Annotated in this window: 39 protein-coding genes, 1 other RNA gene and 2 pseudogenes (2 of these 42 running past the window's edge); 22 read left to right on the top strand and 20 right to left on the bottom strand. The window is 72.8% G+C overall.

Annotated features, from left to right (window positions below):
- Positions 1-857: the 5' portion of a winged helix-turn-helix domain-containing protein gene (locus VKA29_RS06390; RefSeq protein ID WP_324784190.1), read on the bottom strand. Its footprint begins 328 nt before the window's first position; 857 of the gene's 1,185 nt are visible here — the first part of the coding sequence; the start codon lies at positions 855-857; its stop codon lies off the left edge, out of view.
- A gap of 88 nt (positions 858-945) precedes the next feature.
- Entirely contained in the window at positions 946-1,515 is a 570-nt protein-coding gene (locus tag VKA29_RS06385) for a GNAT family N-acetyltransferase (protein WP_324784189.1), read from the bottom strand.
- 278 nt (positions 1,516-1,793) lie between these two features.
- Between VKA29_RS06385 and secA the strand changes: the two genes are divergently transcribed.
- Positions 1,794-4,607: a preprotein translocase subunit SecA gene (secA, locus tag VKA29_RS06380; protein WP_324784188.1), complete on the top strand. Its 2,814-nt coding sequence runs from the start codon at positions 1,794-1,796 to the stop codon at positions 4,605-4,607.
- 159 nt (positions 4,608-4,766) lie between these two features.
- Here the strand turns inward: secA and VKA29_RS06375 are convergent, their stop codons facing one another.
- Positions 4,767-5,396, bottom strand: coding sequence for an Rv3235 family protein (locus VKA29_RS06375; RefSeq protein WP_324784187.1), 630 nt, complete (start codon positions 5,394-5,396; stop codon positions 4,767-4,769).
- Positions 5,397-5,730: 334 nt separating this feature from the next.
- On the opposite strand from VKA29_RS06375, the gene VKA29_RS06370 reads away from it, so the two are divergent.
- Together VKA29_RS06370 and VKA29_RS06365 are read left to right on the top strand one after the other, a co-directional pair.
- Positions 5,731-6,243, top strand: coding sequence for a DUF6912 family protein (locus VKA29_RS06370; RefSeq protein WP_324784186.1), 513 nt, complete (start codon positions 5,731-5,733; stop codon positions 6,241-6,243).
- A 43-nt stretch (positions 6,244-6,286) separates the two neighbouring features.
- Positions 6,287-6,952 (top strand): HAD family hydrolase, encoded by a 666-nt coding sequence (locus VKA29_RS06365; protein WP_324784185.1) that lies wholly within the window; start codon positions 6,287-6,289, stop codon positions 6,950-6,952.
- 386 nt (positions 6,953-7,338) lie between these two features.
- Here the strand turns inward: VKA29_RS06365 and VKA29_RS06360 are convergent, their stop codons facing one another.
- Positions 7,339-7,905, bottom strand: coding sequence for a DJ-1/PfpI family protein (locus VKA29_RS06360; protein WP_324784184.1), 567 nt, complete (start codon positions 7,903-7,905; stop codon positions 7,339-7,341).
- A gap of 509 nt (positions 7,906-8,414) precedes the next feature.
- Between VKA29_RS06360 and VKA29_RS06355 the strand changes: the two genes are divergently transcribed.
- Positions 8,415-13,370, top strand: coding sequence for an NAD-glutamate dehydrogenase (locus tag VKA29_RS06355; protein WP_324784183.1), 4,956 nt, complete (start codon positions 8,415-8,417; stop codon positions 13,368-13,370).
- Positions 13,371-13,445: 75 nt separating this feature from the next.
- On the opposite strand, the gene VKA29_RS06350 is transcribed toward VKA29_RS06355, so the two are convergent.
- Both VKA29_RS06350 and VKA29_RS06345 read right to left on the bottom strand, forming a co-directional pair.
- On the bottom strand, positions 13,446-14,306 hold the full coding sequence (locus VKA29_RS06350; protein WP_324784182.1) for an ABC transporter ATP-binding protein: 861 nt from the start codon (positions 14,304-14,306) through the stop codon (positions 13,446-13,448).
- Positions 14,299-15,213 carry an ABC transporter permease gene (locus VKA29_RS06345; RefSeq protein WP_324784181.1) on the bottom strand — a complete coding sequence of 305 codons (915 nt, stop codon included), beginning with the start codon at positions 15,211-15,213 and terminating at the stop codon, positions 14,299-14,301. Before VKA29_RS06345 ends, VKA29_RS06350 begins: the two co-directional genes overlap by 8 nt.
- A gap of 349 nt (positions 15,214-15,562) precedes the next feature.
- Between VKA29_RS06345 and VKA29_RS06340 the strand changes: the two genes are divergently transcribed.
- Positions 15,563-16,189, top strand: a complete 627-nt coding sequence (locus VKA29_RS06340; protein ID WP_324784180.1) for a TetR/AcrR family transcriptional regulator — start codon at positions 15,563-15,565, stop codon at positions 16,187-16,189.
- Here the strand turns inward: VKA29_RS06340 and galE are convergent.
- A complete protein-coding gene (gene galE, locus VKA29_RS06335; RefSeq protein ID WP_324784179.1) occupies positions 16,176-17,210 on the bottom strand; it encodes a UDP-glucose 4-epimerase GalE in 1,035 nt (344 codons plus the stop codon). The genes VKA29_RS06340 and galE overlap by 14 nt on opposite strands.
- A gap of 259 nt (positions 17,211-17,469) precedes the next feature.
- On the opposite strand from galE, the gene VKA29_RS06330 reads away from it, so the two are divergent.
- Positions 17,470-19,236, top strand: a complete 1,767-nt coding sequence (locus tag VKA29_RS06330; RefSeq protein ID WP_324784222.1) for a glycosyltransferase family 39 protein — start codon at positions 17,470-17,472, stop codon at positions 19,234-19,236.
- On the opposite strand, the gene VKA29_RS06325 is transcribed toward VKA29_RS06330, so the two are convergent.
- On the bottom strand, positions 19,181-19,657 hold the full coding sequence (locus tag VKA29_RS06325) for a MarR family transcriptional regulator (RefSeq protein ID WP_324784178.1): 477 nt from the start codon (positions 19,655-19,657) through the stop codon (positions 19,181-19,183). The genes VKA29_RS06330 and VKA29_RS06325 overlap by 56 nt on opposite strands.
- 121 nt (positions 19,658-19,778) lie before the next feature.
- Between VKA29_RS06325 and VKA29_RS06320 the strand changes: the two genes are divergently transcribed.
- Complete coding sequence (locus tag VKA29_RS06320; protein ID WP_324784177.1) at positions 19,779-20,192, top strand: organic hydroperoxide resistance protein; 414 nt, start codon at positions 19,779-19,781, stop codon at positions 20,190-20,192.
- A 76-nt stretch (positions 20,193-20,268) separates the two neighbouring features.
- Here the strand turns inward: VKA29_RS06320 and VKA29_RS06315 are convergent, their stop codons facing one another.
- From VKA29_RS06315 to VKA29_RS06280, 8 genes are all read right to left on the bottom strand, one after another.
- Entirely contained in the window at positions 20,269-21,834 is a 1,566-nt protein-coding gene (locus VKA29_RS06315; RefSeq protein WP_324784176.1) for a hypothetical protein, read from the bottom strand.
- A gap of 79 nt (positions 21,835-21,913) precedes the next feature.
- Entirely contained in the window at positions 21,914-24,169 is a 2,256-nt protein-coding gene (locus VKA29_RS06310; RefSeq protein WP_324784175.1) for a bifunctional glycosyltransferase family 2 protein/CDP-glycerol:glycerophosphate glycerophosphotransferase, read from the bottom strand.
- A gap of 8 nt (positions 24,170-24,177) precedes the next feature.
- Positions 24,178-26,409 carry a bifunctional glycosyltransferase family 2 protein/CDP-glycerol:glycerophosphate glycerophosphotransferase gene (locus tag VKA29_RS06305; RefSeq protein WP_324784174.1) on the bottom strand — a complete coding sequence of 744 codons (2,232 nt, stop codon included), beginning with the start codon at positions 26,407-26,409 and terminating at the stop codon, positions 24,178-24,180.
- Between the two features lie 154 nt (positions 26,410-26,563).
- Positions 26,564-28,822, bottom strand: coding sequence for a bifunctional glycosyltransferase family 2 protein/CDP-glycerol:glycerophosphate glycerophosphotransferase (locus VKA29_RS06300; protein ID WP_324784173.1), 2,259 nt, complete (start codon positions 28,820-28,822; stop codon positions 26,564-26,566).
- A 153-nt stretch (positions 28,823-28,975) separates the two neighbouring features.
- Positions 28,976-29,893: a carbohydrate ABC transporter permease gene (locus VKA29_RS06295; RefSeq protein WP_324784172.1), complete on the bottom strand. Its 918-nt coding sequence runs from the start codon at positions 29,891-29,893 to the stop codon at positions 28,976-28,978.
- Positions 29,890-31,242: a sugar ABC transporter permease gene (locus tag VKA29_RS06290; protein ID WP_324784171.1), complete on the bottom strand. Its 1,353-nt coding sequence runs from the start codon at positions 31,240-31,242 to the stop codon at positions 29,890-29,892. The genes VKA29_RS06295 and VKA29_RS06290 overlap by 4 nt, the downstream gene beginning before the upstream one ends.
- 42 nt (positions 31,243-31,284) lie before the next feature.
- Entirely contained in the window at positions 31,285-32,661 is a 1,377-nt protein-coding gene (locus VKA29_RS06285; protein ID WP_324784170.1) for an ABC transporter substrate-binding protein, read from the bottom strand.
- 495 nt (positions 32,662-33,156) lie between these two features.
- Positions 33,157-36,777, bottom strand: a complete 3,621-nt coding sequence (locus VKA29_RS06280; protein WP_324784221.1) for an FHA domain-containing protein — start codon at positions 36,775-36,777, stop codon at positions 33,157-33,159.
- Positions 36,778-37,130: 353 nt separating this feature from the next.
- On the opposite strand from VKA29_RS06280, the gene VKA29_RS06275 reads away from it, so the two are divergent.
- The 4 genes from VKA29_RS06275 (at position 37,131) to VKA29_RS06260 (ending at position 42,405) form a co-directional block, all read left to right on the top strand.
- Positions 37,131-38,828 (top strand): serine/threonine-protein kinase, encoded by a 1,698-nt coding sequence (locus tag VKA29_RS06275; RefSeq protein ID WP_324784169.1) that lies wholly within the window; start codon positions 37,131-37,133, stop codon positions 38,826-38,828.
- A 262-nt stretch (positions 38,829-39,090) separates the two neighbouring features.
- Positions 39,091-40,323 carry a serine/threonine-protein kinase gene (locus VKA29_RS06270; RefSeq protein ID WP_324784168.1) on the top strand — a complete coding sequence of 411 codons (1,233 nt, stop codon included), beginning with the start codon at positions 39,091-39,093 and terminating at the stop codon, positions 40,321-40,323.
- 67 nt (positions 40,324-40,390) lie between these two features.
- Positions 40,391-41,497 (top strand): peptide chain release factor 2, encoded by a 1,107-nt coding sequence (gene prfB, locus VKA29_RS06265; protein ID WP_324784167.1) that lies wholly within the window; start codon positions 40,391-40,393, stop codon positions 41,495-41,497.
- Positions 41,498-41,802: 305 nt separating this feature from the next.
- On the top strand, positions 41,803-42,405 hold the full coding sequence (locus VKA29_RS06260) for a hypothetical protein (protein WP_324784166.1): 603 nt from the start codon (positions 41,803-41,805) through the stop codon (positions 42,403-42,405).
- Positions 42,406-42,611: 206 nt separating this feature from the next.
- Here VKA29_RS06260 and VKA29_RS06255 read toward each other — a convergent pair whose 3' ends face one another.
- Complete coding sequence (locus VKA29_RS06255; protein ID WP_016438128.1) at positions 42,612-42,803, bottom strand: hypothetical protein; 192 nt, start codon at positions 42,801-42,803, stop codon at positions 42,612-42,614.
- 313 nt (positions 42,804-43,116) lie between these two features.
- Here VKA29_RS06255 and ftsE point away from each other — a divergent pair, with 313 nt between their 5' ends.
- The 6 genes from ftsE to VKA29_RS06225 all read left to right on the top strand — a co-directional run bounded on the left by ftsE (position 43,117) and on the right by VKA29_RS06225 (position 48,293).
- Positions 43,117-43,806: a cell division ATP-binding protein FtsE gene (gene ftsE / locus VKA29_RS06250; protein WP_324784165.1), complete on the top strand. Its 690-nt coding sequence runs from the start codon at positions 43,117-43,119 to the stop codon at positions 43,804-43,806.
- Positions 43,807-43,847: 41 nt separating this feature from the next.
- A complete protein-coding gene (ftsX, locus tag VKA29_RS06245) occupies positions 43,848-44,765 on the top strand; it encodes a permease-like cell division protein FtsX (protein ID WP_324784164.1) in 918 nt (305 codons plus the stop codon).
- Positions 44,766-44,833: 68 nt separating this feature from the next.
- Complete coding sequence (locus VKA29_RS06240; protein ID WP_324784163.1) at positions 44,834-46,012, top strand: S41 family peptidase; 1,179 nt, start codon at positions 44,834-44,836, stop codon at positions 46,010-46,012.
- A 111-nt stretch (positions 46,013-46,123) separates the two neighbouring features.
- Positions 46,124-46,603, top strand: coding sequence for an SsrA-binding protein SmpB (gene smpB / locus VKA29_RS06235; RefSeq protein ID WP_324784162.1), 480 nt, complete (start codon positions 46,124-46,126; stop codon positions 46,601-46,603).
- A gap of 155 nt (positions 46,604-46,758) precedes the next feature.
- Positions 46,759-47,158, top strand: a transfer-messenger RNA (tmRNA) gene (gene ssrA, locus VKA29_RS06230).
- Positions 47,159-47,312: 154 nt separating this feature from the next.
- Complete coding sequence (locus VKA29_RS06225) at positions 47,313-48,293, top strand: PHB depolymerase family esterase (protein WP_324784161.1); 981 nt, start codon at positions 47,313-47,315, stop codon at positions 48,291-48,293.
- A gap of 45 nt (positions 48,294-48,338) precedes the next feature.
- On the opposite strand, the pseudogene VKA29_RS36920 reads toward VKA29_RS06225, so the two are convergent.
- The 3 genes and pseudogenes from VKA29_RS36920 to VKA29_RS06215 all read right to left on the bottom strand — a co-directional run.
- A pseudogene (locus tag VKA29_RS36920) lies at positions 48,339-48,512 on the bottom strand (substrate-binding domain-containing protein); the annotation flags it as partial.
- A gap of 4 nt (positions 48,513-48,516) precedes the next feature.
- Positions 48,517-48,876 (bottom strand): annotated as a pseudogene (locus VKA29_RS06220) (TIM-barrel domain-containing protein); the annotation flags it as partial.
- Positions 48,807-50,162, bottom strand: a complete 1,356-nt coding sequence (locus VKA29_RS06215) for an MFS transporter (protein ID WP_324784160.1) — start codon at positions 50,160-50,162, stop codon at positions 48,807-48,809. The gene VKA29_RS06215 and the pseudogene VKA29_RS06220, both read right to left, overlap by 70 nt.
- 84 nt (positions 50,163-50,246) lie before the next feature.
- On the opposite strand from VKA29_RS06215, the gene VKA29_RS06210 reads away from it, so the two are divergent.
- From VKA29_RS06210 to VKA29_RS06190, 5 genes are all read left to right on the top strand, one after another.
- On the top strand, positions 50,247-51,212 hold the full coding sequence (locus VKA29_RS06210) for a LysR family transcriptional regulator (RefSeq protein WP_324784159.1): 966 nt from the start codon (positions 50,247-50,249) through the stop codon (positions 51,210-51,212).
- A gap of 157 nt (positions 51,213-51,369) precedes the next feature.
- A complete protein-coding gene (locus VKA29_RS06205) occupies positions 51,370-52,560 on the top strand; it encodes a hypothetical protein (RefSeq protein ID WP_324784158.1) in 1,191 nt (396 codons plus the stop codon).
- Positions 52,560-54,749 carry a glycosyltransferase gene (locus VKA29_RS06200; protein ID WP_324784157.1) on the top strand — a complete coding sequence of 730 codons (2,190 nt, stop codon included), beginning with the start codon at positions 52,560-52,562 and terminating at the stop codon, positions 54,747-54,749. The genes VKA29_RS06205 and VKA29_RS06200 overlap by 1 nt, the downstream gene beginning before the upstream one ends.
- A 125-nt stretch (positions 54,750-54,874) precedes the next feature.
- A complete protein-coding gene (locus tag VKA29_RS06195) occupies positions 54,875-56,062 on the top strand; it encodes an acyltransferase (protein WP_324784220.1) in 1,188 nt (395 codons plus the stop codon).
- Positions 56,063-56,437: 375 nt separating this feature from the next.
- A protein-coding gene (locus tag VKA29_RS06190; RefSeq protein WP_420718447.1) for a LamG domain-containing protein crosses the window boundary here: on the top strand, positions 56,438-57,671 show its beginning. 2,432 nt of this gene lie beyond the right edge of the window; 1,234 of the gene's 3,666 nt are visible here — the first part of the coding sequence; the start codon lies at positions 56,438-56,440; its stop codon lies beyond the right edge, outside the window.

The raw sequence follows: 57,671 nt of genomic DNA, 5'->3' as shown, positions 1-57,671 counted from the left end.
ATCAGGGAGTCGAAGGGGGACAGCAGCGTGGTGCGGTGACGGCCGCGCGCGGGTGCCTCGAGTGCCGCGGGGTCGGCCCAGGCCGGCTTGGACCAGCCCTCGACCGTGACCGGCACCAGGCCCGACTCCGCGATCACCGCGTCGACCTGCTCGCCCTTGAGACGGTGGTAGTCGGCGATGTCCGCGCGCGTGCCGACCCCGAGGGACTGCCCCGCCAGACGGACCAGGCGGCGCAGGCACTCCGCGTCGTCCAGATCGTCGTGCAGCAGCGGGCCGGGGATCGCGCGCTCGGCGAGGTCGTACACCCGCTTCCAGCCGCGGCGGCGCACGCACACCACCTCGCCGTACATCAGCGCACGCTCGACGGCGACCTTGGAGCCGGACCAGTCCCACCACTCGCTGGTCCGCTTCGCGCCGCCCAACTCGGTGGCCGTCAGCGGGCCTTCGGCGCTCAACTGCTTGATCACCCGGTCGTAGGCGCCGTCCGGGAGGGCGTGGTTCCAGTGCGGGCGGGCGCGGTAGGCGCGGCGGCGGAAGGCGAAGTGCGGCCACTCCTCGACGGGGAGTATGCACGCCGCGTGCGACCAGTATTCGAAGGAGTGCGCCCGCGTGGTGGGCGCGGCCCAGTAGGCGTCCTCGACCGTCCTGCGGCCCACCGCGCCGAGCCGGGCGTAGGGGATGAGTTCGTGGGAGCGGGCCAGGACGGAGATCGTGTCCAGCTGGACCGCGCCCAGGTGGCGGAGGATGCCGCGGACGCCGGCTCTGCGGTCGGGCGTGCCGAGGAGCCCCTGGGCGCGCAGGGCGATGCGGCGGGCCTCGTCGGCCGACAGGTCGGTGGAGGGACGCGGGGTCGTCATGGTCCGCACGATAGGGTCCGGCACTGACAGTTGGGCGTGAGCTGCGGTTTCCGGCGAGGTCCCGGCCGGTGCCGGTGGCGGGGAGGCGTTAGGACGGCGTCGGAACGTAGGGGGCGGTGGACGGCAGGCCCAGGTCCGACGGGAGCAGGGAGCCCACCCAGCAGTCGCGTCGCACGCCCTTGTTGTCGACGGCGGAACGCAGGGTGCCCTCGATGGTGAAGCCCGCGCGCCGCGCCACCGCCAGGGAGGCGGCGTTGCCGACCTCCGCCCGCCATTCCACGCGGTCGACCGACAGGCGGGTGAAGGCCCAGCGGGAGGCGGCGAGGACGGCCTCGGTGACGTAGCCGTTGCCGCGGTGCTCCTTGGTGGCCCAGAAACCGATCTCGCCCACGCCCGTGGAGCGCATCGTGATGCCGAGCATGCCGGTCAGGGCGCCGTCGGGCAGGAAGATGCCGAAGGTGAACATGGAGCCGTTCGCCCAGCCGTCGGGTGCCAGCTGCCGGGTGAAGCTGCGTGCGTGTTCGGGCAGGTAGGGGGAGGGCACGGTGGTCCAGCGCTGGATGTCCGGGTCCTGCGCCGCGGCGTACACGGCGTCGGTGTCCTGCGGGCCGACGGTGCGCAGGAGGAGGCGGGGCGTCGTGAGCGTCACGGGTTCCATCGGCCGATTCTGCGGCGCGGCCGACGAGGACGCCATCCATTTCCATCCGTGAGCGGGTGATCACAATTCGCGCAATTCTTCGGCGTGGCGCGGCACCATCCGCGAGGCCCGGCCGTTGTCCCCTTTGAAGAAGATTTGAATCAGTGTGCCGAGCGGTGGCCGGTCGTCGTGGTGGCAGGCCTCCCGGCCCGGCCGTGTCCTCGCATACGATGGCCGTTGCTCAGTAAGTCAATGGAAACCGACCGTCCCAGGCCCGACCGGCAAGGAGACCAACCCCCGTGTCCGTCCTCTCGAAGATCATGCGTGCAGGCGAAGGCAAGATCCTGCGCAAGCTGCACCGCATCGCGGACCAGGTCAACTCCATCGAAGAGGACTTCGTCGACCTCTCCGACGCCGAGCTGCGGGCCCTCACCGATGAGTACAAGCAGCGGTACGCCGACGGTGAGAGCCTCGACGACCTGCTGCCCGAGGCGTTCGCCACGGTCCGCGAGGCCGCCAAGCGGGTCCTCGGCCAGCGGCACTACGACGTGCAGCTGATGGGCGGCGCGGCCCTGCACCTCGGCTACGTCGCCGAGATGAAGACCGGTGAGGGCAAGACCCTGGTCGGCACGCTTCCCGCGTATCTGAACGCCCTTTCGGGTGACGGCGTCCACCTCATCACGGTCAACGACTACCTGGCCGAGCGCGACTCCGAGATGATGGGCCGCGTCCACAAGTTCCTGGGCCTGACGGTCGGTTGCATCCTCGCCAACATGACGCCGGCCCAGCGTCGCGAGCAGTACCTGTGCGACATCACGTACGGCACGAACAACGAGTTCGGCTTCGACTACCTGCGCGACAACATGGCGTGGGCCAAGGACGAGCTCGTCCAGCGCGGCCACAACTTCGCCATCGTCGACGAGGTCGACTCCATCCTCGTCGACGAGGCCCGTACGCCGCTGATCATCTCCGGCCCGGCCGACCAGGCCACCAAGTGGTACGGCGACTTCGCCAAGCTGGTCACGCGGCTGAAGAAGGGCGAGGCCGGCAACCCGCTCAAGGGTCTCGAGGAGACCGGCGACTACGACGTCGACGAGAAGAAGCGCACGGTCGCCATCCACGAGGCCGGCGTCTCCAAGGTCGAGGACTGGCTGGGCATCGACAACCTGTACGAGTCGGTGAACACGCCGCTGGTGGGCTACCTGAACAACGCCATCAAGGCCAAGGAACTGTTCAAGAAGGACAAGGACTACGTCGTCATCGACGGCGAGGTCATGATCGTCGACGAGCACACCGGCCGTATCCTCGCCGGCCGCCGTTACAACGAGGGCATGCACCAGGCGATCGAGGCGAAGGAAGGGGTGGACATCAAGGACGAGAACCAGACGCTCGCCACGATCACCCTGCAGAACTTCTTCCGCCTCTACGGCAAGCTCTCCGGCATGACCGGTACGGCGATGACCGAGGCCGCCGAGTTCCACCAGATCTACAAGCTCGGCGTGGTCCCGATCCCGACCAACAAGCCGATGATCCGCAAGGACCAGTCGGACCTGATCTACCGCACCGAGGTCGCCAAGTTCGAGGCGGTCGTCGACGACATCGCGGAGAAGCACGAGAAGGGCCAGCCGATCCTCGTCGGCACGACGTCCGTCGAGAAGTCGGAGTACCTCTCGCAGCAGCTCAGCAAGCGCGGCATCCAGCACGAGGTGCTGAACGCCAAGCACCACGAGCGTGAGGCGCAGATCGTGGCCCAGGCCGGCCGCAAGGGCGCCGTGACGGTCGCCACCAACATGGCCGGCCGTGGTACGGACATCAAGCTCGGCGGCAACCCCGAGGACCTCGCCGAGGCGGAGCTGCGCCAGCGCGGCCTCGACCCCGAGGAGCACATCGAGGAGTGGGCGGCGGCGCTGCCGGCCGCCCTGGAGCGCGCCGAGGCGGCCGTCAAGGCCGAGAAGGAAGAGGTCGAGTCGCTCGGCGGTCTGTACGTGCTCGGCACCGAGCGGCACGAGTCGCGCCGTATCGACAACCAGCTGCGCGGTCGTTCCGGCCGTCAGGGCGACCCGGGCGAGTCCCGCTTCTACCTGTCGCTGGGTGACGACCTGATGCGTCTGTTCAAGGCCCAGATGGTCGAGCGCGTGATGTCCATGGCGAACGTGCCGGACGACGTGCCGATCGAGAACAAGATGGTCACGCGCGCGATCGCGTCCGCGCAGTCGCAGGTGGAGCAGCAGAACTTCGAGACCCGTAAGAACGTCCTGAAGTACGACGAGGTCCTCAACCGCCAGCGCGAGGTCATCTACGGCGAGCGGCGCCGCGTCCTGGAGGGCGAGGACCTGCACGAGCAGGTGCAGCACTTCATGGACGACACGATCGACGCCTACATCGCCGCGGAGACCGCCGAGGGATTCCCGGAGGACTGGGACCTGGACCGGCTGTGGGGCGCGTTCAAGCAGCTCTACCCGGTGAAGATCACCGTGGAGGAGCTCGAGGAGGCGGCCGGCGACCGGGCGGGCCTGACCGCGGAGTTCATCTCCGAGTCCATCAAGGACGACATCCACGAGCAGTACGAGGCGCGCGAGGCGCAGCTCGGCTCCGAGATCATGCGCGAGCTGGAGCGCCGGGTCGTGCTGTCGGTCCTGGACCGCAAGTGGCGCGAGCACCTCTACGAGATGGACTACCTCCAGGAGGGCATCGGCCTGCGCGCGATGGCGCAGAAGGATCCCCTGGTCGAGTACCAGCGCGAGGGCTTCGACATGTTCCAGGCCATGATGGAGGGCATCAAGGAGGAGTCCGTCGGCTACCTGTTCAACCTGGAGGTCCAGGTCGAGCAGCAGGTCGAGGAGGTCCCGGTCGAGGACGCGGCGCCGGTCGACATGCAGAAGCAGGACGCGGTGCCGGCACAGACCGGCGGGCGCCCGGAGATCCGGGCCAAGGGCCTGGACGCCCCGGTCCGCCGCAACCTGCACTTCTCCGCGCCCACGGTGGACGGCGAGGGCGGCACCATCGAGGGTGACTTCGCCGGCGACGACGAGCCCGTGCGTTCCGAGGCCGACGGCCTCACGCGGGCGGAGCGGCGCAAGCAGGCCCGGGGCGGCCGTCGCCGCAAGAAGTGACGGTTCCCGCGGCGCCGTAGCGGTTCGGAGGGCCGGGTCACCCTGTGGGGTGGCCCGGCCCTCCGGCATGTGCGGGCGGGGCACTCGGCGTGTGCCGGCAGCGGGCAACGGCAGCGGCCAATGGGCAGCGGGCAGCGGGCAGCGGGCAGCGGTCTTCGGTCAGCGGTCTTCGGCGGTGGCCCGCGCCGGGCGCGGGCCACCCATCTCCACCGCCGTGCAGCGCCAGCGCAGGTCGGGACCCTGTTCCAGGCGGAAGGCGAGAGCCCGCAGCTGGTCCCCTGCGCCGATGCGGGCGAAGGCCTCGATGGCGCCCGGGCGGGGCACGAAGTAGCCGATGTCACGGACGACAGGCCGGGCACGGCGGGTGCGCAGCGGGCCGCGCTCGGCGAGCCGGGCCAGTTCGTCGTAGGCGCGGCCCGCGGTGTGCCGGAGCATCCAGTGGACCGGCCGCTGTCCACTCAGGACGGCGAGCAGACGGTCGGCGAAGACGTCCGTGGGGCGCGGCGGCGCCGTCGGCGCCGGGGCCGTACCCGGGGTGCCGGCGCGGGCCCGGGACGCGGTGCCGCCCGTGGCCCTGCCGGGCCCCGGCGCGGGGCGGGCGTCGGCCGGCCCGCCGGCCGCGGCGGGACCGTTGCCCCGCGCTCCGGGCGGGCGGCCGTCCCCGGGCGCGGTGCGGGCCGGACCGCCGCCCGGCGCCCGGGGCGGGGCGCCACCCGGGCGGCGGGAGTCGTGGCGGCCCGGCGGGCGGGCGCCCGGACGGTGCTGTGCCCTGGTCATGACCTTGTGCATGCGTCTCCCCGTTCCACGGGCCCGGGCGATACCGGGAGGTAACTTGGCGGTGGGGCTCTTGTACGGCTCCGGGGACGGCGGGGGCAAGGAACCCCGACCACGCGTCGGGGCGGCGGGGAAGTTCACCTATCAGGGTGACCAGGGGCTGTCCGAGCCCGTCGCCACGGGGTCGGACCGGGTGAATTCCGGGACGGGAGTGGACGCCCGCGGGTGGCTGCGGGGGAACTCGAAAGGGGACCGCCACACGTATCCTGAAGGCCCTCCGGGGACGCGCGTGCGCCCTCGGGGACTCCAGCGGAGCACGAGCCACCGACCACGAAAGAAGCGGCCGCCCATGCGCGTCTACGTCCCTCTGACCCTCCCCGGTCTCGCCGAGGCGTACAGGACGGGCGAGCTGGGGACCGCGCCCCTCGCCGCCTACGGCGTCACGCCGGCGCTGCGCGAGTGGTACCTCTCCGACGACATCGAGGAGCTGGAGTACGCCGCGCTGAACCGCGCCGCGCTCGCCTCGCTGCGCCTGCTCGCGGCCGATCCGGCGGCGCCGCGGCGCCGGGTCGTGGTGGCCGTCGACGTGCCCGACGGCACCGCCTCCGCCGACCCGGACCGGGGACTCGACCCGGCGGCGCTCGGCGAGGTGCGGGTCGCCCGCGCCGTTCCGCTGGCGAAGGCGGCGTCGGTGCACGTCGACGCCGACGACGCGGAGGCGGACGTGACCGCCGCGGCCGAGGCGCTGCCGGCGGCGGACGGCGGCGACGACGACGCGCAGTTCGTGGTGGACGGGGCCGAGGACCACGAGCTGCTGTGGTACGCCACGCAGGAGATCCGCAACCTGGTGGGCCTCGACTGAGCTCGTCTCTGTGATTGTCGGTGGCGGCGGGTAGCTTTTTGGCATGGGGAAGCAGACTGGGGCGCACATCGTCTGGGACTGGAACGGCACGCTGTTCCACGACAACGACGCGATCATCGGCGCGACGAACGCGGCGTTCGCCGAGCTGGGCCTGGAACCGATCACGATCGAGCAGTACCGCGAGCTGTACTGCGTGCCGGTGCCGAAGTTCTACGAGCGGCTGATGGGGCGGCTGCCGACCGACGCCGAGTGGGAGGTCATGGACGAGGTCTTCCACCGGTACTACGCCGAGCACCGGGTGCGGTGCGGCCTTACCGAGGGCGTGGTGGACCTGCTCGCCGGGTGGCGGTCGGCGGGCCGCAGCCAGTCCCTGCTCAGCATGTACGTACACGACGAACTCGTCCCGCTGGTACGGGGATTCGGGATCGAGGCGCACTTCATACGGGTGGACGGGCGGACCGGTCCGTCCGGCGGCAGCAAGGCCGAGCACATGGTGCGCCACCTCGCCTCGCTCGCCGGTGTGGACCCCGCTCGCACGGTGGTGATCGGGGACGCCGCCGACGACGCGCTGGCCGCGCGGCACGTGGGAGCGCAGGCCGTGCTCTACACCGGCGGCTCGCACGGCCGGGCCAGCCTCGAGACGGCGGGCGCGCCGGTGGTCGACACGCTGGCCGAGGCGGTCGCGGAGGCGGAGCGGCTGGCGGCGTGAGCCGTTCGGCGGCGGCGCGGCAGGAATACGGCAGGCCCGCCGGACGCAGGCCCACCGAGCGTGCCGTGCCTGCCGGGCCCGCGACATCCGGCGGGCCCGCGACGTCCGGTGACCGTGCAGTGTCCGGTGAGCCCGCGGCGTCCGGTGAGCCTGTGGCATTCGGCGGGAGTGCAGCGTCCGGCGGACGCGGCGCGTCTCCGGCACCCGGCGCCCCGGCGCGCGCGCCCACGCATTCGGCCGGTCGCGCCTCGGCGGCGGACCCCCGTCGTGACCACCCGCGCCCGGCGCCCGCGCACGTGGGCACCCACGCGTCGCAAGCACGTACGCGCCCGCGCACCCCACGCACCCCACGCACCCCACGCACATACGTGCGTGCGACGGCCGGATCAGGTCACCGGCGCCTTCGCGCGCAGCACCGTGAGGAACTCCCGCATCCAGGCGGAGTGGTCCGGCCACGCGCGCGAGGAGACCAGCGTGCCGTCGACGACCGCCTCGGCGTCCTGGAAGGAGGCACCGGCGGCCTGCATGTCCGGCTCCAGCGCGGGGTACGCCGTGACGCGCCGGCCCCGCAGGCCGTCCACCGCCGCGGTCAGCAGGGGGCCGTGGCAGATCTGCGCGACGGGCTTGTCCGCGTCGAAGAACGACTTGAGGATCTTGCGCAGTTCGGGATCGTTGCGCAGGTACTCCGGAGCCCGCCCGCCCGGGATGACCAGGGCCGCGTACTGGCCGGGCTCGACGTCGGCGAAGGCGAGGTCGGCGGGCCAGGTGTAGCCGGGCTTCTCGGTGTAGGTGTCGAAGCCGGGCTCGAAGTCGTGGACGACGAACCGCAGCTTCTTGCGGGTGGGGGCCGCGATGTGGACCTCGTAGCCCTCCTCGCGCAGCCGCTGGTAGGGGTACAGGACTTCCAGGGACTCCGCCGCGTCACCGGTGACGATCAGGATTTTGGCTGTCATGTCGGCAACCTGCCCCCGACGGGCGCGATTGCCAAGAGGGCACGCATGATTGCACCGAATACGCCGTCTCGGCCGCCTTCGCCCTGTGCAGAACGTCAAACTTCCACCCCAGGTTTTGTACACATACGGCTCATGACGACCACCCTGTGATGAGCGATAGCCTGGTGGCGTGATCAGCGCGATAGCTCGCGGGGGCAACGTCGCCCCTGCCCTGCGCCCGGCGCCCACGGACGACATCCGTGGCCGGGCGGCGCCCGCTGGTCCGCGCGGGCGGGACGGGGGTGCGACAGTCCCCAGGGCGCCGCGCACATCCCGGGAAGCGACGCGGCAGAGAGCAGCGTCACACCCGTCGGGAACCTCAACATTGACTCATATCCCCCCGCTCATCTCATCTTGCGGCATAGCGTCGGAGCAGACCGGACACCCCGCGTCACGGCGTCACGTCACAGGGGAAGAGACCGTACTTTCTTCTACGTCACGCAACGGCGCGCGACAGGAGCCAGAGGACAATGCAGACCAAGCTGGACGAAGCAAAGGCCGAGCTGCTGGAGAGGGCCGCTCGGGTAGCTGAGAACAGCCCGGTCGGGGGGCACCTACCGACCGGGACGACGGAACAGGGCACCCCGGGCACCCCGGACAGTGAGACCGTGCTCGCGTTCCTCCAGCGCTACTACCTGCACACCGCCCCGGAGGACCTCGCCGACCGTGACCCGGTCGACGTCTTCGGGGCCGCCTTCTCGCACTACCGGCTGGCCGAGAACCGCCCCCAGGGCACGGCCAGCGTGCGGGTGCACACCCCGACCGTCGAGGAGAACGGCTGGACCTGCAGCCACTCCGTCGTCGAGGTGGTCACCGACGACATGCCCTTCCTCGTCGACTCCGTCACCAACGAGCTGACCCGGCAGAACCGCGGCATCCACGCGGTGATCCACCCGCAGTTCGTGGTCCGCCGCGACGTCACCGGCAAGCTCATCGAGGTGCTCAGCACGCCGCCGAAGGAGCCCCTGCCGCACGACGCGCACACGGAGTCCTGGATCCACGTCGAGATCGACCGCGAGACGGACCGCTCCGACCTCAAGCAGATCACCTCCGACCTGCTGCGTGTGCTGTCCGACGTCCGCGAGGCCGTCGAGGACTGGGAGAAGATGCGGGACTGCGCGATCCGCATCGGCGACGGGATGCCGGACGAGCCGGTCCCCGGCGACCTGCCCGCATCGCAGGTCGAGGAGGCCCGCGAGCTGCTGCGCTGGCTGGCCGCCGACCACTTCACCTTCCTCGGCTACCGCGAGTACCAGCTGCGGGACGACGACTCGCTGGCCGCCGTGCCCGGCACCGGACTCGGCATACTGCGATCCGACCCGCACCACTCCGGCGAGGACGAGCACCCGGTCAGCCCGTCCTTCGAGCGGCTGCCCGCCGACGCGCGCGCCAAGGCCCGTGAGCACAAGCTCCTCGTCCTCACCAAGGCCAACAGCCGTGCCACCGTGCACCGGCCGTCGTACCTGGACTACATCGGCGTCAAGAAGTTCGACGCGGACGGCAACGTGATCGGCGAGCGCCGCTTCCTGGGACTGTTCTCCTCCGCCGCGTACACCGAGTCGGTGCGCCGGGTCCCGGTCATCCGCCGCAAGGTCGAGGACGTCCTGCAGCGCGCCGGTTTCTCGCCCAACAGCCATGACGGCCGCGACCTGCTGCAGATCCTGGAGACGTACCCGCGCGACGAGCTCTTCCAGACCCCGGCCGACGAGCTGCGGTCCATCGTCACCTCCGTCCTGTACCTGCAGGAGCGCCGGCGGCTGCGCCTGTACCTGCGCCAGGACGAGTACGGCCGCTACTACTCCGCCCTCGTCTACCTCCCCCGCGACCGCTACACCACCGGCGTGCGCCTGCGGATCATCGACATCCTCAAGGAGGAGCTGGGCGGCGTCAGCGTCGACTTCACCGCCTGGAACACCGAGTCGATCCTGTCCCGGCTGCACTTCGTCGTCCGCGTCCCGCCGGGCACCGAGCTGCCGGAGCTGTCCGACGCCGACCGGGAGCGCATCGAGGTCCGTCTGGTCGAGGCCGCCCGTTCCTGGGCCGACGGCTTCGCCGAGGCGCTCACCGCCGAACTGGGCGAGGAGCGGGCGGCCGAACTGCTGCGCCGCTACCACAGCGCCTTCCCCGAGGGCTACAAGGCCGACCACACCCCGCGCGCCGCGGTCGCCGACCTGGTCAACATCGAGCAGCTCAGCGACTCGCACGACAAGGGCGGCAAGGACTTCGCGCTCAGCCTCTACGAGCCGGTGGGCGCCGCCCCCGACGAGCGCCGGTTCAAGATCTACCGCAAGGGCGGGGCCATCTCCCTGTCCGCCGTGCTGCCGGTGCTCAGCCAGCTCGGCGTCGAGGTGATCGACGAGCGGCCGTACGAGCTGCGCTGCGCCGACCGCAGTGTCGCGTGGATCTACGACTTCGGCCTGCGCATGCCCAAGGCGCAGACCGGCAGCGCCGACTACCTCGGCGACGACGCCCGCGGGCGTTTCCAGGAGGCCTTCGCCGCCGCCTGGACCGGCCGGGCGGAGAACGACGGCTTCAACGCCCTCGTGCTGGGCGCCGGACTGACCTGGCGGCAGGCGATGGTGCTGCGGGCGTACGCGAAGTACCTGCGGCAGGCCGGTTCCACCTTCAGCCAGGACTACATGGAGGACACCCTCCGCAACAACGTCCACACCACCCGGCTGCTGGTCTCCCTGTTCGAGGCGCGGATGTCGCCGGACCGGCAGCGCGCCGGGCTGGAGATCGTCGACGCCCTCCTGGAGGAGGTCGACGCCGCCCTCGACCAGGTCGCCAGCCTCGACGAGGACCGCATCCTGCGTTCCTTCCTGACCGTCATCAAGGCGACCCTCAGGACGAACTTCTTCCAGCAGGCGACCGGCGGCAAGCCGCACGACTACGTCTCCATGAAGTTCGACCCGCAGGCGATCCCCGACCTGCCGGCACCGCGCCCGGCGTTCGAGATCTGGGTGTACTCGCCGCGTGTCGAGGGTGTCCACCTGCGCTTCGGCAAGGTCGCCCGAGGCGGTCTGCGCTGGTCCGACCGGCGTGAGGACTTCCGCACCGAGATCCTCGGCCTGGTCAAGGCGCAGATGGTGAAGAACACCGTCATCGTGCCCGTCGGCGCCAAGGGCGGCTTCGTCGCCAAGCAGCTGCCCGACCCGGGCGTCGACCGGGACGCGTGGCTGGCCGAGGGCATCGCCAGCTACAAGACCTTCATCTCGGCGCTGCTCGACATCACCGACAACATGGTCGCCGGAGAGGTGGTCCCGCCGCAGGACGTCGTCCGGCACGACGAGGACGACACCTACCTCGTCGTCGCCGCCGACAAGGGCACCGCGACGTTCTCCGACATCGCCAACGAGGTCGCCCAGCAGTACGACTTCTGGCTCGGCGACGCCTTCGCCTCCGGCGGCTCCGCGGGCTACGACCACAAGGGCATGGGCATCACGGCCCGCGGCGCCTGGGAGTCGGTCAAGCGGCACTTCCGCGAGCTCGGCGTCGACACGCAGACCGAGGACTTCACGGTCGTCGGCATCGGCGACATGTCCGGCGACGTGTTCGGCAACGGCATGCTGCTGAGCGAGCACATCCGCCTGGTGGCCGCGTTCGACCACCGGCACATCTTCATCGACCCCGAGCCGGACGCGGCCACCTCCTACGCCGAACGGCGCCGCCTGTTCGAGCTCCCGCGCTCCAGCTGGGCCGACTACGACACCGCGCTCATCTCCGCCGGCGGCGGCGTGTTCCCGCGCACCGCCAAGGCCATCCCGATCGGCGGCCACATCCGCGAGGCCCTCGGCATCGAGGCCAAGGTCACCAAGATGACCCCGGCCGACCTGATGAAGGCCATCCTCAAGGCGCCGGTGGACCTGCTGTGGAACGGCGGCATCGGCACGTACGTCAAGGCGTCCACCGAGACCCACGCCGACGTCGGCGACAAGGCCAACGACGCGATCCGCGTGGACGGCGCCGACCTGCAGGTCAAGGTCGTCGGCGAGGGCGGCAACCTGGGCCTGACCCAGCTCGGCCGGATCGAGTTCGCCCTGCACGGCGGCAAGATCAACACCGACGCGATCGACAACAGCGCGGGCGTGGACACCTCCGACCACGAGGTGAACATCAAGATCCTGCTCAACGGCCTGGTCACGGACGGCGACATGACCGTCAAGCAGCGCAACAAGCTGCTCGCCGAGATGACCGACGAGGTCGGCGGCCTGGTCCTGCGCAACAACTACGCGCAGAACACGGCCATCGCCAACGCGCTCGCCCAGTCCAAGGACATGCTTCACGCCCAGCAGCGCTTCATGAAGCACCTGGTGCGCGAGGGCCACCTCGACCGGGCGCTGGAGTTCCTGCCGACCGACCGGCAGATCCGCGAACGCCTCGGCTCCGGGCAGGGCCTGACCGGCCCGGAGACCGCCGTCCTGCTGGCGTACACGAAGATCACGGTCGCCGAGGAGCTGCTGCACACCTCGCTCCCGGACGACCCCTACCTGCGCGGGCTGCTGCACGCCTACTTCCCGACCGCGCTGCGCGAGCAGTTCACCGACCGTATCGACGGTCACCCGCTGCGCCGCGAGATCACCACCACGGTGCTGGTGAACGACACGGTCAACACGGGCGGTACGACGTATCTGCACCGGCTGCGCGAGGAGACCGGCGCCTCCCTGGAGGAGATCGTCCGGGCGCAGACCGTGGCCCGCGCGATCTTCCGCTCGGCGCCCGTGTGGGACGCGGTGGAGTCCCTGGACAACCGGGTCGAGGCGGTCGTCCAGACCCGCATCCGCCTGCACTCGCGCCGTCTGGTCGAGCGCGGCACGCGCTGGCTGCTGAACAACCGGCCGCAGCCGCTGCAGCTCGCCGAGACGGTCGACTTCTTCGCCGAACGCGTCGAGCAGGTGTGGCAGCAGCTGCCGAAGCTGCTGCGCGGCGTGGACCTGGACTGGTGGCAGCAGATCTACGACGAGCTGACCGGCGCCGGCGTCCCGGACGAACTGGCCACCCGGGTGGCCGGGTTCTCCTCCGCCTTCCCGGCGCTCGACATCGTCTCGGTGGCCGACCGCATGGGCAAGGAGCCGCTGGACGTCGCCGACGTGTACTACGACCTCGCCGACCGTCTGCACATCACCCGGCTCATGGACCGCATCATCGAGCTCCCGCGCGCCGACCGCTGGCAGTCCATGGCCCGCGCGTCCATCCGCGAGGACCTGTACGCGGCCCACGCGGCCCTGACCGCGGACGTGCTCGCCGTCGGCAACGGCACCTCGACTCCCGAGCAGCGTTTCGTGGCCTGGGAGGAGAAGAACGCGGCGATCCTCGGACGGGCGCGCGCCACGCTGGAGGAGATCCGCGGCTCGGAGACGTTCGACCTCGCCAACCTGTCGGTGGCGATGCGCACCATGCGGACGCTGCTGCGCACGCACTCGTAGGCGGCGGACACACCGAAGCGCCCCCGGACCGCGGCGTCACAGCGGTCCGGGGGCGCTTCGGCGTACCGGGGCAGGTCAGGCCGGCACGGTGGTCTGGGGCGCCTTCGGCCTGGGCTTGGCCTTCTTGGCCGCCTTGTCGCTCTTGTCGCCGGTGAAGGCCTCGTACTCCCTCATGACGTCCTCGGTCGGGCCGTCCATGCGCAGCTCGCCGCGCTCCAGCCACAGCACGCGGTCGCAGGTGTCGCGGATGGACTTGTTGTTGTGGCTGACCAGGAAGACGGTGCCCGCCTGCTCGCGCAGCGCGCGGATGCGCGCCTCGGAACGCTTGCGGAAGGCCGCGTCGCCGGTGGCCAGGGCCTCGTCGATGAGCAGCACGTCGTGGTCCTTGGCGGCGGCGATGGAGAAGCGCAGCCGGGCGGCCATGCCGGAGGAGTAGGTGCGCATCGGCAGGGTGATGAAGTCGCCCTTGTCGTTGATGCCGGAGAAGTCGACGATCTCCTGGTAGCGCTCCTTGACCTGCTCGCGGGACATGCCCATCGCGAGGCCGCCGAGGAAGACGTTGCGCTCGCCGGTCAGGTCGTTCATCAGCGCCGCGTTGACGCCGAGGAGGGAGGGCTGGCCGTCGGTGAAGATGCGGCCGTTCTCCACGGGGAGCAGACCGGCGACGGCCTTGAGCAGGGTCGACTTGCCGGAGCCGTTGGTGCCGATCAGGCCGATCGCCTCGCCCCGGTAGGCGACGAAGGACACGTTCTTGACCGCGTGCACCTTGCGCACGCCGGACGCCTTCTCGGTCTGCTTGCGGCGCAGCATGCGGTTGAGGGCGGCGGTCGCGGAGCCGCGTCCGGCGCCGGTGCCGTTGACGCGGTAGACGATGTCCACGCCGTCGGCCACGACGGTGGGGACGGCGGGGACCGTCTCGATGGTGTGCTCAGCCACGGCCGTAGGTCTCCTCAGCCTTCCAGAAGTAGATGAAGCCGCCGACCCCGGCGAGCAGGGCCCAGCCCAGCGCGATCAGCCACACGTGCGGCGGCAGCTGGTCGGCGTGGAAGCTGTCGATCAGGGCGAAGCGCATCAGGTCGATGTAGACGGCGGCCGGGTTGGCCTGGAGCGCCACGGTCACCGCGTGCGGCATGTGGTCGCGGCTGGTCAGCTTGTCGATGCTCCACATGACGCCCGAGACGTACATCCAGGTGCGCAGGACGAACGGCATCAGCTGCGCGATGTCCGGCGTCTTCGCCCCCATCCGGGCCATGATCATCGCCATGCCGGCGTTGAACGTGAACTGCAGCAGCAGCGCCGGGAGCGCGAGCACCCAGGAGGCGGCGACCGGCACGCCGAAGAACAGCAGGATCACCACCAGGGCGCACATCGAGAACAGCAGCTGCTGGAGCTGCTGCAGACAGAAGGAGATCGGCAGCGCGGCCCGCGGGAAGTGCAGCGCGCGGACGAGGCCGAGGTTGCCGGAGATGGCGCGGGTGCCCGACAGGATCGAACTCTGCGTGAACGTCCACACGAACACGCCGGTGACCAGGAACGGGACGTAGTCCGGCACGCCCCGCTTGGTGCCCAGCAGGATGCCGAAGATCAGGTAGTAGACCGCCGCGTTCAGCAGCGGGGTCATCACCTGCCAGACCTGGCCCAGCTTCGCCTGGCTGTACTGGGAGGTGAGCTTGGCGGTCGAGAAGGCGGCGATGAAGTGGCGCCGGGCCCACAGCCGGCGGACGTAGTCGGGCAGCGAGGGGCGGGCGCCGCTGACCGAGAGGCCGTGGCGGGCGGCGAGGGCCGCGAGGTCGCCGTCGGCGGGGGCCGACGTCGGGGGCGGTGTGTGGAGGACCTGGCTCACATCCGCTGCTTTCGCTCGGGGGGAGGGGGATCGCGCCGGGGGTTGCCGTGCGGTGGTGCCGCGGACGCCGTGTCCCGCCACCCGGCGTTTCCTTACGCTTCTCTTCACGTTCTCTTACGTCGGGACGGGACCGTATCGTCGCAACGTGAGCGTAGGCCGAGTGGGCGTCGGGACGCAACCGTTTCGTCGTCACGTGCTACGTGTGAGGACGGGCCCGTATCGTCGTGACGGCGTCACGTGAGGGCGGGCCCGTATCGTCGTGACGGTGTCACGTGAGGACGGGGCCGTATCGCCGTGACGTAGTGCGTGGGGACGGGACCGTATCGTCGCAACGCCCTATGCTGGTCGCATGACGACGAACGCCGACCAGCCCCGGACGGGGACGCGCCGCCGGGCCCCCGCCGGAGCGGCCGTGCTCCGGGAGGATGTGACGGAAGCCATCCGGGCGGCCGTCTTCGAGGAGCTCGCGGCCGTCGGCTACGCGCGGATGTCCATCGAGGGGATCGCGCGCCGCGCGGGCGTCGGCAAGACGGCCGTGTACCGCCGCTGGCGCTCCAAGCTGCACCTGGTGCTCGACGTCGTCTCGGCGCTCGCGGTGCAGGGCCTGCCGGTGCCCGACACCGGCACCCTGGAGGGCGACCTGCGCCTGCTGTACGAGGTCACCTCCCGCGCCCTGCGCCACCCCGTGGCCTCGCAGATCATCCCCGACCTCCAGGCGGAGGCCGCCCGCAACCCCGACATCGCCGAGGCGATGCAGAAGGCGCTGCGCGAGGGGCAGGAGGGCGTCGCCAGCAAGATCGTCCGGGCGGCGGAGCGACGGGGCGAGATCGTCCCGGACTTCGACGAGGACCTGGCGCTCGACCTGATCTCGGGCCCCCTCTACTGGCGCTCCGTGGTGATCCGCGGCCCGAGACCGCCGAAGGGCTACCTGGACGCCCTGGCCCGAGCCACCGCGCAGGCGCTCAAGGCCCTGTGAGCGGCGGCGGTCCGTGCGGGGCCCGCCCGGCCGACCCGTGGCCCTCCCGTGCCGCCTCCGGGTGCAGGCGCAGCCAGCCCGCCCAGGCCGAGGTGATCATGTCCTGGACGTCGTGCTCGGCCGTCCAGGCCAGTTCGGTGGCGGCGCGGGCGGCGGAGGCGACGACGCGGGCCGGGTCGCCGGGGCGGCGTGGGTCGACCGTCGGGGGAAGACCGTGGCCGGTGACGGCGTTGATGCGGTCGATCATCTCGCGCACCGAGACGCCCTCGCCCCGGCCGATGTTGAGGGTGAGATCGCGGCCCGGCGACGCCGCCAGGGCGCGGGCGGCGGCCACGTGGGCCTCGGCCACGTCCACCACGTGGATGTAGTCGCGGACGCAGGTGCCGTCGGGGGTCGGATAGTCGTCGCCGAAGATGCGCGGCGGCGCGTTCTGTGTGAGCTTCTCGAACACCATCGGGACCAGGTTGTGGACGCCGGTGTCCGCCAGCTGCGGGGTGGCCGCGCCCGCCACGTTGAAGTACCGCAGGCACGCGGTGGACAGACCGGTCGCGCGGCCCGTCGCCCGCACCAGCCACTCCCCGGCCAGCTTGGTCTCGCCGTACGGCGACAGGGGCGCGCAGGGCGTGTCCTCGGTGACCAGCTCCACGTCCGGCATGCCGTAGACCGCGGCGGAGGACGAGAAGACGAAGGAGGGGACGCCGGCCGCCGTGACCGCCTCCAGCAGGACCCGCAGGCCCTCGACGTTCTCCCGGTAGTAGTGCAGGGGCCGCGCCACCGACTCGCCCACCTGCTTCTTCGCCGCGAGGTGGACGACGCCGGTCACCGCGTGGTCGGCGAGGACGCGGGCCACGCGCTCGGCGTCCAGGGTCGAGCCCACGACCAGCGGCACGCCGTCCGGCACGCGCGCCGCTTCGCCCGTCGACAGGTCGTCGTAGACCACGGCGCCGCCGCGCGCCTCGGCCATCGCCCGTACGACGTGTGCCCCGATGTAACCGGCGCCGCCGGTGATCAGCCAGGTCATGTGCGGCCGTCTCCCTCTTCCTGCCCTCGTGTGCCGCGTATCAGTGAAGCAGGCCGCCGGGCGGAGCGAGCCGCACCGGCTTTCCGGCGTACGGGTGCCATCGGACCGTCAATCTCCGGCAGCCGCCCGCCCGCGGCACACAATCGGCTGCGTGAACAATCGGAACATCCAGGACAATCAGGGCGGCGTGAGTGCCGAGCGGGCGGGCCCGTGGCGGGTGCGGGCGGACGTCGTGGCGGTGGCGGTGCCCACGGCCGTGATGTTCGCCATCGGGCTGTGGGGTCTGGACCGCGGCGGCATATGGGGTGACGAGGGTGTCACCTTCCTGGTCGGGCAGCGCTCGGTGCCGCAGATCTGGCGGTTCCTGCACGGCATGGACGCGGTGCACGGCCTGTACTACCTGTTGATGCACGCGGTCCTGGCCGTCCGTCCCGACGAGGTCGTGCTGCGTCTGCCGTCCGTGTGCGGGGCGGCCGCGGCGGCCGGCCTGGTCGCGGCGCTCGGCGTCCGGCTGGCCCGCCCGCGGGTCGGGCTGTGGGCCGGTCTGCTGTACGCGGTCACCCCGCTGACCGGCCATTACGCCCAGGAGGGACGCTCGTACGCGCTCGTCGCGGCGGGCGTGGCGGCGGCGACGCTGCTGCTGGTGCGGGTGCTGGAGGGGCGGCCGTCACGCTGGTGGCCGTACGGGGCCGTGGTCGCCGTGACCTGCCTGCTGCACGAGCTGGCCGTGCTGGTCCTGTGCGCGCACGCCGTGACGCTGGCGCTGCTGCGGGTGCCGGGAAGGGTGTGGGCCGGCTGGGGGCGCGCGACCGGCGCGGCGGGGCTGGTCGTGTTGCCGCTGGTGTGGGTGTCGCGGCGGCAGTCGGCCCAGGTGTCGTGGCTGGTGGCGCCGGGGTGGGAGCAGGCGGGGCAGCTGCTGCGGGACTTCGCCGTCGCCCCGCGGGGCCCGGTGTTCTGGGTATCGGTGCTGCTGATGGTGGCGGGGCTGGGCGCGGGCCGGACGGGAGCGGTCGCGGGCCCGTTGCTGCTGGTGCCGCCGGGCGTCCTGATGGTCCTCTCCCAGGTGCGGCCCCTGTACCACGAGCGGTACGTGCTGTACGCGCTGGCGGGCGCGTCGCTGCTGGTGGCCGCGGGCGCCGACCGGTGCGCGCGGGCCCTGCTGCGCCCACGACCGCGTCACCCGTCCCCGGTGCAGCCACCGTCCCCGGTGCACCCGGCGTCCTCGGCGCACCCGCCGTCCCCGGTGCACCCGCCGTCCCCGGTGCACCCGCCGCGCTCGGCGCGGGCGCCGTACCCGCCGCCTCCGGCGTACCCACCGCGCACGGTGCGCGCGACGCCGCAGCCGTCGTCCCCGCGTCCGGGCGCGGGTGCTACGCCGGATACAGGCGCGGCGCCCTGGCCCACGCCGCCGTCCGCAACGCCGGGTGCCGGCGGGCCGCCGTCCGCGCAGCCGCGCCCGCCCGTGTCGCGCCCGCCCGTGCGGTCGCGGGTCGCCCTGGCCGGGGTTCTGGTGGTCGCCGTCGTCTTCGTGCACCACCTGCCCCTGTACCGGTACGACCGGTCCGCCGCGCACCGTCCCGAGAACCTCGCCGCCGTCGCCGCCGTCGCCGCCCGTGAGATCCGCCCCGGCGACCCGGTGCTGTTCGTGCCGTCGGTCTGGCGGCTGACGGCGCTGGCGTACCCGCAGGACTTCAGCGGGGCCCGCGACATCGCCCTGCTGGAGTCCGGGCCCAGCTCCGGGACGCTGAGCGGGCGCGAGACCACGCCCGAGCAACTGCGCGACCGCCTCGCCTCGGCGGACCGCGTCTGGGTGCTCGCCGAGACGCGTGTGCTGAGCGCGCCCGCCGACCCGGGCGACCCGACCGACCGCGCCAAGCTCGCGCTGGTCGGCGAGCAGTTCGAGCCCCGGGCCCAGTACGTCCGCGGCCGGGTCACCCTCCGCCTCTACGTGCGTCGCGCCGCCCAGGGGGCTACGAGCGCTCCGTCGGCGCCCCCTGCGCCGCGGCCGAGTCCAGAGCGGAGGTGAGCCGGTCCAGACGGGCGCGCAGGTCGCCGATCTCGTCGAGGTCGAGGCCGGTGGACGCCGCGATCCGGCGCGGCACCTCCAGCGCGCGCTCGCGCAGCGCGGCCCCCTCGCCGGTCAGCCGCACCTCCACCGAGCGCTCGTCGCGCGCGCTGCGCTCCCGCACCACGAGACCGGCCGCCTCCAGGCGCTTGAGCAGCGGGGAAAGGGTGCCGGAGTCGAGGCGCAGGTGTTCGCCCAGCCGCTTCACGGGCAGTTCGCCGTGCTCCCACAGCACCATCATCACCAGGTACTGCGGGTAGGTGAGCCCGAGGTCCTTGAGGACCACGCGGTAGACGCCGTTGAAGGCGCGCGAGGCGGCGTGCAGGGAGAAGCAGACCTGCTGGTCGAGGCGGAGCCAGTCGGCGGCGGGAGTGGTGGCCATGCTCACGAGGATAGCTCTCCTCGTCATTCAAGTTGCGCACAATTGAATTGCGTGCTCTACTTGTGGTCGTGAGGCGGCCGCAGCGAGCCGCCGGTACGTGATTCGAGAGGGATGGTCTTCCATGGACGCGCTCTACACCGCCGTCGCCACCGCCACCCACGGCCGCGAAGGCCGCGCCGTCAGCTCCGACGGCAAGATCGACCTTCCGCTGTCGATCCCGGTGGAGATGGGCGGCAACGGTCGGGGCACCAACCCCGAGCAGCTGTTCGCCGCCGGTTACGCCGCCTGTTTCGGCAGCGCCCTCGGTCTCGTCGGCCGCCAGGCCAAGGTGGACGTCACCGATGCCGCCGTCACCGCCGAGGTCGGCATCGGCAAGCAGGGCGAGGGCTTCGGCCTCCAGGTGACGCTGCGCGTCGAACTGCCCGACGGCCTGGACCAGGAGACCGGCCGCAAGCTGGTCGAGCAGGCCCACCAGGTCTGCCCCTACTCCAACGCCACCCGCGGAAACATCGAGGTCGACCTCGTCATCGAGTGACGATCGAAGTCGACGATCGAAGTCGACGATCGAAGTCATCGAGTGACGACCGAACGACGCCCGAGCGGCCGGGCCCTCACGTCCCCGCCCCGACCCGCGCCAGCACCTCCCCGGTCCGCCGGCTCCGCGCCACCACCACCGCCTCCGGGGGCACCGGCCGGCCGCGCGTCAGCAGCAGCCAGCGCGCGTGGTAGCGGCGGACCAGGGCGGCCCGCCGGGCGGGGGTCGCGTCGGGGGAGAAGTAGGCGCGGACGTCGGCACCGCGGCGTCTGCGCTCCCGCTCGTCCAGGGCGGGGTCCGGCCAGATCGGCGCGGCGAGGTTCGGACCGTACCCGGCGATGAGGTGCGAGGCGGTGTAGTCGTCGGTGAGCACCACCTCGCCGCGCCCGATGTACCGGGCCGCCCAGCCGTACGTCGGCCAGCGCGGCGGCTGCTCGAAGCCCACGGGGTCCAGCGCGCGCGGCACCACCGCGCCGGCCTGCACGGTGAAGAACCCCACGCACGCCCACACCACCGCCGTCGCCCCCAGCACCTTCCGCACCGACCCCCACGGCCGGGGCGCCGCCAGCTCCACCGCGAGCGCGAACTGCAACGGCACCAGCGCCGCCCACAACGCCCTCGCGTACGTGTAGTGCCCGCTCACCCAGCCGTACAGCAGCACCAGGCACCCCAGCGCGAACATCAGCACCAGCGGATCACGCGCCGAGCGCCGGCCGCGCCACCACAGCGCGGGCGCCCCGATCAGCGCCAGCCACGAGTTGCCCGCCAGCTGCTCGTACAGCCGCCGGTGCATCCCGTCCATGCCCGTGTCGCCGCTCAGCGACAGCACGTCGTAGTACGGCCACACCAGGGCGAGGACCAGCGCCGACGCCGCCGCCAGCGCCCACCGGGCCGCGACCGGCCACCGCCAGTCGCGCTGCCGTGCCGCCACGACCGCCACCGCGCCGGTCGCCGCGGAGACGGCGGTGACCGGGTGGATCAGCAGGATCAGCCCGTACAGGGCGCCGATCCCGGCGTAGCCCCACCAGCCGCCGAGGCCGCTCGGCCCGACGTAGCGGACCGGCGCGTCCCGTTCGCAGGCGCGCCGGCCGGTCAGCGCCCACGCCCAGAACGTCAGCCCGATCGCGAACGCCGACGGATAGCTGATGTTCGTCGTCATCGACATCAGCCCCAGATAGCCGCTCCACAGGATCCGATCGGTGCCCCACAGCAGCGTCATCGCGGGCAGCGCCAGCACCGGCGCCCACGGGCGGGGCGTGAGCACCCGCACGAAACGGCCGACCCCGGTCAGCAGCACGGCCAGGTGCAGCGGACCGGCGAGCCGCAGGACCTCCCACCCGGACAGCCCGGTCAGCCGGGCGAACACACCCTGCGCGACGGCGTACGGGCCGTAGTACGGGCTGCCCGTGCCCGGCAGGTCCGCCATCGAGTGGGCGGGGTGGAGCAGGTCGGCCCGCAGCCGTTCGACGACCGCCGCGTGCTGGCCGGCGTCGCAGCACAGCGGGATCCGCCAGAACGCCAGCGTCATCACCAGCCAGAACAGGCCGCCGAAGACCTGGTACGGGCTGGGCCGCCGGAGCCGGCCGACGGGCAGCGCCGTCGCGCCGCGCAGGGTCCGCCGGACGAGGACGCCGGCGCTCACAGGACGGCCGGCCGGGCGAAGGTCTTGGGCATGGGCCGTATGTTTCCCGCCGGGAGCGGCACCTTGGCCGTCCGTCACCTCAACGGGTGAGCCGGTGTGTCGGGACCTCCCGGCCGTCTCCGGCGGCGGGGGCGGGGGCGGGGACCACCGGGCAGGGCTCCGCGCCGGGCATCGGCTCGCCCAGCATCAGCGTCCGCACCACCCGCTCGGCGGCCCGGCCGTCGTCGAACTCGCAGAACCGCTCCCGGAACGCCGCCCGCCGCTTCGCCGACTCCTCGTCCCGCCAGCTGCCCGACGCCAGCAGCCACGCCAGCTCCCGGTAGGAGCGCGAGACATGGCCCGGCGGCTCGGCCGTGACGTCGAAGTAGACGCCCCGGCTCGCCGTGTACGCGCCCCAGTCGTCGGCGTGGACCACGATCGGCCGGTCCAGGTTGGCGTAGTCGAACATCAGCGCCGAGTAGTCGGTGACCAGCACGTCGGAGGCGAGCATCAGGTCCTCGACGTGCGGCTCGTCCGTCGCGTCCACCACCACGCCCCGCCGGTGCAGGTCGGCCAGGCCCAGGCCGCGCGCGATGCCCGCGGCGAGCGAGGGGTGCAGCCGGACCACGAGGGTGTGGCCGGGGCCGAGATCGGCGGCGAACCGGGCCAGGTCGATCCGGTCCGCGTGGCCGCCGCGCCGGTACTCCCGCCGGGTCGGGGCGTACAGCACGACCGTGTCGCCGTCGGGGATGCCGAGCCGCTCGCGGACCGCACGGCCGCGCCGCTCGGAGGGCTCCACCAGGACGTCGTTGCGCGGGCTGCCGGTCCGCAGCGAGGTGAAGTGACAGGGGTAGGCCCGCTCCCACGCCAGCTCGGAGTGGCGGTTGGCGACCAGGCTGTAGTCCCAGCGGTCGGCGCGGCGCAGCATCTGCGGCACGCTGAAACCGTGCCGGGCGCCGGGCTTGTCCAGCAGGTCGGCGCCCATGAACTTCAGCGGGGTGCCCAGGTGGGTGTGGATGTGGACGCTGCCGGGCCGCTTGACCAGGCTGCCCGGCCAGTTGACGTTGTTCACCCAGTAGGTGGCCCGCGCCATGACCGCGTGGTAGCGCGCCGACCCCGGCGTCACGTGCTCGATGCCCGGCGGCAGCGTGTGCACCGCGTCCTCCCGCACCACCCACACCCCGCGGATGTGCGGGGCCAGTTCGCGGGCCTTGGCGTGGATCGCCGCCGGGTCGCCGGACACCCCCCGGTGGTGGCCGGAGGAGTAGACGGCCAGGTGCGGGTCGAGGGGGAGCCTCGACCCGGCCCCGTACAGCACCCGCTGGGAGCGCACCGAGAGGGTGCGCGTCGTGCGCCGGGCCGCCTTCCCCGCGAGGGCGCGCGCCCCGCGCACGCCCCGCAGCGCCGCGTACGCCGGGTAGGGCGACGACGCCAGCAACCGCATCTCGGTGCCGCGCGGGCCGTCCGGCGGGGTGAAGCCCGCCGGGAGGTGACGGCGGTGGAAGGACCGGATCTCGCGGTGGAAGGCGGCGCGCTGACCGGGCGTCACCCGGTCCTCGCAGGCCAGCACGTACAGCATGTGGTCCAGCGCCCGTTCGAACAGCAGCGGCCGCGCCCAGGCCAGGTCCGCGCGCTCCTCCAGGAACGCGAACAGACCCTCGTACTGCGCGAAGATGTCGAAGTGGCGGCGCCCCGGCGTCTTGGTGATCGCGCCCTGCCGGCGCTGCCGGTACTCGACGCCGATCCGGTTCAGGCAGGCGATGCGGTCCGCGAGGACCATCGACCGGTAGGTGACCGGCGCGTCCTCGTACAGGCCGGGCGCGTACCGCAGCCCGTGCCCCTGGAAGAAGGAGCGCCGGTAGGCCTTGTTCCAGGCCACCAGGAACAGGCGCACGTACTCGGGGCTCTCGCGCAGGCTGAAGGTGTCCGGTCCCGCGGCCTGGAGCAGGGCGGCGGAGTCGCTGCGCCCGCCGCGCCCCCACCAGTGCGTGCGGACGTGGTCGAAGACCAGGATGTCGGGGTCGCCGGCCGACTCCAGCCGGGCGGCGACGGCGGCCAGCAGGCCCGGCGTGTAGGCGTCGTCGCTGTCCAGGAAGAGGACGTAGTCGCCGCCCGCCCGCTCCAGGCCGGCGTTGCGGGCCCGGCCGAGACCGACGTTCTCCGGCAGGTGCAGCGCCCGCACCCGCGGGTCGCGCGCGGCGTACTCGTCGAGGATCGCGCCGCAGCCGTCGGGCGAGCGGTCGTCGACGGCGACCACCTCGAAGTCGCCGTACGACTGCCCGAGCACCGAGTCGAGGCACTCGCGCAGGTAGCCCTGCACCTTGAAGACGGGGACGATGATGCTGAAGCGGGGCACGGCTGACGTCAGCTCCTTACGAGGGGGGAGGCGGCCGGGGCCGGGACGCGCTCCGCGAGCGGGAGAACGGGCGGGATCGACTCGGGCGGCTCGCCGAGCAGCACCCGGCGCACGACCCGTTCGGCGGCGCGCCCGTCGTCGAACTGGCAGAACCGCTCCCGGAAGGCGGCCCGCGCCGCGGCGGCCTCCGGCCCCGCCCAGGAACCGTCGGCGAAGACCCGCGCCAGCTCCCCGGGCGTGCGGGCCACCGCGCCCGGCGGGCTCTCCATCAGGTCGAAGTAGACGCCGCGGGTCTCCCGGTAGACGTCCCAGTCGTCCGCGTAGACCACGATCGGCCGGTCCAGGTTGGCGTAGTCGAACATGATCGACGAGTAGTCGGTGATCAGCGCGTCGGCGGCCAGGCACACGTCCTCGGAGGAGCGGTGCGAGGACACGTCAATGATGCGGCTGACGCGGCCTTCCCTGCCGCCCCGGCCGGCGTCCGGACGGCCGCCGCGGTCGTAGAAGTAGTGGGCGCGCAGCAGCACGACGACGTTCTCGCCGGCCGCCTCGCAGAACGCCTCCAGGTCCAGGCCCGTCTCGAAGCCGGTGCGGTAGTCGCGGTGGGTGGGCGCGTACAGGACGGCCGTGCTGCCCTCCGGCACGCCCAGCTCCCGGCGCACGCGCGCCACGTCGTCCGCCGTCGCCGTGCAGTAGACGTCGTTGCGCGGATAGCCGTACTCCAGGGTCTCGTGCGCGCCGGGGAAGGCCCGCTCCCACATCTCGGTGGAGTGGCGGTTGGAGGTGAGGTTGTAGTCCCAGCGGTCCACCCGGGCCAGCAGCCTGGCGAAGCTGCCGGTCGCCGCCGCGACCACGGGGTACGCCACCTGGTCGACGCCCATCTTCTTCAGCGGGGTGCCGTGCTGGGTCTGCACGTGCACGCTGCCGGGCCGTTTGACGACGGCGTCCGCGAAGTTGGCGTTGTTGACGAGGTAGGTGGCGCGGGCCAGCACCTCCCAGTACCGGCGGCTGCCGATCACCGCGTACTCGACGTCCGCCGGCATGGTGTGCGCCTGGTCCGCCTCCACCAGCCACACCCCGCGGATGTGCGGGGCCAGTTGGCGCGCCTTGGCGTGGATCGCCGCCGGGCTGCACGCGTAACCGCGGCCCCAGTAGGCGCAGTACACCGCCAGGTGGGGGTCCAGAGGGCGGCGCAGGGCGCGCGCGTAGCGCAGGCGGGTGCGCAGCCCCTTCGGGCGCGGCAGGCGCTCCCGCGCCACGGCCGCCGCCCGGTTGACGGAGCGCAGGGTGCGGAAGGCCGTGTACGCCCCCGCCGCGAGCAGCCGGTGCTGCACGCCGACGCTGCCGCCCGGCGGGCGGAATCCGGCCGGGCGGTGGCGCCGGTAGAGCCTGCTCGCCCGCCGGAAGAAGGCCCGGCGTCTGGCCGGCAGTCGCCCGGGATGCGCGGCGGTCTTCAGGACCGCGGCGAAGAGCTGCGCGAACAGGGGCCCCGACCGCTCGGCCGGCAGGCCCAGTTCGGCGGCCCGGGTGAGCACCAGGTCGGTCTGGTCGAGGAGTTCGAAGTGGTGCTCGCCCGGCCGGGCCGACCGGCTGCCCTGCCGCCGCACCAGGTGCCGCACCACGACCCGGCGCAGCACCGCGATCCGCTCGGCGTGCAGCGCGACCAGCCCGCAGAAACCCACGTCGGTGAAGTGACCGCCCGGGAAGCGGAGTTCGCGTTCGAGGAGGAAGCCGCGGCGGTGGGCGGCGCTCCACGCCGGCAGTCGCACCCCGGTCAGCTGCGGCACCTGGCCGGGAGCGAAGGCGCCGTCCGGCACCGTCCGCGGCCACAGCAGCGCGGCCGGGTTGGTGGGCTCGCCCTCCCACCACGGGGCCCGCTCGTGCTCGAAGTACAGCACGTCCACGTCACCGGTGTCCGCCAGCCGGGCGTCGAGCGCCGTCAGCGCGCCCGGTACGAGGGTGTCGTCGCCGTCGAGGAACAGCACGTACGCGCCGGTCGCCGCCCGCATGCCGGTGTTGCGCGCCCCGGCCAGGCCGGCCGACGGGGGCGAGTGCACCGGGACCACCCGGGAGTCCCGCGCGGCGTACCGGGCGGCGACGTCCGCCGCGGGCGAGCCGGGGGCGTCGCAGACCGGGATCAGCTCGACGTCGCCGAAGGGCTGCGCGAGGACCGAGTCCAGCGCCTGGGACAGCCGGCCCGCCACACCGTGGGACGGGACGATGATGCTGAAGCGGGGCATTCTGATCTTCCTGTCGATGTTCTGCACGGGCTCGGGCGCCTCGGGCGGCGCGGCCTCGCCCCGGACGCCCGGCGGGACGTCGGCTGGGCGGCCTGCTCGGGGTGGGCCGCGACGGACTGGAGGGCATGCGAACTTCCCGGAGTGACAACGGCGTTCAGAGGCTGTCGGTGACGGTCAGCGGGCCGGCCGGTTGCGGCACCGTGGTCTGCGGGGCGCGCGCGGGGGCCGCCGCCGACGGTACCGGGCGGCGCTCGGCGAGCGGCACGACCGGCGGCAGGTCCGCCCCGCGCTCACCCAGCACCACGTGCCGGACCACGCGCTCGGCGGCGCGCCCGTCGTCGTACGGGCAGAAGCGCTCCCGGAAGGCCGAGCGCAGCCGCGCCGAGCGGGCGTCGTGCCAGCGTCCGGCGGCGAAGATCTCGATCAGCTCGTCCTCGCCGCGGACGACCGGGCCCGGCGGGGCGTCACGCAGGTCGAAGTAGGCGCCGCTGGACGCCTCGAACGCCTCCCAGTCCGCGGCGTGGACCACGATCGGCCGGTCCAGGCCGGCGTAGTCGAACATGATCGACGAGTAGTCGGTGACCAGGGCGTCCGAGGCGAGACAGACGTCCTCGACGCTCGGGTGGCCGGTGACGTCGATGATCCGCGCGTCCCGCGGCAGGGGGCCGGTGTGCCGGGGGTGGGCGCGCAGCAGGACGACGAACCGCGGCCCGAGCCGGCGCGCGACGCGCTCCACGTCCAGGGCCGGCCGCTGGGTGCGCCGGTGGTCGCGGCAGGTGGGCGCGTACAGGACCGCCACCGCGTCCCCGGGGATGCCGAACAGCTCGCGCAGCCGTGCCACGTCCGCCGGGGTCGCGCGCTGGAAGACGTCGTTGCGCGGGGCGCCGTACTCCAGTGTGGTGTAGGCGCCCGGGAAGACGCGTTCGAAGGTCAGGGTGGAGTGGCGGTTGGCGGACAGCACGTAGTCCCAGGTGTCGACGGTCCGCAGCAGGGCGGCGAAGTCCGTGTCGCGGGCGGCCGCCGGGAGCTCCTGGAGGTCGAGGCCCCGGTGCCTGAGCGGGGTGCCGTGCCCGGCCCGCACCAGGATCTGGCCGGGGCGTTTGACCAGGCGCCGGTCGAGGCCGGCGTCGTCGACGAGGTACTTGGAGCGGGCGAGCGCCGTGAAGTACGCGGCCGTGTCCGGGCCGACCCGCGGGTCCGCGCCGGGGGCGGGGCGCCGGTGCCCGGGGCGGGCGACCCACGTGGTGCGGATGTGCGGCGCCAGGGTGCGGAACGCCTCCTCCAGCGCGCCCGTGTCGCAGCCGTGGCCGCGGCCGACGGAGGTGGAGAAGACGGCACGGTCGGCGCGCAGCGGCAGGCACCGCTGGAGGCGGTAGTGCAGCCGGAGGACGCCCGCGCGCACCGACCTGAGCAGGCGCGCGGCGAGCTTGCCGGTCCTGCGGTGCGCCGCGGACGCCAGCCGCAGGGCGCGGTAGGTGCGGTGCAGGCCCCAGCGGACCAGGGCGTGGCGCAGCGGGACCGGGCCGCGGGGGCCGCCGGGAACCCCGTAACGGCGGTAGTGGGCGCGGGCCTTGCGCAGGAACTCGGCGCGGGCCTCGCGCGGCAGCCGGTCGCGCCGGGAGAACACCACGATCAGGTGGTCGACCATGCGGCGGAACAACACCGGCCGCCAGCAGGCCAGTTCGGGCCGCCGTTCGAGGTAGGCGAAGACGCGGTCGTACTGCTCGAAGACGTCGAAGTGCCGGCGGCTGGTGGTGCCGAGGATGTTGCCCCGGCGGCGCTGCCGGTAGTGGACGCACACCCGGTCGAGCGTGGCGAGCGACTCGGCCGCCATCAGCGCCGGGAACGTCCACGGGGTGTCCTCGTAGTAGCCGGGCGGGAAGGCGAGCGCCTCGCGCTCGACGAACTCCCGCTTGTACGCCTTGTTCCAGGCGACCATCAGCAGGCGCAGCAGGCCCGGCCGGTCCGCCAGCCGGAAGGGTGCCGGGCCCTGCTCGGTGAGCTGGGCGGCGGCCTGGTTGCGGACGGTCTCACCGGTCCAGAAGGTGCGCGCGTAGTCGTAGACCAGCACGTCCGGGTCGCCCGTCTCCTCCAGCCGGTCGGCGATCGCCCGCAGCGCGTCCGGGGCGAGGGTGTCGTCGCCGTCCAGGAACACCACGTAGTCGCCGGCCGCCCGCGCCAGCCCCGCGTTGCGGGCGGGGCCGAGTCCCCCGTTCTCGGGCAGGTGCACGGGGCACACGCGCGGGTCGCGCCGCGCGAACTCGTCGATGATCTCGCCGCAGGCGTCCGGCGAGCGGTCGTCCACCGCGATCACCTCGAGATCGGGGTACGACTGGGTCAGCACCGATTCCAGGCATGCGTGCAGGTACGCCTGAACCTCGTACGCGGGGACGATGACACTGAACCTGGGCAAGGCACATCCAAGTTGGCTCGGCGCGGGGGGTTCTGCCCAGGAACGGCCGATGGAGTGACCTGGTTACGGTTTGTACGGCAAACGGGGGATGCCAGGTGAACGAGCGGGGGCGGGGCCGTGACGGCCCCGCCCCCTCGGGCGTTGTTCACGGAGTCACTTGACGGCGCCGGCCATCACGCCGGAGACGAACTGCCGCTGGAAGGCGAAGAACACGGCCAGCGGGATCACCATCGAGATGAACGCGCCGGGCGCCAGCACGTCGACGTTGTTGCCGAACTGCCGCACCTGGGTCTGCAGGGCGACCGTGATGGGCTGGGTGCCCGCCTTGGTGAACACCAGGGCGACCAGCATGTCGTTCCACACCCACAGGAACTGGAAGATGCCCAGGCTCGCGATCGCGGGCCCGCCGAGCGGCATCACCACGCGGGCGAACAGGCGCAGTTCGCCCGCCCCGTCGAGCCGGGCCGCCTCCAGCAGCTCCCGCGGGATCTCCGCGAAGAAGTTCCGCAGCAGGAACACCGCGAACGGCAGGCCGAAGCCCACGTGGAACAGGATCACCCCGAGGATCGTCCCGAACAGGCCGATGTTGCCGAAGAGTTCGGCGATCGGGATCAGCGCCACCTGCACCGGCACCACCAGCAGGCCGACCACGCCCAGGAACCACCAGTCGCGGCCCGGGAACTCCATCCACGCGAAGGCGTAGCCCGCGAGGGCGCCGATGACGACGACCAGGACCGTCGCCGGGACGGTGATCCAGACCGTGTTCAGCAGCGCGTCGGTGATGTCGCTGTTGTCGAGCAGTTTCTGGTAGCTGTCGAAGGTGATCTGCGAGGGCTCGCTGAACACGTTCCACCAGCCGTTCGCCGCCATGTCCTCGGGGGAGCGCAGCGACGACAGCAGCAGACCGATCGTCGGGACCAGCCAGAACAGGGCCACGACCAGGAGGAAGGCGCGCAGCACGCCGCCGCTGACCGCGCCCGCGAGCCGCGAGCCGAGCGACTCGCGCGCGTCGGCGGGCCGGACCGGCCCGGTGGGCGCCACCTCGGGGAGACTTCCGGCCTCCGCGGTCATCGCCGCACCTCCCGTCGCAGCCTGCGGACGTTGAACAGCATCACCGGGATGACGAGCAGCAGCAGGAACACCGAGATCGCGCTGGCGATGCCGGGCTGGTCCTCGGAGAAGCCCTTCCGGTACAGCTCCAGGGCCAGCACGTTGGCGTCGTCCTGGGAGCTGTTCGGGGCGATGATGAAGATCAGGTCGAAGATCTTCAGTACGTTGATCATCAGGGTGACGACGACGACCGCGAGGACCGGCGCCAGCAGCGGCACGGTGATCCGGCGGAACACCTGCCACTCGCCCGCGCCGTCGACGCGGGCCGCCTCCAGCAGTTCACGCGGGATGCCCGCGAGCCCGGCCGCGATCAGGACCATCGCGAAGCCCGCCCACATCCACACGTAACTGCCGATGATCGCCGGTGTGACCAGCGACGGGCCGAGCCAGTCCAGGCCGTTGTACGGCTCCTGGAAGTTGGACGCGGGCAGCCGCAGGTGCGCCCCGTCGGCCTTCGCGGGCAGCGTGAAGGTGCCGTCGTCCGCGGCCTTCGCCGTCGCCACGACCTTGCCGTCCCTGACGGCCTCGATCCTCATGCCGGGATAGCCCAGCTCGGCGGCGTCGACGGCGCCGAGCTCGCCGACGCCCTTGCCGCGGGTGAAGTCCTGCCAGGTGGTGCCGGTGATCTTCCCCGGGGCGGGCTTCGCCCGTACGGCGTTCTTCGCGCTGCCCGGCATCTGGTCGGGGGCGACGCCGACCAGCGGGAGGGCGACCCAATCGCCGGTGCGGACGGCCGCCTTGGTGACGAAGCCGCCGCCCTGGGGGGTCAGCGGCGACTCGCGGCCCGGGTGCGCCTTCGGGAACGCGGACGACTCGGCGAAGGTGTCGTGCACCCCGACCCACACCGCGTTCGCCACGCCCTTGTCGGGGTCCTGGTCGTAGACCAGGCGGAAGATGATGCCGGCCGCCAGCATCGAGATCGCCATCGGCATGAAGACGACCAGCTTGAACGCCGTGCCCCAGCGCACCCGTTCGGTGAGCACCGCGAAGACCAGGCCGAGCGCGGTCGCCACGGCGGGCGCGAACACCACCCAGACGATGTTGTTCTTCAGGGCGGTGCGGATGCCGTCGTCGGTGAACAGGGCCCGGTAGTTGTCGAATCCGGCGAAGCCGTCGCCGGAGGCGTTGTAGAAGCTGCGGACGACGGAGTACCCGATCGGGTAGACCACGAGCGCGCCGAGCAGCACCAGGGCGGGCAGCAGGAAGAGCGCTGCCACCGTCCTGCGGGTGCCGGTCACACTCTTGCGCGGACGGGGAGCGGAGGGTGTCGCCGTGTTCTCGGCGACACCCTCCGCGGCGGCCGGCGTCATCGCCGGCTCCACCCCACTGTGACGTCTCCGGTCATCGCCCGGTCAGCCTCCGTACGCCTTCGCCGCGTCCGCCTCGAGCTTCGCCTGCGCGCCCGCCACGTCCTTGGGGTTCTTCAGGAAGTCCTGGAGGTCCTTCCACTCGCCCTTGCCGGGCGTGCCGCCGAAGGACTGCGGGGCCTGGTCGGACATGTCGAAGCGGAAGTCGTCGCCGGCCGCGACGAGCGCCTTGGCGATCTTCTGCTGGACCGGGTTCGGATACGCCGAGTTCGGCACGTTCTTGTTCGGCGAGAGGTAGCCGCCCAGCTTGGCCTGGATGGTCGCCGCGTCGGGCGAGGCCAGGAAGGTGACCAGGGCCTGCGCGGCCTTGGAGTCCTTCAGGATCACGGCCGCGTCGCCGCCGGAGACCACCGGCGGGGTGTCACCGACCGCCGGGAACGGGAACACCTTCGCATCGGTGCCGACCTGCGCCTTGGTCTCCTGGATGTTGACCTGCACGAAGTCGCCCTCGTAGACCATGGACGCCTTGGGCTGGGTGCCGCCGGTGAAGGTCTGCGTGACGGAGGCGGGGAACTCCGTCTGCAGCGCACCGGAGCTGCCGCCCGCCACGTAGTCCTTCTTGCCCCAGATCTGGGCGAGCGTGGTCAGGGCCTCCTTCACGGAGGGGTCCGTCCACTTGATCTTGTGCTGGGCGAGCTGGTCGTACTTCTCCGGGCCCGCCTGGGAGAGGTAGACGTTCTCGAACCAGTCGGTCAGCGGCCAGCCGTCCGCGCCGGCGACGGAGAACGGCGTCACGCCGGAGTCGTAGACGGTCTGCGCGGTGCTCAGCAGTTCCTTCCACGTCTTCGGCTCGGAGGCGCCCGCGTTCTCGAAGACCTTGGCGTTGTACCAGATCAGCGACTTGTTGGCGGCCTTGTAGTAGGCGCCGTACTGCTTGCCGTCGACCTTGCCGATGTCCTGCCAGCCCTGGGCGTAGTTCTTCTTCAGCTCCGCGACGGCCTCGGCGCCGAGGGGCTTGGCCCAGCCCTTGTCGACGGCCTGCTTGATGGCGCCCGGCTGCGGCAGCAGCGCGACGTCCGGCGGCTGCCCGCCCGCGATCTTCGAGCCGAGGAAGTTGATGATCGGGTCTTGCGCGGGCACGAAGGTGACCTTGGCGCCCGTGCGCCTCTCGAATTCGGCCAGGACCTTCTTGAAGTTCTTCTGCTCGCCGCCGGTCCAGACGGCGGCGACCTCCAGGCTCGCGCCGTTCAGCTTCGGGAGGGTGACGGTGGAGCCCGTCTCCTTGCCGCCGCCTGTGTCGTCCTTGCCCTTGTCGTTGTCGTCGCCGCCGCAGGCGGTGAGCGACAGTGTGAGCGCCCCTAAGAGGAGCGCGGCGGCCGTCCTCGTGGCCCTGCCTGACCGGTTCCTGCTCGTGCTGTGCATTCACTGCCCCGTTCTTCGATCTTCGTCGAACGACCGAGCGCTGTCCCGTCCGTCTGGTCTACGCCCGTGCGCAGGGGGCGGCAAGAGCGCCTCCCGTGTCAACCGGCGATTCGTGACCGCGTCGTGACCGGGAGTGGGGGCGGGGCGTGGGGGCGGGGCGGATGGGTGTGCGGGCGGGGCGCGGGCGGGGCGCGGGACGGCGTGGCCGCGCCCGGCGGGCGCGCCGCGGGCCGGGCGGGCGTCGGGCGGGGTGCGGCGGGCGTTGGGCGGTGTGCGGACGTACGGAACGGCTGCGGACGTACGGAACGGGTGCGGGCCGTGTCGCCCCGCTCGCCGCCACTGAGCGTCCCGGCCGGCCGTCGTCCCGATCGACGGCCGGAACGGCGTGGCCGCGCCGACGGGCGCGCCGAGGGCCCGGGCGGGTCCGGACGCGGGCCCGACGGGCGCGCCGAGGGCGGGGCGGGTGTCGGGCGGGGGTGTGAACGGCCGTTGGGGTTACAGCAATGACGGGACGTGTGCTGCCGAGACCTCCCGGGCGGCCCTCTCCAGCGCGCTGGCCAGCAGGGCGAGGTCCGTCGGGCCGTTGCCCAGTTCCCGTACGGGGCGGCGGGCGGGCGGGTCGCCCATGCGCTGCCAGTCCAGGGGGACGACCGTCGGGCGCAGCGTCGCCGTGCGGGGTATGCGGCCCGTCACCCGGCCGCCCTGGAAGGCCGTGGCCGGCCGTTCGTCCGCCCAGGTCAGGCGGCCCCGCCCGGGAGCCGGCTGGTCCGGTCCCGCGCCGGGCGCGTCGAGCGTCACGCGCAGGGTGGCCCGGCGGACCGGTTCGGTCTCCGCGGTACGGCCGCCCGGCCCGGCCGCCGTCACCAGGTGCACGCCGAGCCGCTCGCCCTCCCGGGCCACCGCCTCCAGCGCCCGCATCACCGAACCGGCCGCCGGCCGGCCGGGTGAACCCAGCGCGGGGGACACGAGGGCGTCCAGGTCGTCGACGACCACGACCAGCCGGGGCAGCGGGGGCGGCGCGTCCTCCGCCCGCCGGCGGGCGGCCGCCGGGCGCAGCCGCAGGGTCGAGCTGGGCGGGGTGTCCAGGTCGGCGGCCCCGGCCCCGGACGGGCCGGCGGCCCGGCCGCCGGCCGCCAGGGCTGCCGCGCCGGGTGCCACCGCGGCGGCGCCGGGCGTCACCGCCGCGGTGCCGGGCGCGGCGGCGGGTGCGCCGCGGGTCACCGCCGCGCGCTGGGGGACGATCCGGCCCGCCGCGGCCCGCCCGGCGTGCCACTCCGCGAAGTCGCAGCGGCCCAGCAGTTCCGCCCGCCGCTTCAGCTCGGCGCTCAGGGACTGCGCGAACTCCCGCATCCGGACGGGGTCGTTGGCGGTGAGGTGGGTGGTGACGTGCGGGACGTCCGTGCAGACGCGCAGGCCCTCGCCGGTCCCGCCGGGCGCGCCCGCGCCGTCCCGCCCGTCTATCAGGACGATGCCCAGCCGGTCGGGGCGTTCGGCGGCGGCGAGCGAGGCCACCACGGCCCGCAGCAGTTCCGTGCGTCCGCTGCCCGCCGGTCCCTCGACCAGCAGGTGCGGCCCGTCCGCCGCGAGATCCGCGCAGACCGGCCCGCGCGGACCGGCGCCGAGCACGGCCCACGCCCGCCCGCCGAGCGAATCCGCGTCGTCCGCCGCGTCCGCCCAGCGCGCCATCAGCGACGCCGGGGTGGCCCGGGCCAGCCCCAGCTCGTCCAGCAGCCGGGCCGCCTGGGGCAGCGGCACGGACACCCGCGGGTGCCGTTCGGCCGGGGAACCGTCCGGCCGCAACGGCGCCAGCGCCCGCGCGAACCGCTCCGCCCAGGCGAGCGACACGGCGTCCACGGCGGCCGTCGTGCCGGGGCCCACGGGCCCCGCGTGCGGCGGGGCGGCCGCGACGGAGCGGCCCACGGCACCGGAGCCGGAGCCGGTACCGAGGCCGGGAGCGGGGCGGCCGGCGGCGGCCGGAGCGGTCCGGGCCACGCGCATCAGGCGCAGCGCCGTGGCCACGTCGCCGCTGAGCAGCGCGACCGCGCCGCAGTCCCGGAACGCCGGGGCCACCGCGCACGCCGCCTCGTAGGTCTCCGTGACCGGCGCCGCGGGCGGCGCGGACTCCGTCTCGGCGAGACACACGACGTGTATCCCGGCCGCCGGTCCCGCCAGGGCCAGCCGCGACACCGCCTCGCGCACGGCGCTGCTTCCGGGGTCGCCGTCCACGACCACCACGGTGTACGGCCCGGTGAAGCGGTCCGCCCCGTCCTCGTCGTCGTCCCGGGCCCAGGAGGGGCGCCGGGCGGCGGCGCGGGAGGCGGCGGGGAGCCCGGGGGCCGGGACACCCGGACGGGCGTCCGTCGACCGGTCCTCCAGGCGCCGGAGCAGTTCGTCGGTGCGCGCCGCGGCCTGGTCGTGGTCGTAGGCGAGCAGGAGACGGCAGTCCTGGCCGTGCGCGGGACGCGCATGGGGGAGCCAGCCGAGCCAGGACCACTCCGCGGCGCGCTCCTGCACGGGGCGGGAGCGGTCCGCGCTGATCAGGACGATCTCCAGCAGTTCGGGGGAGTGCAGCGCGGCGAGCTGGGCCACCACCGCGCGGGCCAGCCCGGACAGACGCGTGCGGGGGCCGGCCAGCCCCAGGGCGCCGGCCTCGCGCAGGTTCGCGGTCACCGGCACGGCGGGCAGCAGGCCGGAGCCGTCGGGCGCCAGCCGGTCGGCCGTGCCGAGCCGCACGGTCAGGGTCTCCGGGTGTCCCGGCCCGCGCTCCCACAGCCGAGGGCCGGGACCGAGCGCCGTCAGCAGCAGCGCCGCCGGGTCCGGCCAGGTCTCCGGCAGCCGGGAACCGCCGGCGGGCGGGGACGCCGCCGCGCCGGGGGCGTCCTGGGCGCCGTACGCCCCGTCGGCCGCCGCGGCCTGCTCGCCGCGCCCGCCGGCCAGCCGCCGGGCCCATGCCGTGAGCCCGCCGCGCCTGCGGGCGCCCTGGGCGGCCGTGCCGCCCCGCGCGCGTGCGCCGTCCTCCACCGAGCCGTGGTCCACCGAGCCGTGGGCCGCCGAGCCGTGGGCCGCCGAGCCGTAGCCCGTCGCGCCGTGGCCCATCGAGCCGTCGTCCGCCGAGCCGTAGCCCGTCGCGCCGTCGTCGGGGCCGCGACCGTGGGCGGCCGGCGCGGCGGGGTTCCGGGCGACCGCGCCCGGATGACCGGCATGGCCGGCGTGCGTGTCCCCGGCCATGTAGCGGGTCGGTCCGGACGGTGGCGGCGGCGGGCTGCTCTCGATCCGCGGCGCCCCGCCCTGCTCCGGCACCACCGGGGCGTGCCCCAGGGCGCCCGGCGCCTCCCGCGGGACCCCGGACGTGTCTCCGCCGTCCGCCACGCGCGCGTGGGACCCCGCCGGGGCCTGCCCGGCGGCGCCGTCCGGGTTCGAGCCGCCCGGCGCCGTCCGGTCCGCCCCGGAGGGCACCCGTATGTGGCCCTCCCCGTCCGGTGCGGTCACCAGCCGCTCCTGCGGCCGCGCGGCGGGGGCGACCCGCAGGGCCGACTCGCCGATCCGCAGCAGCCCGCCCGGGGTGAAGGGCACCGGGCGGGCGTCCACGCGGGAGCCGTCCAGGACCGTGCCGTTGGTGGAGCCGAGGTCGGCGACCGAGACGCGGCCGTCGGCGGCGACCGTGACCGCGCAGTGCAGCCGGGAGACGTCCGGGTCGTCGAGCGGGACGTCGGCGTCGGCGGAGCGGCCGATGCGGATCTCCCCGCCGTGCAGCAGGTGCACCCCGCCCGCGTCGGGCCCGGCGACCACGTGCAGCTGGGTCGGGGCGTCGGCCGGCTCCGGGTGCGGCCCGGGATCGGCCGGGGCGCCCAGGGACAGCACCGCGCCGTCGGTCAGCGGGGGCTCGCCGAGGGTGCTGCGGCGGTCGTCGAGGCGCTCCGCGCCCGCGTACAGCACGGGGGCGCCGCCGGACGCGGCCGCGCTCCCGTCGCCGGAGACCGCCGAGGCCAGCGCCGACGCGACCGCGGCCAGGGCCGTGCCGGCGGGCGCCGTGACCAGTACGTCGCGGCTCGCGGTGCGGCCCCGGGCCCGGTCGGGCGGGCCCAGCGGGTCAACGACGGTCAGCCGGATCTGCATCGCCGTCAGCGGTCCCTTCTGCGCGGGCGCGGACTTCCCCCCACCCCGCACGAGCACATCGGCCAGTACTGCAGGCATCCTCGCACCTGTGGCCGACAACACGCCCGCCGCCGGAGGGCAAGTGATCTTGATTGGTCGGCTCTGCCCGCAAAAGTGCCTGACAGCCGCCCTCCCGATGGCCGCTTGAGATCGGTCACGACCGTTTCCGGCAACCGAGGGACCGGGTCGAGCGTCTTTCCTTCGCACAGGCGCGGGAATCTCGTACGCGAGACGCTTGGGCGACGACAGCCGGTGGCGCCCTCCGCGCCATTACAGTGGGTCGGAACGTAAGCAAGCAGCAGGGAGCCCATGACGTGCGGCCGGTAGGGAGCAAGTACCTGCTCGAGGAACCGCTCGGACGCGGCGCCACGGGCACCGTCTGGCGAGCCCGCCAGCGCGAGACCGCGGGGGCCGAGGCCGCCGTGCCGGGCCAGCCCGGCGAGACGGTCGCCATCAAGGTCCTCAAGGAGGAGCTGGCGAGCGACCCGGACATCGTGATGCGCTTCCTCAGGGAGCGCTCCGTCCTGCTGCGCCTGACCCACCCGAACATCGTCCGGGTCCGCGACCTGGTCGTCGAGGGCGACCTGCTGGCGCTGGTCATGGACCTCGTCGACGGCCCCGACCTGCACCGCTACCTGCGCGAGAACGGTCCCCTCACCCCCGTGGGCGCCGCCCTGCTCACCGCCCAGATCGCCGACGCGCTCGCCGCCAGCCACGCGGACGGAGTGGTCCACCGCGACCTCAAGCCCGCCAACGTCCTGCTGGCGCAGGGCGGCGGCCAGATGCACCCGATGCTGACCGACTTCGGCATCGCGCGCCTCGCCGACTCCCCGGGCCTGACCCGCACCCACGAGTTCGTCGGCACGCCCGCGTACATCGCGCCGGAGTCCGCCGAGGGCCGCCCGCAGACCTCCGCCGTCGACGTCTACGGCGCCGGCATCCTGCTGTACGAGCTGGTCACCGGGCGCCCGCCGTTCGCCGGCGCCACCGCCCTGGAGGTGCTGCACCAGCACCTCAGCGCCGAACCGCGCCGCCCCTCCACGGTCCCCGACCCGCTGTGGACGGTCATCGAGCGCTGCCTGCGCAAGAATCCCGACGAACGGCCCGGCGCCGAGAACCTCGCCCGCGGCCTGCGCGTCGTCGCCGAGGGCGTCGGCGTCCACGCGAGCAGCGCCCAGATCGCCGCCGCGGACGCCGTCGGGAGCCTGCTGGTCCCCGACTCCTCCCCGGCCGCCGTCCCCGGCTCGGCGGACGCGACGCAGGTGCTGCAGCACGGCGCGGGCGCCTTCGACCCGAACGCCGCGACCAGCGTCCTGCCGCACACCGGCGCCCCCGGCCCGGCGGGCGCCGCGGACCCCACCGCGGTGCTGCCGCAGACCGGCGCCGCCGACCCCACGGCCGTCCTGCCGCCGGTACCGCAGGGGCAGCCGGACCGGTCGTCCGGCGACCCGGAGCAGCCGCACCCCTGGCAGAGTCAGCTGCGAGCCGCCCGCGACCGCAACGAGCAGACCCAGGTGCAGTACCTCGACCCCGGCGAGGATCCGCTGCGCCGCCGCCCGCAGCGCCAGGTCGCGCGCCCGCAGCAGCAGCCGCAGCCCCAGCAGCGCCCGCAGCAGCGGGCCCCGCAGTCCGGCGCGGGCTACGGCTACCCGCACCAGCCGCAGCAGTACGCCGGCCCGCCGCAGCAGTACGCCGCCCCGCCGCAGCACCAGCAGCAGCCGCAGCGGTACGCGCCGGAGCCGCAGCGGCCCGCCCGTGAGCCCCGTGAGCCCCGGCAGCCGCGGCAGCGCAGCGCCAACCCGATGAAGATCCCCGGCCTCGGCTGCCTGAAGGGGTGCCTGTTCACCATCGTCATCCTGTTCGTGGCGAGCTGGCTGATCTGGGAACTGAGCCCGCTGCAGGACTGGATCGGTACCGGCAAGGGCTACTTCGCGCAGCTCAAGGACTGGTTCGACACCGTTTCCGGGTGGATCGGCGACCTGGGGAGCTCGACCTCGGGCAACGGCGCCTGACACCCCGGGCGCACGGCGCCGGTCCGGGATGCGCCGGACCGGGGTCGGCCCGTGGCGGGGTGCGCTCGTCCGGTGGAGTCGTTCCGGGATGAGTCGTTCCGGGATGAGTCGTTCCGGGGAGTGCCGGTCCGGGGAGTGCCGGGCCGAGGACGCGTCGGACTGGGGATTTGTCGACTTCTGGCGGGTGATTTCCGTCTCCGCGGTGAAGGCCGGCTCCCCGGACGCGTAGTTTTGGCGACAACACGCGTCGGTAGGAGCAGTCTTGGCACGGAAGATCGGCAGCCGGTACACCGCCAACCAGATCCTGGGACGGGGCAGCGCCGGCACGGTGTGGCTGGGCGAGGGGCCGGACGGTCCCGTCGCCGTCAAGCTGCTGCGCGAGGACCTCGCCTCCGACCAGGAGCTGGTCGGACGCTTCGTGCAGGAGCGCACCGCGCTGCTCGGTCTGGAGGACCCCCACATCGTCTCGGTCCGCGACCTGGTCGTGGACGGCAACGACCTCGCGCTCGTCATGGACCTGGTCCGCGGCACCGACCTGCGCACCCGCCTCGACCGCGACCGGCGGCTCGCGCCGGAGGCGGCGGTCGCGATCGTCGCCGACGTCGCCGACGGGCTCGCCGCGGCGCACGCGGCCGGCGTCGTGCACCGGGACGTGAAGCCGGAGAACGTGCTCCTCGACATGCAGGGCCCGCTGGGCCCGGGAGGCGCCCACCCCGCGCTGCTGACCGACTTCGGAGTGGCGAAGCTCATCGACTCCCCCCGCCGGACCCGCGCGACGAAGATCATCGGCACTCCGGACTACCTGGCGCCGGAGATCGTGGAGGGCCTGCCCCCGCGGGCGGCCGTCGACATCTACGCCCTCGCCACGGTCCTGTACGAGCTGCTGGCGGGCTTCACGCCGTTCGGCGGCGGTCACCCCGGCGCGGTGCTGCGCCGCCACGTCACGGAGACGGTGGCCCCGCTGCCCGGCATCCCGGACGAGCTGTGGCAGCTGATCGTGCAGTGCCTGGCCAAGGCGCCCGCCTCGCGGCTGCGCGCCTCGGAGCTCGGCACCCGGCTGCGCGAGCTGCTGCCGATGCTCGCGGGGATGCCACCGCTGGACGTGGACGAGCCGGACGTGGAACCCGCCCCGGAGGACGACCCGCCGCCGGAGCCGGTGTCCGCGGCAGGGAAGCGCCGCGGCGCGGTGCCGCTGGTCCCGGGCTCCAGGCCGGCCGACTCCAACCGGGACACGCACACCTCGATGCGCGTGCCGGCGCCGGACGAGCTGGCCGGCGGCGCCCGCGGCACGGCCCGGGTGCCCAGGGCCGCCGGGGCGCCGCGTCCCGGCTCGGCGAGGCACCGGGCGATCGCCCGGCGGCGCCGGATCGCCCTCGGGGCGGCGGCCCTGGTCCTGGCCGCGGCGGCCGGGGTCGGCACCTGGCTGGCCACGTCCGGCGACGACGCGGGCGCCGCCCCGCGCGACCCGGGGACCTCGGCGCCGGCCGCCCCGTGACCGGCGGGGTTCGGGTGCGCCGTGGTCACCGGCGTTCCCCGGTTGGCGGAGCCGTTACGCTGGAGGCGTGGCAGTCGTCGATGTATCCGAAGAGCTAAAGTCCCTCTCCTCGACCATGGAGTCGATCGAGGCCGTTCTGGACCTCGACAGGCTGAGGGCAGACATCGCCGTGCTCGAGGAGCAGGCGGCCGCGCCGTCCCTGTGGGACAACCCGGACGAGGCGCAGAAGATCACCAGCAAGCTGAGCCATCTCCAGGCCGAGGTCAGGAAGGCCGAAGCGCTGCGCGGGCGGATCGACGATCTCTCGGTGCTCTTCGAGATGGCCGAGGAGGAGGACGACCCGGACACCCGCGCCGAGGCCGAGTCCGAGCTCGCCGCCGTCAAGAAGGCGCTGGACGAGATGGAGGTCCGCACCCTGCTCAGCGGGGAGTACGACGCCCGTGAGGCGCTCGTGAACATCCGCGCCGAGGCCGGCGGCGTCGACGCCGCCGACTTCGCCGAGAAGCTCCAGCGGATGTACCTGCGCTGGGCCGAGCGCCACGGCTACAAGACCGAGGTCTACGAGACGTCGTACGCCGAGGAGGCCGGCATCAAGTCGACCACCTTCGCCGTGCAGGTGCCGTACGCCTACGGCACGCTCTCCGTGGAGCAGGGCACGCACCGGCTGGTGCGCATCTCGCCCTTCGACAACCAGGGCCGCCGCCAGACCTCCTTCGCGGGCGTCGAGGTGCTCCCGGTGGTCGAGCAGACCGACCACATCGAGATCGACGAGTCCGAGCTGCGCGTGGACGTCTACCGCTCCTCCGGTCCCGGCGGCCAGGGCGTGAACACCACCGACTCCGCGGTGCGCCTCACCCACCTCCCCACCGGCATCGTCGTCTCCTGCCAGAACGAGCGGTCGCAGATCCAGAACAAGGCCACCGCGATGAACGTCCTCCAGGCCAAGCTGCTCGAGCGGCGCCGCCAGGAGGAGCAGGCCAGGATGGACGCCCTCAAGGGCGACGGCGGCAACAGCTGGGGCAACCAGATGCGGTCGTACGTGCTGCACCCGTACCAGATGGTCAAGGACCTGCGCACCGAGTGCGAGGTCGGCAACCCCGAGGCCGTCTTCAACGGCGAGATCGACGGGTTCCTGGAGGCCGGGATTCGCTGGCGCAAGCAGCAGGAGAAGTAACCGCGAACAGCTTTGTCGACTTGGCAACTGCCGCCCTCCGGGCGGCAGTTGCCTTTTGTGTGGGCGCTGTGTCTGGGGCTTACGTCACACTCACAGACTCCAACTCCCGGCAAAGAAGGCCGAATTCAGACATTGCGCGCGCAACGGCCTTGACGTTGCTGTGAAAAGTGGGAAGGGTGAAGCCTTGGCATGCGTATCTCTGGGGCGCATGTGAACCGGGGGGTTTCTTCCGTACGGCCGTCCCCGTCGATCACGGCCCCCGAGCGCCGCCTCACTGACGATGAGCTACTGGGGGTAGCAACCACATGACCAACAAGATGCGCGTCCGCGTCGCGCGGATCGCCGCGGGTGCCGTGATCGCCGCCGGCGCCTCGCTGACCGCCGCGGGCGTCGCAGCCGCCGACGACTGCGATCTCCTCGACATCTGCGTCACGCCGTCGCCGACCCCGAGCGACCCGGCGCCGACCCAGACCACGCTGCCGACCGACCAGCCCACGGCGACCGACGAGCCGACCGACCCCACGGAGGAGCCCACCGAGCCCACCGAGGAGCCGACCGACGAGCCGACCGCGCAGCCCACCGACCCGGGCAACGGCGGTGGCAACGGGAACGGCAACGGCAACGGCAACGGCAACGGGAACGGGAACAACGGGGGCGGCAACAGCAACACCGACCCCGACGGTGGTTCCGGCACCTCCGCGCAGGAGGGGGGCACCTCCGCCCTCACCGACACCGGCACGGACACCTCGTCCGGCACGGCGGCCCAGGGCAGCGGTGACGAACTCGCCGAGACCGGCGCCGGCCAGACCGTCTTCCTGGTGATCGGCGCCGCCACGATGATCGCCGGCGGTGTCGGCTTCCGCGTCCTGCCGCGCCTGGTGGGCGGCCGCGGCGGCGCCGCGGCCTGACGCGGGACCGGCGGCGGTCGCCCGCGCACGGAGCGTGCGCGGACCGTGGGCGCCGCCGCGTCGCACGAACATCGCGGCACATAGCAGGTCAAGGGGCCCGGAGCGTGTCACACGCTCCGGGCCCCTGCCATGTCTGTGTTCCGGGTCCCGACCGCCGGGCCGTGGTTCGCCGCGCCACGGTTCGCCGCGCCGAGCGGACTGCCGCGCTACGCGGTCTGGTGCGCCAGCAGCGCCACGGCGGCGATCAGCACCGCGAGCAGCGCGATCAGCGCCATGGGGTTCAGCCCCGCGAAGAAGTTCTCCTGCTGCAGCCGCTCGCGGTTCGCACGGCACACGGGGCACCGGCCCTCGCTCACGGGCGCCGCGCAGTTCGCGCACACCAGCCGGTCGTACGTCATGCGCTCGCCCTCCTTGCCCGACGGTTCCACCGGGTGAACGCCCGAAGGTCGCCGGACGTTCCCCCCTCCACTGTGCCAGGTTCGCCCCGGCGGTGCCCGGGGTCGTCCGTCCCGGGGTGGGTGAGGCTCGTCTCGCCGGAGCGGGCGGACGTCTGCCCGGCGCCCCGTCCCGCCTCCTCGCGGCCTCCCCGGAGCCTTCCCCGCACGGCACAAAACAGCACATCCACTACGCAACCGCCACCGGTGCCTGCGCTCACGCGCCCGACTCGCGTATGGTCACGCTCATCTACCCCCGGCGACCCGTGGTGCATCCGTGATCCGATTCGACAATGTCTCCAAGGTCTACCCCAAGCAGAGCCGTCCTGCACTCAGGGATGTGTCCCTGGAAGTGGAGAAGGGCGAGTTCGTCTTCCTCGTGGGGTCCTCCGGCTCCGGAAAGTCCACCTTCCTGCGGCTGATCCTCCGCGAGGAGCGGGCCAGCCACGGGCAGGTGCACGTCCTGGGCAAGGACCTCGCCCGCCTGTCCAACTGGAAGGTGCCGCACATGCGCCGCCAACTGGGCACCGTATTCCAGGACTTCCGGCTCCTGCCGAACAAGACGGTGGCGGAGAACGTCGCCTTCGCGCAGGAGGTCATCGGCAAGTCGCGCGGCGAGATCCGCAAGTCCGTGCCGCAGGTCCTCGACCTGGTCGGCCTCGGCGGCAAGGAGGACCGCAGGCCCGGCGAGCTGTCCGGCGGTGAGCAGCAGCGCGTTGCCATCGCCCGGGCGTTCGTCAACCGGCCCAAGCTGCTCATCGCCGACGAGCCCACCGGCAACCTCGACCCGCAGACCTCCGTCGGCATCATGAAGCTGCTCGACCGGATCAACCGCACCGGCACGACCGTCGTGATGGCAACGCACGACCAGAACATCGTGGACCAGATGCGCAAGCGCGTCATCGAGCTGGAGAAGGGCCGCCTCGTCCGCGACCAGGCCCGCGGCGTCTACGGCTACCAGCACTGACCGCGTCCCGACCCGTCCACGGAAAGGCTTGATCCGACGCCATGCGCGCCCAGTTCGTCCTGTCGGAGATCGGTGTCGGTCTCCGACGCAACCTGACGATGACCTTCGCGGTCGTCGTCTCCGTCGCCCTGTCCCTGGCCCTCTTCGGCGGCTCGCTGCTGATGAGCGACCAGGTGAACACCATGAAGGGCTACTGGTACGACAAGGTCAACGTCTCGATCTTCCTCTGCAACAAGAGCGACGCCGAGTCGGACCCCAACTGCGCCAAGGGCGCGGTGACCGAGGACCAGAAGAAGCAGATCATGGCCGACCTCGACAAGATGTCGGTCGTCGAGAAGGTCACGTACGAGTCGCAGGACGAGGCGTACAAGCACTACAAGGAGCAGTTCGGCGACTCCCCGCTGGCCAGCTCCCTCACGCCGGACCAGATGCAGGAGTCGTACCGCATCAAGCTGAAGGACCCGCAGAAGTACAAGGTCGTCGCGACCGCCTTCGACGGGCGCGACGGCGTGCAGTCGGTGCAGGACCAGAAGGGTCTCCTGGAGAACCTCTTCGGGCTGCTCAACGGCATGAACTGGGCGGCGCGGGCGGTGATGGCGCTGATGCTCGTGGTGGCGCTGATGCTGATCGTCAACACCGTGCGGGTGTCCGCGTTCAGCCGACGGCGTGAAACCGGCATCATGCGCCTGGTCGGCGCCTCGGGCTTCTACATCCAGGCGCCGTTCATCGCGGAGGCCGCGGTCGCCGGACTGATCGGCGGCACGGTCGCCTGCGGATTCCTGCTGATCGCCCGCTACTTCATCATCGACCACGGGCTGGCCCTGTCGCAGAAGCTGAACCTGATCAACTTCATCGGCTGGGACGCCGTCCTCACGAAGCTGCCCCTCATCCTCGCCACCAGCCTGCTGATGCCCGCACTGGCCGCCTTCTTCGCGTTGCGCAAGTACCTCAAGGTGTGACGCACGCCAAGAGGGCCGCGCGGTCAACGGGCCGTGCGGCCCTCTTGTGTTGTCCTAGACTCACCGGCATGTCAGGCCGTGACCTGTTCTGCCAGCCCCGCCGCGTCCGCCGCGGGGCCGCCCTGACATTGGTCTTCGCGAGCGTGCTGGTGGCCGGCGCGGCGACCGGCTCCCTCCCCGGACCCGACCGGAAATCCTCCCCGGACGCGGCCCGTCCGGCCGTCCCCCTCAGCCATCACGAGGACGTCGCGGAGGCCGCCCGGCAGGCCATGGCGGACGGCAAGTCCCCCATGGAGGCCGCCGAGCACGCCGTCAGCCGCAGCGGGGACCGCTGGGGGGCCGTGTACTCCCAGGGCGACTACGAGGAGTTCGAGCAGGCCCTCGACGGCCGCTACACCGGCGTCGGGCTGTGGGCCCGGCGCGAGCGGGACGGCCGCGTCGAGGTGACCCGGGTCCGGCCGGGCTCGCCCGCGGCCGCCGCCGGCATCCGCAAGGGCGACCGGCTGCGCAGCGTCGACGGGCGCAAGGTGGACGGCCTGCCGGTCACCGAGGTCGTCGCCCTGCTGCGCGGCGACGCCACCGACGCGCCCGCCGGCACGACGGTCACGCTCGGCCTGCAGCGGGGCACGCGCGCGTGGTACGAGACGGTGCGGCGCGCCAGCCTGTCCACGGACTCCGTCACCGTCCACCGGCTCGCCGGCGGCGTGACCGTCCTGCGGGTCGACGCCTTCACCAGGGGTTCCGGCGACGCCGTCCGCACCGCGGTCCGGCAGGCCCCGGCCGACGCCGGCGTCATCCTCGACCTGCGCGGCAACTCCGGCGGCCTGGTCTCCGAGGCCGTCACCGCCGCCTCCGCCTTCCTCGACGGCGGCCTGGTCGCCACCTACGACGTGGACGGCGACCAGCGCGCCCTGCACGCCGATCCGGGCGGCGACACCACCAGGCCCCTGGTCGCGCTTGTCGACGGCGGCACGATGAGCGCGGCCGAACTGGTCACGGGCGCCCTGCAGGACCGCGGCCGCGCGGTCGTCGTGGGCTCCCGCACCTTCGGCAAGGGCTCGGTGCAGATGCCGAGCCGGCTGCCCGGCGGCTCCGTCGCCGAGCTGACCGTCGGGCACTACCGCACCCCCTCCGGGCGCGGGGTGGACGGCCGGGGCATCACGCCCGACCTGGAGGTCGGGCCTGGCGACCGGCAGGTCCTGGAGCGGGCCGAGACGGTGCTGAGCGGCCTGGGCGACGCGGACTAGCGGCCTGGGCGACGGGGACCAGCGGCCTGGGCGTCGGGGACCAGCGGCCTGGGCGACGCGGATTAAGGACTGGCCCGGACACCCCCGCGCAGTGCGAAAATGGGCGGCACTATGGCTAAGGAAAAAGGGCGCAAGCTGATCGCGCAGAACAAGAAGGCGCGGCACGACTACCACATCCTCGACACCTACGAGGCCGGTCTCGTGCTCACCGGGACCGAGGTGAAGTCGCTGCGCCAGGGACGGGCCTCGCTGGTGGACGGCTTCGTCCAGCTCGACGGGAACGAGGCGTGGCTGTACAACGTGCACGTGCCGGAGTACAGCCAGGGCACCTGGACCAACCACGCCGCCCGCCGCAAGCGGAAGCTGCTCCTGCACCGCGAGGAGATCGCCAAGCTGGAGTCGAAGTCCCAGGAGACGGGCCACACGATCGTGCCGCTCGCCCTCTACTTCAAGGACGGCCGGGCCAAGGTCGAGATCGCGCTGGCGAGGGGCAAGAAGGAGTACGACAAGCGCCAGACGCTGCGCGAGAAGCAGGACCGGCGCGAGGCGGAGCGGGCGATGTCCGCGGTGCGGCGCAAGCAGCGGGCGTGATCCCGCGGCGGCGCGGTCTCCGGTCCCGCCGCCGCGTGGTCCCGCCGCCGCGTGGTCCCGTGACCGCCGGGAATATGCTGGCACGAGGGTGCGTTGGTCACGTACGATGGCATCAGCACCGGCCGAGGCCGGGGTGAGCATTGAAAAATCAACATGGGGATGATCGGTTTCGACAGCGGCTGTCGAAGCAGGGGAAGCGTGTCGAGGAAGCGGCCATGATCTCGTAAACCACAGGCCGAAAAAAATAATCGCCAACACCAAGCGCGATTCCTCCCAGCAGGCCTTCGCCCTCGCTGCCTGATCTCAGGTAGCGAAGCGAGCCTCCTACAAAGGGAGTGTCAGCCCGGGGCTGTTCCCGACCCGGATCCTGGCATCAGCTAGGGGACTAAACCTTGATCCCGGTCACGGGGTGAAGAGGGAAACCAAACAGTGACTGAGCCCGTCGGAGACTTGTCCGCGTGATCTCCGGGGCCGAGAAAAGCGAAGCGGACTGCACACGGAGAAGCCCTGATTCCGCACCGTTGGACGCGGGTTCGATTCCCGCCATCTCCACGATGACGACAGGCGACGTGTGCCCGCGGACAGCGCGGGCCGCGTCGCCTTCGTCGTTTCCGCGCGGCCGCGCCGCGCAGGGCCACAGTCCGGGGCGCCCGCTTGTGGGGCCCGGGGCCATATCGGGGGGTCGTTCACGCTTCTACGGTCCATGTTCATGACACAGACCGGAGCCGCACGCCGCCTCACCGTCCTGGCGACCCTGCTGGTCGCCCTGCTCTCCCTCGTCCAGCCGGGGCGGGCGCACGCCGCCGCCTCCCTGGAGGAAGTCACCGGATTCGGGTCCGACCCCGGCGCCCTGCGCATGTTCCGCCACGTCCCCGCCGGACTGCCCGCCGGCCGCCCCGTCGTCGTCGCCCTGCACGGCTGCACGCAGGACGCCGCCGGCTACGGCACCGGCAGCGGCTGGCTCCAGCTCGCCGACCGCTGGGGCTTCTCCGTAGTGCTGCCGCAGCAGCGGAGCACGAACAACGCCTCGAACTGCTTCGACTGGTTCCAGAGCGGCGACATCGCGCGCGGCCAGGGCGAGGCCGCCTCCATCGCGCAGATGGTCGACCGGCAGCTCGCCGACGTGTCCGGGGACGCCGGGCGCGTGTATGTGACGGGGCTGTCCGCCGGGGGCGCGATGACCGCCGTGATGATGGCCGCGTATCCGGAGAAGTTCGCCGCGGGCGGCATCGCCGCCGGGCTGCCGTACGGGTGCGCGCAGGCCGCCGGATCGGCGTACGTGTGCATGTACGTCGGCGCCACCCAGACCCCGCAGCAGTGGGGCGACCGGGTGCGGGCCGCCCGGCCCGGCTACGGCGGGCCCTGGCCGACGCTCACCGTGTTCCAGGGGACCGCCGACTACACCGTCAAGCCCGTCAACATGACCGACCTGATGCGGCAGTGGACGAACGTCCACGGCGCCGATCAGACGGCCGACGCCGGCGACACCGTCGCCGGCTACCCGCACCAGGTCTTCCGGGACCCGGCCGGCGCCGTGGCCGTGGAGACGTACAGCATCACCGGCATGGGCCACGGACAGCCCGTCGACCCGGGCAGCGGCGGCGAGCAGTGCGGTACGGCGGGTGCGTACCTCCTCGACGTGAACCTGTGCGCCGCCTACCGGCTCGGGCGGGCCTGGGGGCTGGGCTGAGCCGGTCCGCCCGTTCCGCCCCGCCGGTCCCGGCCGGCACCCGTGTCACGGGGCGTCCCGCGGTGCCGTGCTCGCCCGGTCCGTCAGCCGGGGCGGCAGCGGCGTGGCCCCGGGCACGGGTGCGCCGTCCAGCTTCCGCATCAGCAGCTCCACCGCCCGCTCGCCCACCTCGGCGGACGGCAGGGCGACGGAGGTGACGGGCACCCGTAGCGACTCGGCCGGCTCGGGCCGGCATCCCCTCCGGGTAAGGGAAGACCCGCGGGTCCCACCGGAAGTCGCACCACCGGGACTCGCGCATCCAGAAGCAGTCGAAGTGGAAGACGGAGAGCGGGAGTTCGCGCTCCCGCAGGCCGTCGACGAACGACGTCACCGTCTCCTCGTCGCAGGAGGTGGTGAAGGACGCCGACAGCCACAGCCCGAACGGCCAGGCGGGCGGCAGGGCCGGGCGGCCGGTCAGGGCGGTGTGCTTGCCGAGGATGTCCTTCGGGGCCGGGCCGTGGACGACGTAGTACGTCAACTGCTGCGACTGCTCGCCGAACTGGACCCGTGAGACCGCCTCCGAGCCCGCCCCGAAGGACACCTTGCACGAGATCGGCCGCTCCGGTTCGGAACGCCCCGTTGCGCGAGGGAGATCGTCAACGCGACCGCCGCCGCCGTCACCGGCACCCCGAACCCGGCCGCCGGCGACAGGTGCTCCACGATCCAGCCGCCGGTGGCCGAGCCGCAGGCGATGCCGCCGAGCAGGCCGGTCACCGCCAGGGTCATGCCCTCGTTGAGGCGGCCGGCGGGCGTGCGCGCCTGCACCAGCGTCATCGTCGTGACCATCGTCGGGGCGGTCGCCATTCCGGCGAGCAGCAGCGCGCCCGCCAGCAGCGGCAGCGAGCCGGCGCGGGAGGCCGCGAGCAGCGGCAGGGTCAGCAGCGCCGTCATCGCCGCGACGCACCACGGCAGCCGGCGCTCCGCGGGACCGGCCGGGCGGACCGCCCCGAACAGCAGGCCCGCCGCGAACGAACCGGCCGCCTGCAGGGCGAGCACCGCGCCCGCGGCCGACCGGTGCCCCTGCGCGTCCGCGAACGCGATCGTGACCACCTCCATGGACCCGAACACCGCGCCGGTCGCCAGGCACATCGCGAGCAGCGCCGGCATGCCCGGCGCCCGCCACGGCGGCCTCGCGAGCGCGTGGACCGGGTGGACGGGGGGTTCGGTCGAGCGCTGGGCGGCGAAGACCAGCATGCCGGTCAGCAGCAGCACCGCACCGGCCAGCGTGCCCGCCTCGGGGAAGAGCGACCCGCACAGCAGGGCCGCGAGAACCGGGCCCAGCATGTAGCACAGCTCGTCCGCGGCCTGCTCGAAGGAGTTGGCCGTGTGCAGGGCCCGCTCGTCGCCCCCCAGCAGGTGGGACCAGCGGGCCCGGGACATGCCGCCGGTGTTCGGGGTCGTCGCGGTGGCGGCGTAGGAGGCGAAGAGGGTCCAGGCGGGGGCGCCGAGGCGCACGCACAGCACCAGGGCGAGGGAGCCGAGGACGGCGACCGCCGTGGCGGGCACGGCCACCCGCGCCTGGCCGTGCCGGTCCACCAGCCGCGCGGTCCACGGGGCGACGACGGCGGTCGCCGCCAGCCCGGTCGCGGTGACGGCGCCGGCCAGGGCGTACGAACCGCGGGCCGCGGCGATCATCACCACCGCGCTCACGCTGAACATGCCCATCGGCAGCCGGGCCACCAGGTTCCCGGCCGTGAAGGCCCGGGCGCCGGGCACGGCGAAGAGCCGGCGGTAGGGGCCGGGCGGGCGCGGGCGGAAGCGGGGGGAGAAGTCGACGGCCACGACGGCGTCGCCGGTGACGGTGTAAAGGGGCTGGGGCTGCTGCGACATGCGCACCACCGTCGCCCGCGCCCGGTCACCGGGTCCAACACCTTCTCCGCGCCCATTGACGCGGTCCCGTTGTAAATTCGGCGGATGCCCGCCCACCTCGACCCGCGCCTGCTGCGCGCCTTCGTCGCCGTCGCCGAGGAACTGCACTTCACGCGTGCCGCGGTCCGCCTCTACGTCGCCCAGCAGGCGCTCAGCCGGGACGTGCGGCGCCTGGAGCGCGAGCTCGGCGCCGACCTGTTCGTGCGCACCACCCGGCAGGTGACGCTGACGGCCGACGGCGAGCGGCTGCTGCCGCACGCGCGCCGGGTGCTGGAGGCGCAGGACGCGCTGCTCGCCGCCTTCGGGCAGGCCCGGCCGCTGCTGGTCGACCTCAACTCCCCGGGCCTGGCCACCGGGCGCCGGGTCCTGCACCGGGCCCGCGAGCTCGCCCCCGAGCAGGAGCTGATGGCCCGCTACGAGAGCGGCCTCACCGGAGCGGCGGGCGACCTGGCCGCCGGGCGCCTGGACGCCTCGTTCGGCCGGTTCGCCGGACTCGACCCGGCGCTGCGCGCCCCGCTGGACCACCAGCCCGTCCGCTACGAGCCGATGGCGCTGGTGCTGCCGGAGGGCCACCGGCTGGCCTCCCTGGCGGCGGTGCCGCTGGCCGCGCTGGCGGGCGAGACGGTGTACGCGGGCGCCGGGAACCCCCGGACGCCGGAGTGGACCGACCTCGCGCGCCGCCTGTTCGAGGGGCGGGGCGTCGAGATCGCGCCACCCGCCCCGCTGGCCGTCGGCGAGGAGGAGTTCCAGCGGCTGATGGCCAAAACGGGCCACCCCGTCCTCGCCGTCGTGGACTTTCCGGCCATGCCGGGCACCGTGCTGCGGCCCCTGGTGGACCCGGTTCCGCTCTCGCCGGTGTCGCTGGTGTGGCGAAAGGGACTGGTCCATCCCGGATTCGACGCGCTTCGACGGGCCGCGGCCGAACTCGCCGCCGCGGAAAACTGGCTCCGACGGCCGTCCGAGGGATGGATTCCGGCCACCGACGAGAGGGTCATGGCGTCTCACAACTGACACGCGGCCACCGCGGATCCTCCGCGTGCGCTACATTCATGCCCTGAGCACGGTGTGGTAAAGGGGGCGCTCGAACCGGGTGGGGGCCTGGTTCAGCCGACAGGTGCTCAAGTCGTAGGCGCACCCAGAACTGTCCCGTGGGGGGTTGTGCGTGCGTGTGAAGAAGTGGCGAGAAGACGCCCAACCGGAATGGGCCGGTTCGGCATCCGGGGCCCAGGATCTCCCTGCGACCGGGGGAGACACCCAGGCGTTCGCCGAACCCGGAGCGACCGGAGTCCCCGACAGTGCCTTTCAGCCTTTCGGCGACCCCGGCTTCAGGGGCGCCGGCCGCGGAGGAACCGCCTTCGCGGACACCGCCTCCGGCGACGCCGATGCCACGCAGGCGCTGCCCGGCGGCCCCGCCGGCTCGGGCGCCTTCGCGCAGCCGGACCCCTTCGCGCAGCCGGACCCCTTCGCGCGGACGGACGCTTTCGCGCAGACGGACGCTTTCGCGCAGACCGACCCCTTCGCGCACGCCGACGCCGGTCACACCGCCGCGTTTCCCGCCTCGGCCCGCCCCGAGACCGGCCCCGCCGCCCCGCACGACCCCTGGCAGACCCCGGGCGACGCGGAGCACACCCACGACCCGCACGAGGTGACCGTCCAGCTGGACGCCGTCAGCCTGCAGCAGGACATGGGCCTGCGCCGGGCCAAGGGCGGCGCGGCCGGTGGCGACGGCTCCGACAGGCCCGTCTTCGTCGACGAGTCCGGCCGCCGCAGCCGCCGCTTCCGCCGCCTCGGCATGGCCATCGGCCTGGCCTGCGCGGTCTACGCCGTCGTCATCGTCATGACCCTGCTCTCCGGCAGCTCCGACGCCCCCTGGCTGCCCGTCCCCGGCCAGCAGGACGAGCAGCCCGCCGGTGAGGTCGACACCTCTCCGCAGCCCTCCGGCACCGCGGACCCCTCCGGCACCGCCGGCGCCTCACCCGGCGCGTCGGCCACCACGACCGACGGCACGACGGCCTCTCCGGGCACCGCCGGCGCCTCACCCGGCGCGTCCGGTGGCGCCGGGCAGGGAACCTCCGCGGACCCCCGGCCGTCGGCCAGCACGTCGACGTCGAAGCCGGAGACCGGCGTGAGCCCGCCCGTCCCGTCGCTCTCGGCCGACCCGGTCACCCCGTCGGCCGGCCCCAGCACGGGCGGCAGCACCACCGCCGGCCCCTCCGAGTCACCCGCCGGCGACAACCCCGGCCTCGGCACCGGCGCCGACGCCGTGGCCGTGGCCGTCGGCGCGAGCACCCCGACTCCCGTCGCCGAGGAACCGGGTACGGCCGCCCTCCCGTCCACGTCCCCGGAGTACCACCTCTGATGGCATCCCGCTCCCGCCGTCGCAGGGCCGCGAACAAGGCCCCCGACGGCTCCCGGCGCCGCGTGCCCATGCGGCTGCTGCTGCCCATGCTCGTGCTCGTCGCACTGATGGCGATGCTCATGCTGCGCGGCTACGTCCACAGCGAGATCCTCGCCGACCATCGCATCCAGCCCGAGGCAGCCGCCGACAGGGTGCCGGAGAAGATCATCGACGGCGGCCCGGTCATCGACACCCGCAGCGGCCGCACCACCAGCCTGCGGCTGTCCGACCACCGCCTCGTCCTGACCTTCGACGACGGCCCGGACCCGACCTGGACCCCCAAGGTCCTGGACGTGCTCAAGGAGCACCACGCGCACGCGGTCTTCTTCGTCACCGGCACCATGGCCTCCCGCTACCCGGACCTGGTCAAGCGCATGGTCGACGAGGGCCACGAGGTCGGCCTGCACACCTTCAACCACCCCGACCTGTCCTTCCAGTCCAAGAAGCGCATCGACTGGGAGCTGTCGCAGAACCAGCTCGCGATCACCGGCGCCGCCGGCATCCGCACCTCGCTGTTCCGGCCGCCGTACTCCTCCTTCGCGGACGCCATGGACGACAAGTCCTGGCCGGTCACCGAGTACATCGGCAGCAAGGGCTACATCACGGTCGTCAACAACACCGACAGCAAGGACTGGCAGAAGTCCGGCGTCGACGAGATCATCCGCAACGCCACGCCCAAGGACGGCAAGGGCGCCATCGTCCTGATGCACGACTCCGGCGGCGACCGCCGCCAGACCGTGCAGGCGCTCGACACGTTCCTGCCGATGATGCAGGAACAGGGTTACGAGTTCGACAACCTCACCGAGGCCCTCGGCGCCCCCAGCGCCCACACCAAGGTCGCCGGACTGGACCTGCTCAAGGGCAAGGCGTGGATCTTCCTGGTCAGCGCCGCGGACAACATCACCGGCGGGCTCGTCGTCGGCCTCGCGGTGATCGGCGCCCTGGTCATCTTCCGCTTCGTGCTGATGCTGCTGCTCTCCGGCGTCCACGCCCGCCGGGTGCGCCGCCGGGGCTTCAGCTGGGGACCGCCGGTGACCGAACCGGTGTCGGTGCTGGTGCCCGCGTACAACGAGGCGAAGTGCATCGAGAACACGGTCCGCTCCCTGATGGCGAGCGAGCACCCGATCGAGGTCATCGTCATCGACGACGGCTCCAGCGACGGCACCGCGCGGATCGTGGAGGCGATGGGCCTGCCCAACGTCCGCGTCGTGCGGCAGCTCAACGCGGGCAAGCCGGCCGCCCTCAACCGGGGCCTGGCCAACGCCCGTTACGACATCATCGTGATGATGGACGGCGACACGGTCTTCGAACCGTCCACCGTCCGCGAGCTGGTGCAGCCCTTCGGCGACCCCAAGGTCGGCGCCGTCGCCGGCAACGCCAAGGTCGGCAACCGCGACTCGCTCATCGGCGCCTGGCAGCACATCGAGTACGTGATGGGCTTCAACCTCGACCGCCGCATGTACGACATCCTGCGCTGCATGCCGACCATCCCCGGCGCCGTCGGGGCGTTCCGCAGGTCGGCCCTGGAGCGGGTGGGCGGCATGAGCGACGACACGCTCGCCGAGGACACCGACATCACCATGGCGATGCACCGCGACGGTTGGCGGGTCGTCTACGCCGAGAAGGCGCGGGCCTGGACCGAGGCCCCGGAGTCGGTGCAGCAACTGTGGTCCCAGCGCTACCGCTGGTCGTACGGCACGATGCAGGCCATCTGGAAACACCGGCGGGCCCTCATCGAAGGCGGCCCCTCGGGCCGGTTCGGCCGGGTCGGTCTGCCACTGGTTTCGCTCTTCATGGTCGTAGCCCCTCTCCTGGCACCGCTGATCGACGTGTTCCTCGTCTACGGCCTGATGTTCGGCCCCACTGAGAAGACGATCGTGGCCTGGTTCGGCGTTCTTGCGGTCCAGGCGGTCTGCGCGGCCTACGCCTTCCTTCTGGACCGCGAGCCGCTGACCCCGCTGATCTCGATGCCCTTGCAGCAGATCCTCTACCGCCAGCTCATGTACGTCGTACTGCTCCAGTCCTGGATCACGGCGCTCACCGGCGGCCGCCTGCGCTGGCAGAAGCTGCGCCGCAAGGGCACCATCACGGCTGCCCCGAATGCGCCTGTCCAGCACCGGCCGGTCATGGACGGCAGGTCGGCCGGATGACCATCCCACCCTTCGAGTACGGACCGGCCACGGGCGCCCAGCCGAATCCGCCCATGGGATATCGCACCGCACCGACGAGCAGCCAGGAAGCCCCACACGTGACCGTTCCCACCGTGCCGTCCGGCATGGACGAGTCCACACTGCCGCCCCCCGAGCAGCAGAAGCGCCCGCCCGCCCGGGACAGGTACTTCGACCTCCTCAGGGCGATCGCTCTTTTCCGTGTCGTCCTGTACCACCTGATGGGCTGGGCCTGGCTGCCCGTCGTGTTCCCGTCCATGGGCGTGATGTTCGCCCTGGCCGGCAATCTGATGGCGCGCTCGCTCAAGCGGCCGCCCCTGCAGGTCGTACGGAGCAGGCTGCGCCGTCTCCTGCCGCCCCTGTGGCTGCTCGGCGCCATCGGAGTGACCGGCATGGTCCTCCAGGGCTGGAGCCCGAACGACGACGGACATCCCGGCTGGTGGTGGATCCACCTCGGGTTCTGGATCCTGCCGCTCAGCGACCCGCCGTACGCCGAGGGCCTGCGCGGCATTCACGGCATCCTGGGCGAGGACTGGGGAGGGGAACTGGCCGGACCGCTCTGGTACATCCGCGCCTACCTCTGGTACGTCCTGTTCTCCCCGTTCCTGCTCAAGGCCCTGCGGGCGCTGCCCTGGGCGACCATCCTGTCGCCGATCGCGTTGGCGGCCGCCTTCGAGTTCGGCTACCTCAATCTGCCCGGAGAACGCATTCCGTCGGCCCTCACCGACTTCAGCACCTTCGGTGCCTGCTGGGTCCTCGGAATGGCGCACCAGGAAGGTGTCCTGAAGCGCCTGCCCCGCTACGTCGTCCCGTCGCTCGCTCCGGGCGTCGCGGCACTCGGCCTGTGGTATGCCCTGACCCACGGCTTCAAGCAGGGAAACGACCTGGACGACATTCCGTTCGCGCAGTCCCTCTGGTCGTTCGCGACGGTCCTGCTGCTCCTCCACGTCAGCCCCTCCTGGACGGACTGGCCCCGCTGGCTGCGTCCCTTCGACCGGCTCGTCACCCTGCTCAACTCGCGAGCCGTGACGATCTACCTGTGGCACAACATCTGCATCCTCATTGCCGCCACCCTGTGGGATCAGTTGTGGCAGTTCGACGTGATGTACCTGCACTTCTCGTGGCTGCTGGAAAGCCCGTGGCCGGTTCTCGCCATCACCTGGATGTTCATCGGCAGTTGCATCGTCTGGTTCGGCTGGGTCGAGGACATCGCCGCGAAGCGGAAACCGCGAATATGGCCGGACGGGTCGGCACCCAAGAGCCGCAAGTCGCGACCGAGGGCGGGTCGAGCCTGACCGCTTGGTCACAAAAGCAAAGAGTCGCTCTGCTGCACCCCAAGAGCCGCCCGGATCATCCGGGCGGCTCTTGCAATTTCGGGGAAGTCGCCCCTGTCGGGAATTGATCTTGACTTGGAATTGGCAAGGCGCTTGCTGCCGAAGGGCGACGGTGAAGGATGTCCGGTTGTTGCATGGGAGGGCTATTGGCGTCCCTTTGCAGGTAGTTGGCCCGCACGCGCCCCCCCTTTGCCAATTCTTGATTGACGCTTTCCGAACACCAATGCTTCGCTTCGTGGGCTTACTGTGAACGAATCGTGACTGAGGGTGGGGCCTTTGACGTACAGACAGGGCATGCGTCTTCGCGGCGCACGCCGAAGAGTCGAACCGCTGAGGGTGGTGAGTGCGACGACGGCGAGCGCCGTCCTGGCGTCACTCGTCGCGCTCGTGGGTGTCGCGGCGGAACCCGCACATGCGAAGACCGCGAATATCGGGAAACCACAGGCCGACCGGTCGGCATCGGCGCGCGCCCAGCGGACCGGCGAACCGGTCGAGGTGGTCTCGCAACGCACGCCGTACTCGACCACCATGGCGAACCCGGACGGCACCTTCACCCTGACCCAGTCGACGACGCCGCAGCGGGTCAAGACCGCGGACGGCTCGTGGCGTCAGGCCGACGCCACACTGGTGCGTGAGGCCGACGGTACGGTACGCCCGAGGGCCGCCGTGATGGAGCTGGCGTTCTCCGGCGGAGGCGACGGGGAAGACCTCATCCGGATCGGCACCGACCGCGGCGCTCTGCGGTTGGGGTGGCCCGGCACGTTACCCAAGCCGGTTCTGAACGGCGCCACCGCTACCTACCCGGAGATCTTCAGCGGCGTCGATCTGGAACTGACCGCGACTGCCGAGGGGTACCGCGAGGTCCTGGTGGTCAAGTCGGCCAGGGCGGCCGCCAATCCGAAGCTTGAGCGGGTCCGGCTGGCTGTCACCGGACAGGGTCTGCAAGTCGTCCCAGGACAGGGCGGCGGTCTGCGCGCCGTGGACGAGGACGGCAACACGGTCTTCGACGGTCCTGCCGGCCTGATGTGGGACTCCTCCGGCAGCGTTGCGACGGGTGCCCAATCGCTCAGCGCGAAGCCGGGGCCGGCCGCCGAGGTCCGGCAGGACGCCAGTGTTCCGATGCCGGGGGACGCCAGCGCAGAGATGCCCGTTGCGGTCGGGCGGGACAGCATCAGCGTGAAACCCGACCTGAAGCTGCTGCGCGGCAAGGACACCGTCTATCCGGTCCGCATCGACCCGCCGGTCGGCCTGGGAGCCTCCGAGCGGTCGGTTCTCTCCAGCGACGGCGACCGGTGGTGGCAGTTCGACGGGGACTACGGCGTCGGCAACTGCAGTCGCCTGGGACCGTACTACTGCGACGTGGACCACACGAACCGGATGTACTTCGAGTTCGGCGGCACCAAGCTGTCCGGCAAGCAGGTCATCGACGCCACGTTCCGGGCCAGGGAGACGTGGTCGTTCACCTGCGATCCGAAGTGGGTCGACCTGGAGCGCACGAACAACATCTCCTCGGCCACCCGGTGGCCGGGCCCGTCGATCCTCGACCACATCGGTGACACCCAAGTCTCCG

The organism is Streptomyces sp. H51 (genome assembly GCF_035656535.1).
Classification (GTDB): Bacteria; Actinomycetota; Actinomycetes; order Streptomycetales; family Streptomycetaceae; genus Streptomyces.
This window is presented reverse-complemented; position numbering and strand designations above follow the sequence as displayed.

Excerpts from the sequence above, each read along its gene's own strand:
- VKA29_RS06385 (WP_324784189.1), bottom strand. The coding sequence starts at position 1,515 with ATGGAACCCGTGACGCTCACGACGCCCCGCCTCCTCCTGCGCACCGTC.
- VKA29_RS06375 (WP_324784187.1), bottom strand. The coding sequence starts at position 5,396 with ATGCACAAGGTCATGACCAGGGCACAGCACCGTCCGGGCGCCCGCCCG.
- VKA29_RS06370 (WP_324784186.1), top strand. The coding sequence starts at position 5,731 with ATGCGCGTCTACGTCCCTCTGACCCTCCCCGGTCTCGCCGAGGCGTAC.
- VKA29_RS06365 (WP_324784185.1), top strand. The coding sequence starts at position 6,287 with ATGGGGAAGCAGACTGGGGCGCACATCGTCTGGGACTGGAACGGCACG.
- VKA29_RS06360 (WP_324784184.1), bottom strand. The coding sequence starts at position 7,905 with ATGACAGCCAAAATCCTGATCGTCACCGGTGACGCGGCGGAGTCCCTG.
- VKA29_RS06355 (WP_324784183.1), top strand. The coding sequence starts at position 8,415 with ATGCAGACCAAGCTGGACGAAGCAAAGGCCGAGCTGCTGGAGAGGGCC.
- VKA29_RS06340 (WP_324784180.1), top strand. The coding sequence starts at position 15,563 with ATGACGACGAACGCCGACCAGCCCCGGACGGGGACGCGCCGCCGGGCC.
- galE (WP_324784179.1), bottom strand. The coding sequence starts at position 17,210 with ATGACCTGGCTGATCACCGGCGGCGCCGGTTACATCGGGGCACACGTC.
- VKA29_RS06330 (WP_324784222.1), top strand. The coding sequence starts at position 17,470 with ATGTTCGCCATCGGGCTGTGGGGTCTGGACCGCGGCGGCATATGGGGT.
- VKA29_RS06325 (WP_324784178.1), bottom strand. The coding sequence starts at position 19,657 with ATGGCCACCACTCCCGCCGCCGACTGGCTCCGCCTCGACCAGCAGGTC.
- VKA29_RS06320 (WP_324784177.1), top strand. The coding sequence starts at position 19,779 with ATGGACGCGCTCTACACCGCCGTCGCCACCGCCACCCACGGCCGCGAA.
- VKA29_RS06305 (WP_324784174.1), bottom strand. The coding sequence starts at position 26,409 with ATGCCCCGCTTCAGCATCATCGTCCCGTCCCACGGTGTGGCGGGCCGG.
- VKA29_RS06295 (WP_324784172.1), bottom strand. The coding sequence starts at position 29,893 with ATGACCGCGGAGGCCGGAAGTCTCCCCGAGGTGGCGCCCACCGGGCCG.
- VKA29_RS06290 (WP_324784171.1), bottom strand. The coding sequence starts at position 31,242 with ATGACGCCGGCCGCCGCGGAGGGTGTCGCCGAGAACACGGCGACACCC.
- VKA29_RS06285 (WP_324784170.1), bottom strand. The coding sequence starts at position 32,661 with ATGCACAGCACGAGCAGGAACCGGTCAGGCAGGGCCACGAGGACGGCC.
- VKA29_RS06280 (WP_324784221.1), bottom strand. The coding sequence starts at position 36,777 with ATGCAGATCCGGCTGACCGTCGTTGACCCGCTGGGCCCGCCCGACCGG.
- VKA29_RS06260 (WP_324784166.1), top strand. The coding sequence starts at position 41,803 with ATGACCAACAAGATGCGCGTCCGCGTCGCGCGGATCGCCGCGGGTGCC.
- VKA29_RS06255 (WP_016438128.1), bottom strand. The coding sequence starts at position 42,803 with ATGACGTACGACCGGCTGGTGTGCGCGAACTGCGCGGCGCCCGTGAGC.
- ftsX (WP_324784164.1), top strand. The coding sequence starts at position 43,848 with ATGCGCGCCCAGTTCGTCCTGTCGGAGATCGGTGTCGGTCTCCGACGC.
- VKA29_RS06240 (WP_324784163.1), top strand. The coding sequence starts at position 44,834 with ATGTCAGGCCGTGACCTGTTCTGCCAGCCCCGCCGCGTCCGCCGCGGG.
- smpB (WP_324784162.1), top strand. The coding sequence starts at position 46,124 with ATGGCTAAGGAAAAAGGGCGCAAGCTGATCGCGCAGAACAAGAAGGCG.
- VKA29_RS06225 (WP_324784161.1), top strand. The coding sequence starts at position 47,313 with ATGACACAGACCGGAGCCGCACGCCGCCTCACCGTCCTGGCGACCCTG.
- VKA29_RS06215 (WP_324784160.1), bottom strand. The coding sequence starts at position 50,162 with ATGTCGCAGCAGCCCCAGCCCCTTTACACCGTCACCGGCGACGCCGTC.
- VKA29_RS06210 (WP_324784159.1), top strand. The coding sequence starts at position 50,247 with ATGCCCGCCCACCTCGACCCGCGCCTGCTGCGCGCCTTCGTCGCCGTC.
- VKA29_RS06200 (WP_324784157.1), top strand. The coding sequence starts at position 52,560 with ATGGCATCCCGCTCCCGCCGTCGCAGGGCCGCGAACAAGGCCCCCGAC.
- VKA29_RS06195 (WP_324784220.1), top strand. The coding sequence starts at position 54,875 with ATGGACGAGTCCACACTGCCGCCCCCCGAGCAGCAGAAGCGCCCGCCC.